Origin of the sequence: Brachyspira hampsonii 30446 (assembly GCF_000316195.1) — a bacterium.
GTDB lineage: Bacteria > Spirochaetota > Brachyspiria > Brachyspirales > Brachyspiraceae > Brachyspira > Brachyspira hampsonii_C.
On sequence record NZ_JH994111.1, the window covers coordinates 824,556 to 882,226 of the forward strand.

Sequence of the window (57,671 nt, forward strand, 5' to 3'; positions counted from 1 at the left end):
AGATGAACAATTTGATAAAATTTTAAAAGACAAATTAAAGTCAGATATAAGAGGGTTTGGGTATTGGTGCTGGAAGCCTTTTGTTGTATTAAAGACTTTAGAAAAAATTGAGTATGGGGATATATTATTATATGCTGATATAGGATGTTACTTAAGCAAAAAAGGTATAAATCGTTTTTATGAGTATTTAGATATTGTTATTGAAAATAAGAATATGTGTTCTGAAATGAGTATAAATGAAAAAATGTATACTAAATCAGACTTATTTAATTATTTTAATGTTTTAGATGATAAAAATATTACAGATACATTTCAAAGACCGGCTACTTTTTTTATTTTAGAAAAAAATGACATCAATATGGAATTAGTAAGAAAATGGCTTCAGGTATTTTATGATGATTTTTCTTTAGTAGATGATAGCCCATCAAAGATCCCTAATTTAGATGGTTTTATTGAAAATAGACATGATCAAAGTGCATTTTCAATACTTTCAAAAATTTACAATATGAAAGTTATTAAATCTTTTGAATTTGACTCTAAAAATCCAATATATCCAATATTATTTATGAGAGATAAAAAAGACATATACGATTTTATTATAGAAATTTCATGCGGAAAACTCATAAATAATATTTGCTGGTATATTTCTTCTTTCAAATATAGAGAGATGCTTAAGAAATATTTTAAGCTTAATTTATATGAATTAATAAATATTTATTTTTTATATAATAAAGATTTTAGTAAATTTAAATATATCAAATGTAATAATTTTATATTAGATACTATCATCAAATTATTTTTTAATAAACTAAAGAAGAAGCTGATAAAATCCATAGAAAATAATGTTAATAATGTTCAAAATGTTATTGAGGCAATGTCAAAATATGGATGCCCATTTAATAAATAATATTTTATTGTTATTGCTGTATATAAACTTCTTTAAAACTTAGAAGATAAATACAGAAATTTTAAAAATATATAAAATTTATTCTATATAATCTTTTAGAGAACAATTTTTATTATAAGCAGTGGAAATGATAATAATTTTATATTTTTCAATTATAAATGTTTCATGTATTGTTTATTATCAAAAAAGGTATATAATAGATTTATATTAAAAAATGATACAATGATATTAATCAATAATAGGAGAAATAAATATGGCAGAATTGCGTTATAATCCATTGCTTGGAGATTATGTTATGATAGCTAGTCATAGGCAGTCTCGTCCGCAGATGCCTAAAGACTATTGTCCGTTTTGTCCCGGCAGCGGAAAAGTACCGGATAATTATGAGGTTCTTTGTTATGATAATGACTTTCCTGCTTTATCTTTTGAGCCTCCTTATCCCGATGAAGTAGATAATGGCAGAATGTTTAAAACAGCCCCTTCTATAGGTAAATGCGAGGTAATTTTATATTCTCCGGATCATAATACTACTTTACCTGAACTTCCTGTAGAGCATATTGCTAAATTGGTAGCTTTATGGCAGGAAAGAATGAAAGTTATAGCAGAAAACAAAAAAATAAAATATATTATGCCCTTTGAAAATAAAGGAGAAGTTGTAGGCGTTACAATGCCGCATCCTCATGGACAGATATACGGATACAGCTGGATACCTTTGAGAATTAAAAGAAAAATAGAAATGGCTTCAAGCTACTATAATACTAATTGCAGAAATCTTTTTATGGATATGATAGAGCAGGAGATTGAAGATAATAGAAGGGTAATTTTTGAAAATGATCATTTTATATGTTTCCTTCCTTTTGCTACAGAATACCCTTATGGTATAATGATAATGCCTAAAAAGAAAACACTTTCAATAACTGATTTTAATAAAGAAGAAAGTTTATCTCTTGCTGATGCTTTAAAAAAGGCTGCTTCTACATTAGATTTATTATTTGATATGAAGTTTCCATATATGATGTGTATGTATAGTGCCCCTGTTAATGATGGATTTAATTACAGCAATATATGGAATTATCATATAGAATTTTTCCCTCCTATGAGAAGTAAGGAAAAACAAAAATTCAATGCTTCTTCTGAAACGGGAGCTTGGGCACCTTGCAATCCTACAAGCCCTGAGGAAATGGCAGCCCAATTAAGAACGGCATATATTAGATATATGGGAATGTAAAACTTGCTGAAATTTACTATTATAATACCGCACAGAGTTGGTGAAAATATAGAAAAAACATTAGAAGGGGTATATCTGTCTAATTACCCTAAGGAATATATTGAAATCTTTCAAGCAGAAGGAACTCACCCTACAGTACAGAGAAATGAATGTATTAAACAATCATCAGGAGATATTGTATATTTTATAGATAATGATTCTATTGTAAGTGCTGATAATATAAAAGAAGCTAGCATTATATTTGAAACTTATGAAAATGTTGCAGTAGTAGGGGGACCTGCTATTCATAAAGTTAATTCAATTACAGAAATGTATATTGATAAATGTATGAAATCTTATTATGCTGTAGGTCCTATAGCAAATAGATATAAATCTAATGATGGGGATATGAAAGAGGGTACTGATAGAGATGTTATACTTTGCAATTTGTTTGTAAGACGAAATGTGTTATTTGAGGCTGGGCTTTTTAATGAAAAATTATACCCAAATGAGGAAAATGCTCTAATAGATAAAATACTTTCTCTTGGATACAAATTAATATATAATCCGAAGATAATAGTGGAAAGACCTCCAAGAGCGAATTTGAAATTATATATAAAAATGCTTCTTAATTATGGGAGGGGCAGATTTGAGCAGTTATTCAGAGATTTTAATGTTAAAAATTTGATATTTATTTTACCTTCATTATTTGCAGTATATATACTTTTAAGTCCTATAGTGTTAGGTATTTATCATTTTTATAAATTAGATATATTGAAATTTTATTTTCTTCCATTATCAGTTTACATAATAATGACTTTTTTTGCCGGAGTCGTATATTCTTTATGTGATAAAGGCTTTATATCAAAAATTTTTGGTATAATCATATATCCTTTTATGTTTTTTATTACGCACTTTTTTTATGGGCTTGGATTTTTTTATGGAATTATTAGAATAATAACTAAATTTAAAAGAGTTGCCACTTTTTCTATAAAAAAATATAAATCTTTTGAGTAGAAATTTATTTTTTTGTTTAGCTATAATACAAGATTAAGTATATATTTTTATATTAGACTTGTTTCAAAACTAAATTTATTAACATTTATAGTTTTTTAATTTAATATTTTTTGATTATAGTTGGGGCTTTGCTGCGAAGCACACAGTCGTGCACCGCTCTGCGTACTTCGTAAAACCCCACTTCTTTTGTGACGCCTGTCCGCCTCGCTGTGCGTGCCTTTGGCAGGTGTGGCACATACGAAGTACGCCTCGCCGTGCGTGCCGACGAAGTCCACCTTTGGTGTCGGCAGGCGAAAGACTGCATATTTATATATTAAAATAACAAATTATACAATATATAAAACATGTGATTTATTTAATAATTAATATTATATAATTTAGCATAAAATAAGAAACTCATAAAATTATTTGTCAAGTAGTTTTGAAACAAGTCTATTGTATTAATTTTATGTATATATTAAAATATAAGAAATTATTTGCAATTAAAATTTATTTTCTTTGAATTATTAAATTTATGATTATAGTTATTAGTATTATTTACACTAATAGTATACATTATTTATTAGAAAATATTTAAAAAATATAGTAAAGTTTGTTTTTTATTAAAATAAATATTTGCAAATTATAATTATTTATGATATACTCTATAGAAAATTATATTAATTAAAAAAAAGGTTATAGGTGTCAAGTACATACGAAATAATAACTTTAGATGGTCCTTCCGGGGCAGGTAAAAGTACAATAGCTAAATTATTAGCCAATAAATTATCTTTTAAATACTTAGATACAGGAGCTATGTACAGAGCCGTAACCCTATATATGATCAAACATAATATTAATATAAATGATAATAATGAAGTCATATCAGCTCTTAATAATTTAAGTATTAACTTTGATAATGCCGGCAGAATATATTTAGATAATGAAGATGTAACAGAGGCTATAAGAAGTATGGAAGTTGTCAATCTTGTTTCTAAAGTTTCTTCTATAAGCATTGTAAGGCAGAATATGGTATCTCTGCAAAGAAAAATAGCAGAAGGCGGTAATTATGTGGTAGATGGCAGAGACATAGGCAGTGTGGTATTCCCAGATTCTAAATATAAGTTTTATATGGATGCTTCTTTAGATGAAAGGGCTAAACGAAGATATAATGAGGAATTATCTAAGGGTAAGAATATCAGTTATGAAGATATTCGCGAGAGTATAAGAAAAAGAGATGAGTTTGACTCAAATAGAGAAGATAGTCCGCTTGTTGTAGCTAAAAATGCAAATATAATAGATACTACCAGCATGACTATTGATGAAGTTGTTGAAAAAATCGCTAATGTGATTTTTAATATAAAATCTAATTAAATATTAGATATTTTTTAACCTGTCAAAGTACAGGAGGGAGAAGGAACAATGGAAGATAATAAAAATTTATCAAATGATGAAATTGAATTTCGTAAGGCTTTAGAAGAAAGTGATAATACATTTTTAAGCCGAGGCAAAATCGTTAAAGGCAAAGTAGTGCAGTTTGATGACACTGATGTTTTTATAGATTTTGATTCTAAATCTGAAGGTAAAATAAAAAGAAGTGAATTTGATAAAGAACCTACTATTGGAGAGGAAATAGAAGCTATTGTTTCAGGCGAAGATGATAAAGGTTATGTTATATTGTCTAAGAGTGAAATAGATAAGAGAAAATCTCAGGAATTAATAGATAATGCTGTGAAAAATAATGCCTCAGTTACAGGAGTTGTTAAAGAGGTTATTAAAGGCGGATTTAAAGTATCTATAATGGGACATCAGGCATTCTGTCCTTTTTCTCAAATAGATTTGGCTAGAGGAATTAAAGAATCTGATTATATAGGTAAAGAATATGAGTTTAGAGTAATTAAGAAAAATGGAAGAGATGTTGTAGTTTCAAGAAGAGTTTTATTAGAAGAAGCTCAAAATGCCGGAATAGAAACATTCTTAAATAATCTTCAGGAAAATGATATTATTAATGGTAAGGTAAAAAATATAGAGAAATTCGGAGCTTTTGTTGAAATCACTCCGGGTTTTGACGGATTTCTTGCTATACCGAATATGTCTTGGGATAAAGTTGTAAATCCTAAATCTATAATATCAAAAGGTGAAGAGAGAATGTTTAAAGTTCTTCATATTGATAAAGAAAACAAAAAAGTTGATTTAGGTATTAAACAATTAGATGAAGATCCTTGGGGCAAATTTGTTGAGCAGTATCATATAGGCGATGTTATTCAGGGTGAAGTTACTAATGTCAAAAAATTCGGAGCTTTTGTTAAAGTTACTGATGGTATAGAGGGACTTGTTCATGTTTCAGATTTAAGTTGGAATTCTCATGTTAACAATCCTGCTGATTTCGTTAAAAAAGGTGCTTTCTTAGAGTGTAAAATACTTGATATGAATGCTGCTGAAAGAAAACTTACTTTAGGATTAAAGCAGGTTAAAGAAAATCCTTGGGATACAGTTGAAAGAGATTTTCCTGTTAAATCTGCTGTAAAATGTAAAGTAAAAAGAATCATTAAAAACTTTGCTGTATTTGAACTTCCTAATGGCTTGGAAGGAATATGCGATATAAGCGACTTCGATTGGAGAAACAATATAGTTAATATGAAAGACTATGTAAAAGAAGGCGAAGAAGCTAATATGGTTATAATGTCTATAGACAGAGATAAGCAAAGAATTAAATTAAGTTATAAACACACTAAAGACAGTCCTTGGAGATTATTTGAAAAAGCACATCCTCAAGGTTCTATAGTTGATGGTACTGTAAAAGCTATAGTTGATTCAGGTGCCATTATTTCTTTAGAAGATGATTTGGAAGGATATATGCATGTTTCTCAGGTAGAAATTCCTAAAGGTAGCACTTTAGAAGATGTTCTAAAAGTAGGAGAAACTTATCCTTTTGTTGTAAGAGAAGTTAATAAAAGTAAAAGAAGAATCTCTCTATCCAGAAGAGAATACATGGAAGCTCAAAATAAAAAAGAAACACAAAATTATATTTCTAAAGCAGAGCCTACTTCTCTCACTTACAATCCTTTTGATAATATTAATAACTAATTTTATAAATGATTATTTGAAATAAAAAAATCCTAGTATCATTATGGTATTAGGATTTTTTATTATAATATTTTGATATTATTGACAAATGAATCAATTAAAGTATAATTATTAGATATATTTTTTGAGAAGGTATTTTATGAAAAAGATTCTTATTATATCGTCGGAATATACAGGACATGGACACAAAAGTGTTCATACTTCACTTTTACAAGGTTTTAAATCATTGTATGGTGAAGAAATAGAATGCAAAGTTGTGAATGGTTTTACACTCGGAAATTGGGCTCTTATGGCGACAGAAAGGCTTTATAATAGCTGCATAAAATATGCACCAAAATTATGGTACAGAATTTTTAAATTTTCTTTTAAAAATAGAGATATTATCAATAAAAATAATGCTTTTCATGTTAAAAGCAAATTTTTAAAACTTATAGATGAATATAAGCCAGATATAATCATCAATGTTCACCCAATGTTCAGCGGCAGCCTTTTGAATATCTTAAAGAAGAAAAATATAAATATAAAATTTTTCATTATAATAACAGATTTAATTACAATAAGTAAGTTATGGTTTGATAATAGGGCAGATAAAATCATAAGTCCTTCTTATGAGGCTTCTGAATATATGATGAAAAATGGTGTAGATAAGGAAAAAATTATTACATTCGGCTTGCCTGTAAGAGAAGGATTCTCTTCATCATTTAAAAGTAAAGAAGAGGTTGTAAAAAATACAAATATTAATAATACATTGAAAATACTTCTTCTCAACAATTCTGAAAGAACTAAAAGACTTATTTATATAATAGATGGTTTATATGAAAGATATAAATGTGAAGTAACGGTTGTATGCGGAAGAAATGAAAAAACATTTAATACATTAAATAAAGTATATTCTTCAAAAGAGAATAAGCCTGTTATAATAGGATACACACAAGAGCTTCCTAGATTATTTCATGAGAATGATATCTTAATAACAAGATCCGGTCCTACAGCTATTATAGAAGCTATTAACTGTTTAATACCTATTGTATCTATGGGGGCTTTACCTGGACAGGAAGAGGGAAATCCTATATATATTGATAATAATGGATTAGGGTATGATACTAGTTCTACAGATGATATATTTAATAAAATAGATTTGCTTGTTGCTAATAATAGAGAGAATTTAGTAAAAATGAGAGAGAAGCAATTTGATTATTACGGCAGAGATGTAAGAGAAAAGATAGTTAAATATATTGCTGATGAATTATTTAAAGACTCTGAAAATAAATAAAATATTTTTATAATAATAAAAAATATCATGTAGATTAAGAGGTTAATATATTGATTACTAATGCAAAGATGAAAGAGATTATTTCAGATATTGATTTATCAAATATAGAATTAAAAAACTATTATTCTATATTTGAAAGAGAAAATTATAAAAATGAAAAATATTGGGTTATTAGTAATGAGTCAGATTGTACTATGTGTAAAGCTCCTGCAGATATAGAGAATCTTTCTAATTTTGAATGGGATAATAATGAGATATATATAGCAAACAGCTTAGACATAAAACATGTTTTAAATTTATCTTTAAAAATGTTTATGTCTTTGAAAAAGGTTCTTGAAGAAAATTATCATTATCAGGTATTTGATTTAATATTATCTATATCAGAAATGAAAGATGATATTGCTCCTAATGCCAATATAAGATTTTATGCTGTAAGAGATAATTTTAGAATAATAGATTTAGAAAATATTGACAATTATAAATCACAAGCACTTTTAATAGAAACAGTTAATCAAAATTAATATTTTAAGTTTTGAATATATTATCCATTTTTCTTAATTCACTAATCTGTATATAAAAAATAAATTATATAAAATACACTTGATATTTATTTATTAAAATGTTATAATATTCTAACAATGGAAGGTTATAAAATAGATTAATGTGTAGATTCATGTTTTTCTATTTCTTAAAATTAATTAGATAAATAGGAGAATCTAAAAATGGCTGATAAGACAATATGTTTTTGTATGGCGGTAACTGAAAATCAAATTAGAGATGCTATCAAATCAAAAAAATTAAAAACAGTAGAAGAAGTTTCTAATGCCACTAAAGCCGGCACCGGATGCGGCGGATGTCAGGCTGCAATAAAACAAATCTTAGATGAGATGAATAAATAATTTAAAAAATAAAAAATATTTTTATATTCCAAAATAATTTAATATATTTATATTAAATTATTAACTTAGATGGAGGTAAGAACATGTGGGAATATACAGATAAAGTAAAGGATCATTTTATAAATCCTAGAAATGTAGGGGAGATAGAAAATCCCGATGCAGAAGCTATGACAGGCAGTATTGTCTGCGGAGATGCACTTAAATTAACATTAAAAATTAATAAAGATAGTGAAGTCATAGAAGATGCAAAATTTCAAACATTCGGCTGTGCTTCAGCTATAGCAAGCAGCAGTATATTAACTGAGATGATTAAGGGTAAAACTCTTGATGAAGCTGCCAAAATTACTAACAAAGATATAGCTGTTGAATTAGGTGGTCTTCCTGAAGAGAAGATGCACTGTTCTGTTATGGGAATGGAAACTTTAGAAAAGGCAATTAATAATTACAGAGGAATTGCCACTGAAGATGATGAACATGATGAGGGTGCTATTATTTGTAAATGTTTTGGTATAACAGATACTAAAATAAAAAGAGCAATTAGAGAAAATAACTTAAAAACTGTAGATGAAGTTACTTTCTACACTAAAGCAGGCGGCGGATGCGGAGCTTGTAAAGTTAAAATTGAAGATATACTTAATGAAGAGTTAGCTGAGATGGAGAGAGAGGCTAAAAATGCTCCGATGACTACCGTTCAGAAAATTAAAAAGATAGAAGAAGCTTTGGAGAGAGTTATTAATCCTATGCTTAAAATGGACGGCGGAAGCTGCAGACTTGTAGATGTTGATGGCAATAAAGTTATGATAGAGTTTAAGGGAGCTTGTTCAGCTTGTGCTTCTTCAAAAAATACTTTGAAAGGTTTTGTTGAGCCTAAATTGCAGGAACTAGTAAGTAAAGATTTAGAAGTTGTTGGTGTTTGATGGGAGCGGTATATGTCAGATAAAAAAATTATATATATGGATAATAATGCCACAACTAGTGTATATCCTGAAGTTTTGGAGGCTATGCTTCCTTATTTTAAGGATCAGTATTTTAATCCTTCTAGTATGTACACTCCTGCAGGGGCAGTTCATAAAGAGATGGAAAAGGCTAGAGCTGAAGTGGCAGATTTTTTAGGATGCGAACCTATAGAAGTATGTTTCGTTTCTTGCGGAAGTGAGGGTGATAATATGGCTATTAGGGGAACTATAGAAGCATATCCTACTAAGAATCATATTATTACTACAAAAGTAGAACACCCTGCAGTTATAGAGACATGCAAAGATTTGGAAAGACATGGCTATAGAGTTACTTATCTTTCTGTAGATAATGACGGTAATATTGATATTAATGAGCTTAAAAGTGCAATTAATGAAAATACTGCTATAGTATCTATAATGTATGCCAATAATGAAACAGGTGTTATTTATCCTATAAAAGAGATAGGGCAGATAGTAAAAAATGCTGGGGCAGTATTTCATGTTGATGCTGTTCAGGCTGCCGGTAAATTGCCTCTTAATATGAAAGATGAATCATATATTGACATGCTTACAATAGCTGGTCATAAAATTCATGCCCCTAAAGGAATTGGTGCTTTATATATAAAAAATGGTACTAAATTAAGAACTGTTTTAACAGGAGGGCATCAGGAGAGAGGACGCCGTGCTGGTACTGAGAATGTTCCTTATATTATTGGTTTGGGCAAAGCTGCTTCTATGGTTAAGGCTGAACTTCCTAGATTTATAGAGCATACTGCTAAACTCAGAGATACTTTAGAGGCTGAAGTCTTAAAAAGAATAACTGATGTTAAAATAAATGGTAAGAATGCTAATAGAGTAAGCAATACAGCGAATATTAGTTTCAAAAATATAGAAGGCGAAGCCATACTCCTTTTATTAGATGGGTATGGAATTTGTACTTCAAGCGGAAGTGCCTGTTCATCTGGTACATTAGAACCTTCCCCTGTACTTCAAGCTATGGGAGTGCCTTTTGAATATGCACACAGTTCTACAAGATTTTCTTTCTCATTGGATAATACTATGGATGAGATAATGTATGCTGCTGATGCTATAGAAAAGATTGTGGCAAGATTAAGGGATATATCTCCTTATAGAAATTAAGAATTAATATTTTAATTTTTTAATAGCTCATCATTTATATGATGAGCTTTTTTATTAATTATATAATAAAATATACAAAATTATTATAAAATATTGACAAATAAATATTATAGTATATACTTAATTAATAAAGATACTAATATAAGGTTTATTTAATTATGCTGTTTAATCGCATCGCATCGCATCGCATCGCATCGCATCGCATCGCATCGCATCGCATTATAATATCTTACTAAACTTTATAAACTCATTCTATCAAATAACTAGCAAAAATTTATTTCAATCTTTGGAAATACTTAAATATATTAATGCCATCTCTTTCGGCATTGCAAAAAATAATTACAGGAGTTTTTTATGAACGATTACAATAACTATGATGATAATTCAAACAAACCTGCCCAATCTGGAATAGTACCTTGGATACCTTTAATATTAGCATTAATATACACAGTTTCACCTGTAGATTTAGTACCTGATGTCATACCAATAGTAGGCTGGTTTGAGGATGCATTATTACTGGTTGTAGGCGGACTTAACGGCATACAGAATGGAGTTTTAGAAGCTAATAGTTCATTAAGGGGTATAGTAAAATTTTTAAAATGGGGACTTTTAATAGTTGGAGGAATAGGAATTATTATAGTAGTTCTTCTAGCAGTATTAGTTTTTAAAATAGCTGCAAATTAATTTTTTAAGGAGTAATAATATTATGAATGAAAATACATCTAATGATATCAATAATCAATTAACTAGTGTAAATAATAAACTTAGCAGATCTTTAAATGAATTAAATAATTCACAGCAGGCAGGCGGAATAGTGGGAACTATAGCATCAGCAGTTGTAAGTATGAAAGAGATAGAAAAAGATATGATGGTAATAGAAAAACAATTTCAATATTTGATGAAAAAAGCAGATATTGATTTAGAAAAATTTAAACATAGTTTTAATTTAACTTCTAATATGCTTAATAATATTTCTAACAATTTAAATTTATTTGCTCAGCAAGTGTTAAGTATACCTACAGATACAATAAATGAAAATGAAATAAAGCATAGAACAGAACTTTTAAATATGGTTAATAATTTTAACATGACAATATCCCAAATGTTAATCAATTTATTAAAGTAATGGAGATAAATAAATGCCTAATAAATTATTGAATGATGAAGAGTTTTTACAAATAAAAAAAGAGCTTGATGATATATTTGCAACAATAGATAGATTAGCATCGCCTTGGATAGATTTAGGAAATGCAGTTGCTGGAATAGGAGTATTATCTGCTTTTTTTATAAATCCGTTAGTAGGACTCGGAGCAGCCGCTGCAGGAGCATTTTTAGGATATAGTAAAAAACAAAAAGCATTAGAAGATAAAAGAAAAAAATTTTATGAAGCTTTACCCACACTAAAAAATACTGCCAGAACAAAAATGTCTGCTGTTAAAGAAAATATGATTCTTCTAAATAATAATATAAATTTAACAGAGCAATTAATGATTAATGATTCCAAGTCAATATTGTCGGAAAATAATAAGCAAAATAAGGAGCATTTAATTAACGGTATAAGTTCATCTTTTAAATCTTATTGCAGAGTTTCTTATATGCTTGAATTATATCAATATGCTTTAGATACATTTGAAGCTTGGCTTAATGAGGAGTATTCAGCAGATTATCAATGTCCGAATATAGATGATAGTAATGCTAAATGTACTATTAAGCTTTATAACAATTCTGATTTTTATACTGTTGCCTCTAATAATCCAACCATAGGAACATTATTTATAGTAAATAATAACAATGATGATGATGTAAAATTTATACCTAAAATAGTAGCAGAAAATATTTATAGGTCATATAGCTATGATGATATCATATTTAAAAATAGAAATAATACAAATTTACGTTTTACTAATTTATATTTTAAATATAAAAGTTACAGAAGAGATAATGTTTTAAGAAGCTTATATGGATATTATGATAAAATGAATGTAGTTTTACCTATAGTTTTTATAATATCTTTTTTTATATCAATGTTAGCAGATGCTAATGCATATAATATTGGAATAGTTAAATTTATATTTTTATCTATATTGCCTGCTTCCGTAATAACTGGTATTACAGCATTAATATGGTTTATAAGTTATCATTATTTATTTAATATTAGGTTTAAATTTTATACAACTAATTTAATAAAATCATCTTTATATTTACTGTCAGTGCTTTTAATATTAATTGGTCTTCCTACAGTATATGGATATTTATATGCTAATAATTATAGGCAGAAAAACATTGAATATATTAATTTATCAAGTAATGAAATTTCAAATTTGATAGAAAATAAACAATTTGATGATGCCTATAATAAAAATGATTCACTATATTTAAAATATATTTATCCTTTAGCTGATATTAATGAGGCTGGTACTGTGAAAAAATATAAAAAAGAATTATATGATAATATGTCTACAAACTTTTTTATTAATTTTGAAAATGCTCTTAATAGTGATATGAATTATTCAAATTACCAATATGTATTTGATGCTTATAATGATAGAAACAAATATTATAAAAAAATACCAGATGAAAATTATAAGAATGAGATAAAAGAATTACTTTCAAATATTGATAAAGAAATTGATAAGAAAAGACATGAATATTTATTGTCAGAAGTTAATATTATAAATAATTTAATAAATACTAATAAATCAAAAGCCATAGAGTTACTAGATGATATGAAACACTTTTCTAAAGATAAATTTAAACTATCTGATGATAAAAAATTTATGATTTTTAATGATACTATTTCATACAAAGAATATTGGGAAAAACAGAGAGAAGAATTATTATCAAAAATAAGTAATTAAATTTTTTTTTAATGTATAAATAAAAAACTAGTTAATAATCATTTACTAAATTATTAACTAGTTTATTTTTTTAATCTATTTACCGTGCGTTATGATTAAATAAAATTAATCTCCAAAAACGCTTTTTACTATACTGTAAATTGAAGAAGCAAATCTTTTTTCTACTTTTAGAGGATTAATTATGGTTTCAATGCCGTCATTTATCTCGCAAAACTCTATATCGCCAAACTCAACATCTTCATTAGCATCCATTCCAAAATACATATAATCAAATGAGATATGAACAGCAATATTAAGATAAGTATCTTTTAATATGTACTCGCAGAAACTTCCTCCGTCCATAGTCTCGCCTCTAGTCATGTCGTATTTATTTGCTAATGACATCAATACGCCTGCTTTTATTTTTTTGGAATTAAGAGAAGTAATTTTATCTTCGATTATATCTTTTTCTTTAATATCAGAATATTTGAAATCAAGCTGTTCTATAGGCTGCAATATCTCATAGTCTGATAATTGAGTTTTCCATTTTGCTATAATGTCAGAGTTTAATTCTGAAGGATGCACTAAAGTTATTAAAGCATTTTCTTTGAGAGTGTATTCTTCTTCATCAACCGTATTGAAAGTGCCGTCTTCCATATACCTGAAACTTTCTATTAAATTGTTATTCTCATCATAAACGCCCCATATAAGTTTTAATGCAAATAGATTCATTATAGGGTTTTCAACAAATACAGTTTTGAAATTATCATAAGTCCATTTTCTGCCGTTTAATAATACTTTCTGAAGTCTTATTTTCTGACTCTGTATTAAAGTTTTTATTTCTTTTTTGAGAGCAGTGCATTCTTTTTTGGCATTATCAGCTTCTGTTTTGTCGTCTTTGCTGTTTGGAGCTGGGAGTGATTTTATTATTTTTTGTTTGTCATTATCTGTTATTGTGAGTTCAAGATCATTGTTTATTGATAATGTAAATGTTCTTTTTGCCTCGCCTCCGTAGCTTAAAACTTTTTCACCTTTTCTGTCAAATCCGAAATTAGGTATTATTCTGTCTGAAAGCTCATCGGCTGTCATATCAAGTAAGTATGCAACATTTTCCATAGTCTCTATTGCTACTTCTTTTATTTTTGCAGTAGGTGCTTTTCTTGTGAGGCTGTCTACCAATATTAATGCATAGCTTTTTCCATTTAATGCAATACATTTTACAATAAATGCCCCCATAACAGTGCGGGAACCTTTAGCAAACTCTTTTATAAGCGGATAAACTTTATCTATCTTTGAATTATCAGAATATAAAAGATAAGGTATTAAAATATTTTTTTTATTAGCCTCGTAATTAGAATCTTTCCAATAAATATATAACATTTCTAAAGCATTTGTAAATGAAGAAGTATCAAGAATCTCAGTAAGCATATCGCAGTCTTTTAATCTGGTAGGCTCAACTAAGTTCATATATTCCATAATAATATATTTAAATATTCTCTCATCAGCCAATTTTCCATTATTGTATAAAACCTTTGTTAAGTGAATATCATCTAAAAACTTAATATTTTTTTCATAATTTGTATTGTAATAAGTATCAATAAACTCCAAAGCCTCGTCAATACTTTTGAAATTATCACCGTATTTTTTAAGATTCCAATTCTTAATAATATTTTTTAATGCCCCTTTAAGTTCTGATGATCTTGTTTTCTCTGACATCTTTTCAACATATTCTCTTGTAATAGATTCATTATCAGAAATAGCTTTAATACAATATCTTTTTACTTCTGCCCTCTTTGTATTTTCAAGAACTGTATAAATCAAATGATAATTTTCATAATTATATTTATTATACATTGTTCTTAATATATCCAATGCTGTATTTTTATAGCCTGCTATATTATCTTTTATAAACTCATCATCATTTAAAATATTTGTTATATCTTCAAAATAGCTTTTAAATAACTCGTCTTTTACACTGTTTATAATAACATTATTATTTTCATCTACGCATCTAAGCTCTTTATATAATGTAGGAAGATATTTTCCGCCATAATCATAATAATAATTTGAAAAATCACCCGCATAATCAAAATAGTATGATAGTAAAATTTCTTTTAATGTAATATTTAATTCTTTATTATTTAATAAACTATCGATAACTTCTTTTAAAGTTTTACTTCCTATAGATGCCTGCACTTCTATATATTTTCTTATTCCAAGATGAATTGGTAAATATTTAAAAATATCAATAGCAAACTTTTTATAGTTTTTCATTTCTGCACTATCATAATTAAATAAAGAGTATAAATAATAAAGTTCTGTCTCAAGTCTAATATCAGGACTCCTGTCATATCTGCTGTATAAATCGTATATATTTTTTTTGTCTGTATAATAATCTATAAGCGTATAAAAAAGTTTATTTTTATCTTTATCAAATATTTCTTCTATTTTTTCTGTAGTTGTAAATGCTGGTCTTTTATTATATCTATCCGAATTATCTTCTGTAAATTTATTCACTATAGTTTGTAATACATGTTCTGCTACTTTTAAATTATTTGTGTCTATTTTATTATCATTATGCTCTAATAAAACGCCGCTAAGAACTATAAATATTCTTTTGTTTCTATCATTTTTTAAGTCATTTCCTACTAAGTGATAAATTTTATAAAAATCTTCTCTATAGTTTAAATATAAATCTCTTGCCCCATAAATAAACTCATAATTAAAATAATCTTCAAAATGTTTAGCTATAAATATAAAAGAGTTTGGGTAATTTATTGCCATTAGGAATTTATCTTTAGCTTTATAAGGATTGCTGTAATCTAATAATCTTAAATAGTGACCAATTTCAATATTCATATCAATAATATATTCTTCATTATTATTAAGCACTTCTACAAATTTATTTTTTATATCTTCATTTTTATCTAAAAGAGAAGCTATTACATTTAAAGTGTCATAAAGATTAGGAAAAACATCAAATGATTTTATAGCCGCATTTATATATTTTTCATCGCATTCTTTATTATTTTTTATAACAGAACATATTGCAATCAATGGTATTACAGCATCTCTTCCCATTTTATGAAGTATTTTTTTATTGTCATTGTTATTAATAATATCAATATATTTATCTGTGTATTCTTGAAACTCTTTACTGAAGTATTTATTAAAGTCTTCAAAAACTGTATATATTAAACTTTCACCATTTAGAGTTCTTACATTCTCTTTATGTCTTTTCTCATATCCGTAAGCCATATATCTGAGCGACTTTTCAAAATCTTTACTTACTATATAATCAAGAATAACATATCTAGTTCCACCTTCTCCTTCCTTGTCATTTCCGTAAAGAAGTATCTTAACGAAATGTTCATATCTTTTCTTTAATGCTTCATCTTCTATAGAAAAATAATCTTGCAAAAAAGCATCTCTACCATAAAAATAGTCATAAGAATTCTTTTTTATTTTACTAAAATCATTTGTAGATTCGCATTTCTTCATATCATCTTCTATAGGAGAGTTTTTATAGTACGCTTCAAGTTTTTCTTCTAAGTTCATAATTTTACCTCCGAAATCTATATTAATATATAGTATATGTATTTTTGTTTATTGTCAATATATAAATGCTGATAAAAATTAATTATAATAAAAAAGCCCATGTTTTATTACATAGGCTTTAAGGAGAAACAAATAATGTAATTCTTATATGTATTTACCTATTATTTCATAATATTCGCTTATTAATGATCCGTAGTCTTCATCACTAAGAAAAGTACATTCGTTATTTAAAATATTAAATAATTTAGTCATAATATACCTCCTTTTCTGCACTAATTTACCTTTATATTTTATGTGAATTAATTACTATATATTGTAGTTATTTATCACAATCATCTATTAATAATATAATAAATTGTATGATAAAGGCAATAACTTTTTAATAATTATTAAAAAATATTAAAAAATGTAATTGATTATTATAAATTTCTAAAATATAATATTATCAGTAATAATTATGAATAGTTAAGTTTTTATATAAAAAAGCAATATACTTATAATAGAGTATATTGCTTTATATTTAAATTCTGATAAATTAATTAGTATCGCCAAATGCCCCAAATATCCAATCCGCCGCCGAATGCATTATATATATTAAAGTCGGCACTTTTTCTCATTATTCCCTGACCCTCAGCATATCCCGTCAAACCGAATGTAAAATTTTCAACCAAAGTAACTCGAATTTCTCCTTCAACGCCATAATGCAAATTATATTCACCGTCCACCTTATATATTTTACCCTCAAACATAAGTCTAGGCATTACATAGGTATATATTGCCCCCAATTTAGCTTCAAATTTAGCCGGCATTAATAGGTAGAAATACATACTATCAGTAGATCTTCCACCAGCATCATCATATAAATAATTAAGAGAAGCATCTTCAGCATATCCTGCATCTATAGTAGCCCATCTGGCACCTATACCATAGTAGAAACCTAATTTTACAGGAAGACTTATTTGAACAGGATAATTATCAAATCTTGTAAGCATTATACTTCCGTATAAAGAACCTCCTAATACCATAGGAGCTATTTTTGTTCCTCCTACATCATTTGTAACACTAGAAAGCTGTATACCGTAATGAAGCGACATTGTAAATTCATCTAATAAACCGCCCCTAAACATAAAAGAAAATTTAGGCGTTGTACTTACAGAAATTTTTCCTCCATAATATGAAGGATCTCCTACAGAAACAGAAACAGGTAATGATAATCTGTATTTATCTGTAGCAAAACCGAAAGAAAATGAATGACTATGTGCAATGGGACTGTTTTTATTATTAAGATCATTATATAAACTAAATTGATATCCGAATCCAAATATACCGTAGCTTAATCCTACAAAACCTTTAGGCAAAAAAGCTAATTTTCTGCTTCCGTCAGCATTTGTATGACTATTATCAACTATATGTGATAAATCTAATATTGCTACTCCTAATTTAAAAGGGGTATTATGATTCATAAGCGGAGCAAAATCATATATGGTGCTTACTCTATCTGAGCCGAATCTTGTTGAGGTTACTCCTTCTATTAAATTATGCATATTATCTTTATCTATTATATCATCTATAGCAAAAGCAAAAGAGTTTAATATTAATAGCATCATAAATATTATTTTTTTCATTTTTTCTCCACTTATCATTATACTATAATACAAAACAGATATTATTTAATAATGTAAATAATTTAATCGTCGTAATAGTTTATAGTATAAACTCTATTTTTTCAAGTGCATACTTTATTTATATTTTTATATAAGCTTAAGAGTAAATTAAAAGACATTTTCTTCCGATAAATTCATACACGGAATTAAAAATGATAAAAGATTTTTTTTATTTTATAGTTATTATATTAACTAAAACTATAATAGATTTATTCAGATCATTCGGAAGTATCATAATATTCGGATTTATTTTATATGTTCTTTCTTCTATTACTAGGCGAATATTTGCTAAAACATTAGGCTCTAAGACAGAAGTTTATATTACAGGCTGGATAGGTACTCCTATACATGAGCTTTCACATGCCTTATTTTGTTTATTATTCAAACATAAAATCAATGATATAAAATTATTTAATACAAAATCAGATACTATAGGTTATGTTCTTCATAGTTATGATTCAAGAAGCTGGTATCAGCAAATGGGTAATTTTTTTATAGGGGTAGGGCCGATTATTATTGGTACTTTAATAGTTTATTTATTATTTATTTTACTAGCTCCTGAATTAAAAAATAATATTTTTGAAATCCCTAGTATAAAATATAAACAAGTATTTAATTCTGATATATTATCAATATTTTACTATACAATATCAAATATATTTGTATATACTTATAATATTTTTATTAATATTATAAAAAATGTTGTAGAGTATTCTTCTTTTAAAAATATTACTTTTTGGATATTCTTATATTTATCAATAGCAATAGCTTCTCATATGGAGTTAAGTCCTGCTGATATTTCACATGCTTCAAAAGGTATTATAGTGATATTTGCTTTGTCATTAATATTAAATACAATATTTATTATACTGAAAGTATTTTTGAAATTTGATATTCCTATTTTTATAAATCATTTCTTTAATAGAATTTTAGAAACATATAACATGCTGTTAATATTTTCAGCCATAATATCATTATTTAATTTCCTGATATCTTATATCATTTTAACGCCTATTAATTTAATAAAAAACGGCGGATTGATCAATCCATTTACAAGCTGATTAAAACTTATATTTTAGTATATAAATATGAAGTCTTTTTCAATGCTGACACATTCTGTAGGTACGACTTACTTTACGGATAGCATCTAAAAAGAAGTAGTTTGGTACAATAGACCTGTTGCAATTTTGTATTTTTATACAGTTAAGATTAAAAATATATAGTATAAATTTTATTTATATTAATTTTACATATTGTTTTTTTGTTTTAAATGTAACATAATATTATATAAATAATATATAAATATGCAGTCCTTTTGCTTCTCGCCGAAGGCGTACTTTGTATGGGTCACCACCGAGTAGGTGCCTATTCGGCAAAAGAAGTGGGGTTTGGTTTGGGGCAAAGCCCCAATTATTAAAACTATAAATATTATTTTTAAATTTATTATATAATAATATCACTATATGTATGTATAAAATTGCAACATGTCTAATAAGTATTTAGAGTGATGCGGTTATTGCCAACAATTATAAATAAAATTAGTTTGAAATAAGTCTATTAGTGATATTATTTATTATATTTTTTAATAAAAATAATGAAGTTTATATTTTATAAGAATTTTAAGAAAATAATATTTATTTAATTACTATTTTTTACCAAATTTATTTTTAACAAAATTACTCAAAATATTCAATTTATCAGCAGTAGCTTCTTTTGATGCCTCTAAGTTTTGGCTTTCTATTTCCTCATAAACTTCTTTTCTGAATATTTTTACATTTTTAGGAGCATTAATACCAAGTTTTATTTGATCTCCTCGTATATCTACGAGCATTATTTCTATATTATCTCCTATTACTATGCTTTGATTGATTTTCCTAGAAAGTACAAGCATTGTTATGAACTCCTTTCCTCTGTATTGACATTTTCTGAAGAGTCATTATCTTCTAAAAGAATTGAATGTCTGGTTGTATATTTATCGCCTGAGACAGTGCATTGTTTAGCTTTATGATTCTTTATATTAAAAACTACAGGTGCTACTAAGTTAGCACTCATAGATTTAAAATCGCTATTTGGAATGCTGACAATAGTAAGAAGGTATAAATCTTCATTATTTTCTATACCTAAATATTTTATATCATCATCATGCACATCAGGTTCATAATTTTTAAATATCAAAAACGGATCTATAAGTATAAAGCATACATTTTTATTATCTTTAGACTGAAGTATTTTAAAAGTTCCTTCTTCATCCATATTGACAAGATAAAATTCATCATAGTCCTCAAATGCTAGTATAGTACCATTTAGATGGTATAATGAGTCATCTGAAACTTCTATTTTTCCTAATATCCTAGATTCTATTTCCGGCATAAAATTATTTCCTTTTATACATTAAAAATATTTTATATTGTCAGCATTTTATTTTTTATATTATCTCAAATAGTCCATAAGAGTTCTGCCTAATAATCTTCCGGCTGTTTGTAATGAAGCATTATGAGCATATTCCCACATATTAAAATTGATAATCTCTTCAGCATAATCTATATTTTCATTTTTAGCCAAAGCTTCTTGAATAGCAAGTTTTTGATCTTCAAAGCTGGTATAACCCATATCAAGTCTTGTTACTTTAGAAGAGGCATTAGCCTGAACAGTGGCAACATTATCTAAAGAACTGTCTATATATCCTAACGCTTCGCCCCCTATGGCTCTTACATCATCATTTAGCATAGCATCTCTTAAATAGATTAAACTTTCAAATATGCTTTTTCCTGTTACTAAAGTGCTAGGTTCATAATTATTTTCCGGACTATTGGCAGCACCTTCTCTTACTAATCCTATATCCTGTAAAACTGTGCCTCCTGATAAATCCTGTAAAAGTATTTTATGAGGAGATCCTGTTTTTAGCTGTATAACTTTTTCTCCGCCTTTTAAATCTCCTATGCTTGCACTTACATTTCCATTAGCATCATTTATTCTCTGTACTACAGCTTCAATATTATCACCTTGCTTAATATTGATAACCATATCATCTATCATAATATCCTGATCTTCAGCAGCAATATAAGTTGAAGCATCTGTTGTAGATATTATTTCCATGTCAGTACCCCAGAAAGCATAATTACCAGGAGTTGCTATATTAATAACTTGTCCGTTTTCTATTTCTCTATTTTGAGCATTTCCATCGCCTTCATACATAACGGATTGTACTATAGAGCGTCCTGCTTTTTCATCATATCCGTAAAATGCTCTGAAAGGTGCTGTTTTAATACTAGTTCCTGAGAATATAAACTCTCCTTTACTTTGAGTTTTGGATATATCATATATTCTCTCTATCATTTCTTCTACTTCCATAGCCATTTTAGCTCTGTCATCAGCACCGTATGTACTGTTTGCACCTTGTACTGCTAAATCTCTAGCTCTGTTTAATGCTTCTCTTATTGCTGACATAGAATCATGTGCTACACTCAATCTTTCTTTACCATCAACTATATTGTTCTGATATCTGTCTACTGATGACATTCTTGTTCTATAGTAGATAGAGTTAATAGTTGCTGTAACATTCTGGTGAGGGTACTGTACCCTTTGACCAGTGGAAAGCCTTGTTTTAGAAGCTCCCATTTCCATTTTATTTCTTCTTATTGCACTAACTGATCCATTTAATTGGGATTGTTCAGTAACTCTCATTTTTATCTCCTGTTTTAATATAGAAATGATTATTATATCGCTTCTATTTTCGTAATAATCTAAAATTCTTTTATTATTTTTTCTTGCTACATATTTTCAATAAAAATTGTTCGCTTAATTTGATAAATATTCTATACTCTCACAATTTTTAGCTTCATAGCTTTAAAATTTTATTATTGCTGATAATAAAACTATTTCTTATTATCGGAATATAAATTATAAAAAAGTAGTTTTGGAACAAGTCTAATATTTCAATTTATAATAATTTTTAATGCAGATTTTGATTCTTTATTATACAAACAATATTTTCAATTTATAAAAAGTTTTTATATTATTAGAAATAGCATCTAATTTTAATCATTCTTTAGTTTTACCTATGATAGCTTGCTGGCATATATCATTATATCTTGTATCTCTTTTTCTTTTTTCTATTATTACTATGCCGTCATAATAGTGAATAGAGTAGGTGCTGTCTGTAAAAGCATTTGGAAATAAATCATCTTCTTCTGTAGCCCAATATGCATTAAGATAATCTATTAAATTTTTTGTATATTCTATATATGAATTAGGATTTTTATAACCGCCTCCAAAATTTGGCCAATACGAAGTATAAACATCTTCGCATAAATAAAGTCCGTCATCTTTTATATGTTCATACATCTCTTCAAAAGTTATAATTTGCTGATTCATTCTATGTCCGCCATCATCTATTAAAATATCTAATTTTGGAATTTTATTTTTTACTTCTTTTAAAAAATCTCTGTCATCTTGAGAGCCTATAAATATTTTTATATTATCCTGTTCAAATTGTTTGCATTTAGGATTTTTATCTATCGCATATATATTAACATTAGCTTTAGCGTTATTGTTTTTAAAATATTCTCTCCACATCTTTACAGCTCCGCCGCTTCCTACACCGATTTCCATCATATTGATATCTTTACCTCTATATTTTGAAAAATGTCTTTCATATATATCAAAAAAAGGAAGATGTTTAAAAATTGCTTCTCCTTTATTATTCAAAAAGTAATTATGCAAATCATATTTAGACTTATCTTCATCATTATTTATGAGTATATCTCTAATAGTTTCTAACTTTCTTTTATCTTCTTCACTGTCGCTTTTTACGAGCAAAAGATTTTTATGTTTTTTCACTCTTAATTTTTTTATTTCTGACTTTTTACCTTTTTTCATCTGATTGCCTCAAATTAATAAATACAGTTAATATTATGTTAATTCTTTATACTATAAAATTTTAAATTGTCAAGAATATAAAATGTTGTTAAAAGTGAATATATTGAAGATTTTAAAGTTTAAAAAAATATAAGTAATACTTTATATTAAATTAATACTTCTTATTTTATATTTATTACATAATTATATTTTTAATATTATTTATTGAATAATAAAATAAAATAGTTTATCTTTATTAAATATGATATTTATTTTTTGGGGTTAAATTATGAATAATTATATTGATAAAATTATAGAACTTTCTAATACTAATCAGAATAAAGCATTTAATATTATAAATGAGCTTGATATTGAAAATGCTTTTAAAAATATTGGTGCTAGAGTTAATTTAGTAGGTTCTTTAAAAATGGGACTTTTAGTGAAAAATAAAGATATTGATTTTCATGTTTATACATCTGAATTAAATATAGAGAAAAGTTTTTATGCTATATCTAAGATAGCTTCAAATGAAAATATACAAAAAATCACATATACAAATTTAATATATACAGATGAGCATTGTATAGAGTGGCATTTATTTTATGAATACAGTGAAGATGAAATTTGGCAGATTGATATTATCCATATACTAGAAGGATCTTATTATGACGGATATTTTGAAAAAGTGGCTTATGATATAATAAACATGCTTACTGAAGAGAAAAGAAATATAATATTGAAATTAAAATATGAAACTCCTGATGATATAAAAATAATTGGTATGGAATATTATAAAGCCGTTTTACAAAATAACATTACAACATTTGAAGACTTTATCAAATGGAGAGATAAACAATTTTTTAATGGTATAATAAAGTTTTAATTATATTCTATTTAATTATATTCTATAAATAAAAATAGCTATAATATTTAATAAAGCATATAAGCAAATATAGTTTATATATTTATTTTTTGTGTACTTTATATTTTCTATAAAATATATTATAGGTACGAATCCTAAAGTAAATGATGAATAAAAATAATGCGGTCTTCCAGCTCCTATATTGGCAAGCATATAGAATACTATAGAAGTTATCACATATATAATATAGAATAATAATAAATCTTTTAATGTATCTGTTTTTTTATCATTATCTGTTAACATCTTCTTAGTAAAGAAATGTTTATAAGCGTAAACTAAGGCTGTCAAAGCAAATATAAATGATAATATATAAAATATAAAAGTAAAAATATATAAAGGATTGCTTCCAAAATAAATGTTTATTATATCTTTTATTCCATTTATATATTTATTTCCAGGTTCATTTGTAGTGAAAAGAAATATTGAATAAATTTGAGGCGGCTGTATTATATTAACTGCATCTATTTCTGATTTTCTTCCAAATATTTTTGATATGCTTTCAAAATTATTTGGAAATTGATATATTAAATAAGGAAGGTAAGTGAGAAATGATATGAATACTCCTATAGACAATGGGATTATATTTTCTTTTGTATCTTTTTTCCATTTTATTATTAAAAATATTATAAGAGATGGAATTAGAGAAAAGAAATTTGAAAAATGGCATTGTGCTGATAATGCTAAGATTGGAAACAGCAAAACAGCATATATGAATTTTTTTTCATTATATAAATATTCAAAAAGTACAGGTAAAAAAATAAAAGATAGTATTAAGGGATTATGAGGATTATATATATTATTTCCAGCATTTAAAAAGTATACATTAACAGACATAAGCATTAACATAATACTAAATGTGGTTAGCGAAAATCTTTTATAAAGCCAAACAAAAAATATAATACTTGCTAGTATAGAAATGAGCATATTGATAAATCTTGCTCCTTCATAAGTTTTTCCGCCTATAAGATATTTCAGCATATATGATAAATAAAAATATCCTCCGGGAACTCTTGAATTCTCTTCACTATAATATGTATCTGGAGTATTTAGAAAAACACCTTCTACTGGAAATCTATTTTCATTAAGATGTTTTTGTAATTGATAGAATTGATATTCTCCATCTAGTCCTATAGGGTATCCGTGTACTGATTTATTGTATATATAAAATCTTAAAAATATTCCTATTATAATTGCTATTATTGAAAGTGTTATTAATGATTTTTTACTAGCTAAGTTTAGCATTTTTTATCCTTATAAACATTTTCTTTTTTGGATATATTAAATTTTGAAAGTATATAAACAATGCCTATTAAGAATCTTAAGAAGTACATAGATACTGAGTAAATAGGGTGGGCTAATAGTTTTTTCCATTTGCCATTTTCTATATAAACACCAATATAACGATAAAATATTCCAAATTGCTTTTTAGTAGTTTTATCATGTCCCCATTTTTTGAAGTAGTTGTCAAAATTTGAAGCATAATAGCTTTTTTTTACTATATATTGTTTTAGAGTATGATTTTCATGATGATATAATGGGGATTTTATTATGTCAGTTTTTCCTGTTTCTTTTATTCTTCTGTCTATATCCCAATCTTCAGTACCATTTAAGTTTAAATCAAACCCTCCTATTTTTATAAATGCTTCTTTTCTGAAGAATCTTACAGCATCTATAACAGTAGCATCATAAAATGAACGTTCAAAACTTCTTACTCTATTAAAAAAACTTTTTCCGTAAATTTTTTCAGGTATATAAATAGCCTGCACATCTTTATTGTTTTCAAAAATTTCCAAGCATTCTGTTATAACATTTTCTGATAAAGTCATATCAACATCTAAAAATCCTATTATTTCTCCGCCTGACATTTCAGCCCCATAATTTCTTTGAGCAGATCGTTCTGGACCTTTAATAAAAGTTTTGGCACCTAATTCTTTAGCTATTTCTACTGTTCTGTCAGTTGAATTATTATCTACCAATATTATTTCAGTATCTTTATAATTAGAATTTTTTACAGCATTTATACAATCAGCGATAAAATTTTCTGAGTTTTTAGTTGTGATGATTATGCTTACCATTTATTTACCAATTTTTATTTATGATTTATAAATAATATATTCATAATAAAAAAATAACAATATTATTTAACTATTTTTAATTTTTAAAAGGTATAATTATAAAAAGTAAGCGGAGCTATAAGCCGTATTCTGTCATTTAAGGTAAACATTTATCTTGATATTATATTGCTATAATATTCCAGCGAGCCACCTGAAACTTAGGAAAAGGGCAATCCGTTTCTGTTTGCTCTTGCCTCTCATGGGGTTTACACTGCCATTCATGTCGCCACAAATGCGGTATGCTCTTACCATGCCTTTTCACCCTTACCAAATTGGCGGTATATTTTCTGCTGCACTTTCCATAGACTTTCGTCTTCAAGCCGTTAGCTTGCATGATGCCCTTTAGAGGTACGGACTTTCCTCAGTATTAGTTACTTAAATACCGCGTTTACCCGCTCCGCATGCCGATTACTCTATTATAAAAATTATAAAATGTCAATCATAATTTTTTAATATTAAATTAATTGCTTTTTTTATATTTGATTATTATACTTAATATATGAATACAGAAATTATTGAAAATACATTATTAACATTAATAAATGAATTTAAAAAAGATGAAAAAGAAAAATATAATGCATTAGAAAATACTATAAAGTCTATACATAAATCATTTTTAGAGGAAGAAGAATTAAAAACAAATAGATTAAATGAAATCTTCTCTAAAATTAAAATAATAATAGAAGAAGTAAAAGAGGAAATGAAAAAATATCCTCCTCAGTTTTGTATATTTGAGGCAGTAAATTTACAAAGACATGAGAATTATAATAGTAATTTACTCGCCAATTTTCTTAAAATAAATATAAAGTATGGAGAAAATACTGAATTAAGTTTTGTTAAAGATTTTTTACTATATTTGCATAATAAATTTAATTGGGATTACGGATTAAAAAACATTGAAGAAGAAATAAAGCATTCATATATAAATATAAAAAGAGAAGAAAAAGCAGACACTAGAAGAATAGATTTATTTATATCTTATAAAAAAGAGTTTGCAATTATTATAGAAAATAAAATATATGCTTCAGAGCAGACAAATCAATTAGATGATTATTATAAGAATAAGAAAAAAGATAATTACAAAAATTTATATATGATTTTTCTCAATCCTTCAGGTTATGAGGCTTCTACTTTATCAGAAGAATCAAAAAAGGAACTTGGAGATAATTTTCAAACATTAAAACATAGCGATATAGCTTTATGGCTTGAGAATATTTTAGAAAATAAAAAATATTCTTTTCTTCATAGTGATAATATTTTAGATAATGATAATAAATATATAAGAGATTATAGGCTTTTGAAATCTGCTATGATACAGACTATACATAATGCCAATATGATAAGCAATAATACAGAGGAGCTTGATATGACAAGAGAAAAAATACAAAAACTATTGGAATATAACCTTTTTAACGACATACAAACAGTAGAAGATGTTGATGAATATATAAAAATATTTAATAGTGTTAATGAACTTCTTGAAAATAAAAAGTCAGAAATAAAAAAGAATAATATTATTAAGTATATAAAACCTTATTTGGAATTTAGAAAAAAAATGTTATTATATTTAGAAAGTAATATAGAATTAGAATATTATATAATAAATGAAAATGATATTATTGATAATATTAATAATTATGATGGTAGTTCTCATTATATTAAATTTTTATTTAAAAATGGTGCTGTAGGTCTTTATTTAGATAATCATACTTGGAATAGTTTTGATTTATGTGTTTATATAGAAGTTGATGAAAATGAAAGAAGATATAAAGCTATATATAATAAATTAAAATCATTAGAGAATGATAATGCATATATTTATAAATTTATAAAAACAGAAGATGAAAGAGAATTTTTTAGATATAAAATAAATACAGAAAAAGACAGCCCAGAAGAAATTGCTGATGTTATGATTAAGATTTATAATCTTTTGAAAGATAATTTATAATTATTAAATATGGACTTATTTTATATTAAAAAAATTTTAAGTTTGTAAAAAATTAGTTTCTTGTATTTTGACTATTTTATGGTACTAGTCCTACGAAGTATGCAAATGCACCGAATATAAAGTTCTTTTGTGACCGAATGGGGGCATATTATATGATCAAAAAATAATCAAAAAGACTATAGACTTGTTTCAAAAGTACTTGACAAATAATTTTAATGGTTTGTTATTTTATGCTAATTTATATAATATTAATTATTACATAAATTATATGTTTTATATGTTGTATAATTTATCGTTTTAATATATAAATATGCATTCCTTTTGCTTCTCGCCGCAGGCGGACTTTTCCTGGGGCACCACCGAGTAGGTGCCTATTCGGCAAAAGAAGTGGGGTCTGGGGCAAAGCCACATTTATAAAAACAAAAATAATAAAAATTAAAATAGTATAAATATTTCTTAATTTAGTTTTGAAACAAGTCTTATATTTTTAACATAAAACTAGAGTATTATACAACTTTTGCTGCATATTCTTAAAATATTAAGCTGTAGTATATGCGTTTTTCGTGAAGCGTATCCGAAGGATAAAACCGCAGAGCGTGTGCGGCAAAAAAGTTGATAATTCTATATAAAGACATCAGTTGACAAACTTAAAAATTTGAGTATATACTATATTTCTATCTCATTATATCTATTAATATTTTTAATGTAGTAAGTAGTGATATAGTTACAAATATTGGTTTTATTACTTTTATTCCTTTTTTAATTGCAAACTTAGCACCAAAGTAGGTGGATATCATTATAAAAGGTATAACAAATATTCCAGCCATATAATTAACTTTTCCTTCTATTGCAAATATTATTAATGAACATAAATTGCTTGTAAGATTCAAAGCCTTGGCATTACCAGATGCAAGAAGAAAATCCATTTTATAATAAAGCACAAAAAACATTATTAAAAAACTTCCTGTTCCGGGTCCGAATACGGCATCATAAAACCCTAAAAGAAAAGCAAAAAACATACCTACTATATAATTTTTTCTTTTTAAATTATTTTCATCAAATAGGTTATCGGTTCCAAAGGTTTTAGAAAATAAAGTATAAATACCAACTGCTAAAATAAGTATCATTATTAAAGGCTGCAATATTTTAGCATCTATTAATACTATAACCTGTACACCTACGATAGAACCTAATATTGTCATAGGTATTAAAAACTTTATTAGTTTAGTTGTAAGTTTACCATTTTTGAAGAATGTAAAAGCAGAAACTATAGCACCAGATGTTGAAGTGAATTTATTAGTAGCTAATGCAGTATGCGGAGGAATACCGGCTATTAAATATGCCGGAAGACTTATAAGTCCGCCACCTCCTGCTGCAGCATCCACAAAACCTGCTATTGAACAGCCTATAATTATTATAATTAGATTTTCTATACTCAGCATAATACAACACCGCTAATTTATTTTTTATTAGTTAAAAATACTATACCTATGATAATTTTTTGTCAAATGATATTAGTGAATTTATTTATTATAGATATACTTTTTTAATTTTTATTGTTGATAATAATTATTTAATATATGAGTGTGGATTAAGAAATTATCACTTATATTAAAATATTAAGTATATGAGAAGTTATTAATAATAATAAATTGTTGTTGATTTATTTTTATATGTTGTATATTATATAATTATGTAAAGTAAACATAATATAATTTAAGCTATATATAAAGTATAGAGGAAAAACTTATGAATAAATCAATACCATTTTCACCTCCGGATATAACAGACAGTGAAATAGAAGCAGTAGTTAAAGTATTAAAATCAGGATGGATAACTACAGGACCAGTTAATAAAGAGTTTGAAGAAGAGCTTTGTAAATATATAGATGTAAAAAGAGTAAAACTATTATCAAGTGCCACATCCGCTATGGAGCTTGCATTAAAAATATTTGGAGTAGGCGATGGTGATGAAGTAATAGTTCCTGCTTATACTTATGCTTCAACTGCAAATGTAATTGTTCATCTTGGAGCTAAAGTTGTATTTATAGATGCTAATACTAATGATTTTAATATAGACTTAGGAAAATTAGAAAAATCTGTAACAAATAAAACTAAGGCAGTCATTGCAGTGGATATTGGAGGAAAGCCATGCGATTATGACAGCATTATAAAAATACTTGAAAGTAAAAAAGAATTATTTAATGCTTCAGAAAATAAATATCAAAAAGAATTAAAAAGACCATTATTCTTACTTGATGCTGCTCATTCTATAGGGGCAGTTTATAAAGGAAAAAGAACAGGATCTCAGGCTGATATTTCTTCTTTTTCTTTTCATGCTGTTAAAAATATTACAACTGCTGAGGGAGGGGCTTTATCTTTTAATGATATAGGCAGTATCAATGCTGATGATATATATAAAGAGCTTTCTATATTATCGCTTCATGGACAAAATAAAAGTGCTTTGGATAAAAGTAAAGGAGGCAGAGGGGCTTGGAGATACAGTATTGAATTGGCAGGATATAAAGCTAATATGAGCGATTTGCATGCTGCCATAGGTTTATCTCAGCTTAAAAGGTATGATTCTATGCTTAATAACAGAAAAAAAATAGTAAGTATTTATAATGATATTTTATCTAAAAATAAAAGAATAATACTTCCTAGTTTTAAGGATAGTTTTAGTGAGTCTTCTTATCATTTATATCTGATTAGAATAAATGATTTTGAAGAAAATGATAGAGATTTGCTTATAGATAAAATGTCTGAAATTGGAATAACTTTAAATGTTCATTATCTGCCTCTTCCAGCACAGAAGGCTTATATTGATTTGGGCTATGATATTAATAATTATAAAAATGCTTTTAATATGTACAAAAATCAAATAACTCTTCCATTATACAGCACTTTAAATGAGGAGGATGCTGTATATATTGCTGAGAATATTATTAAGTATTTGAATTAATGTTTTATTTTTGACAAAATAGTTTGTTTTTAGTATAATAAAATCATGAAAGAGATTAACAGACTTAATGATTTATTTGTACGATATCTAATTGGTACTGAAGGTGATGAAGATATATTAGAAAATATTGTTAATGCTGTTTTAAATGATGTTGGTTTTGAATCTGTGAATAATCTTGAAATAATCAATCCTTACAATTTAGCAGAAAATGAGAATTTAAAAGAATCAATCCTCGATGTTAAAGCAAAAACCAAAGATGGTAAAAAGATACTTATAGAAGTACAGTTAGTTGGAAATAATAATTTTATAAAAAGAATATTGTATTATATTGCAAAAAATATAGCTTCTGAATTAAAAGAAAGTGATTTATACATTGGTATAAGCCAGATGATTAGTATTAGTTTTATAAATTTTAATTTGGATATAGGAAGCGATACTGATATAAAAAGAGAGCATAAATGTTTAATATTTGCTGATATCAATAATCCTAATCTTAGACTTGACGATTTACAGATACATTTTATAGAGATTAAAAGATTTGCAGAAATATTAAAAAATGCTAGTATAGATGAATATAATAAAAATAAACTTTTATCTTGGATTGATTTTTTTACTACTAAAGATTTAGAGAAAGATGTTAATAAACTCATAGGAGGAAATACAATTATGAGTAAGGTAATAGATAAATATAAAAGATTTGTAGCTGATGAAAAAGAGATGTCAGCGTATAATGAAAGAGATACTTTTCTTTATGGACAGGCTGCTATGCTTCAGTATGAGAGAGCAGAAGGAAGAAAAGAAGGTATTGAGATAGGATTTCAGCAAGGTATAGAGAAAGGTATAGAGAAAGGTATAGAGAAAGGTATAGAGAAAGGTATAGAGAAAGGTATAGAGAAAGGTATAGAGAAAGGTATAGAGAAAGGTATAGAACAAGAAAAATATTTATTAGCTAAAAATATGAAAAATAAAAATATGGATATTGAGCTTATTAGTGAATTAACAGGACTCAGTATAGAAAAAATAAAAAACTTGTGAGAGCATGATATTTATAATAATTGGTAGGAATTGTTACAAACAGTTTTTTATATATAAGACTTGTTTCAAAACTACTTGACAAGATTAATTATTAAAATTATTTAATTTGAAAATTACAAATATTATGTTTTATATGTTGTACAATTTATTGTTCTGGTATATAAATATGCAGTCTTTCGCGAAGCGTATCCGAGCTTGTCGAGGATATAGCTTCTCGCCTGCCGAAGGCACGCACAGCGAGGCGTACTTCGTATGTGCCACACCGAAGGCGGACAGCGTCACAAAAGAAGTGGGGGTGTGGCAACGCAGTGTACTTCGTAGGGCTAGTCCCCACAAAATTATAAAAAATTAGTTTTGAAACAAGTCTATAGATAAAAAATAGAAAAATTATAAATTAAGATATATAATTTAATTAAAATTTTATTTAGTTCTATATTTAAGTAAATGGTTTTAATAAATAATAAAATTTATTATATGAATAAAGCATAATAAAATAATGATTTACATTGTTATAATTTCAATATTATTATTAATTTTGTTTTTTATTTTTGTTTATCTTTATGATAATTTTAATATTGTCTTAAAAAATAATGAAAGTATTAAAAATAAAAAAGAAATACCATTTATAATATCAGTAAAAAATTATGATGATAATTTGATAGATATAATAAATAAAACCAATATATCAGGCATAATAATAAATATAGATAATTTGGATATTGAAAATCTTGATAAAATAATAAAAAAAATAAAGAGAAAGATTAAAAGAAAAATACTTATAGCAATAGATCAGGATTATAAAAATACTTATAATTTATACTATGATAAGAAGTTTAAAGTTTTTTCTAGTTATATAGGCGAGAGAAAAAGCGAGGAGTATGCATACAAAATAGCATCTGAAAGAGCATTAAAATTAAAGTCGGTAGGCATTAATATGATTTTATCTCCGATATGTAATACTTATTGTAGTGAAAAATCGCATCTTAAAGAGCATATATTCTCAGATGATAAAATACTAGCTTCTAATCTTATATACCAAACAGTAAAGGCATATAAAGACAGCGGACTTATAACAGCAGTAAAATATTTTCCAAAATACTATAATGATGAGTTATATATAGATGAAAATATAGAAAATATAGAAAGTATTATTGATAATAGAGAAACTTTTTTAGCTGGTATAAAAGCTAATACTGATATTATAGTTATGTCTCATATAAAAGATAATTATAAATATAGAGATTTTTTATTTAATAATATGAAGTTTAAAGGCATTATAATGACCGATTATATTAATAATGATAAAAATATTATTAATTATGCCGTTAATGTACTTTCATCTAATTATTATAAAGATATAAATAAATTAAAAAATATTATAGAAAATAATATAAAAGAAACGGATACTGTATTATGTTCAAAACTGTTAAAATTAATAAAAAAATTGTAAAGGCTGTATTGTATTTTATAATAATTTTATTTATAGTCTATGCATGTAAAACAACATCAAATATATTAAATGAAAAAATATATATAAAGCAATTAAAAGAAAAATACCCAGACTTAAGCTACTATATAGATGAAGTATCTAAAATGAGTAAAAAAGAAAGGAGAGGACTTTTACTTATGGTAGGAATAAAGGATAAAGTTCTTTCAGAAGAAACAATTAAAACTCTTAAAGATAATAATATAATGGGGGTAATACTTTTTGATTATAACATAAAAGATGAACAGCAATTAAAGCAATTGACAAGCGACTTAAGAAAATATGTTAACTCAAATATGTTAATTTCTATAGATCAGGAAGGAGGCGAAGTCAACCGCATAGACTTTGACCCTATTAAAGATATTTCACCTAAATATATAGGGGATTCAAATAGTATTGAATATGCATATAATATAGCATACAAAAAATCAAAGTTTTTACTAGATTTAGGCATTAATGTAATATTAGGACCTTTATGCGATATACCAAGCGATACAAATTCTTATTTATATAACCGAAGTTTTTCTACTAATGCAGATATAGTTTCAGAAATGGTTTCAAATACAGTAAAAGCCCAAAGAGATGCTGGGATCATAAGCGTATTAAAACATTTTCCAGGTCATGGAGATACTATAGTTAATTCTCATGATGATTTTCCTATAATTGATAAAACTACCAATGAATTATTATCAAGTGAATTTATACCATTTAAAAGCGGTATAGAGGTAGGTGCTGAAATGGTTTTAGTATCACATATAAAAAATAAATATATAGATAGTGAACTTCCTGCAAGTATGTCAAGAAAATATGCTGATATATTAGAAAATGAATTAGAATTTAATGGTGTGGTTATTACAGATGATTTAGCTATGACAGGAAGTATTGATAAAGGTATAGATTTCGGTATTAATTTGATAAGTAATATATATGAGAATGTAGAATATATGTTTAAAGATATAGATGCCGATATACTTTCATGTGCGAGAGTTCTAAAGATGGCTTCAGAAAATATACTTTCTTCCCGCACATAGAAATATCATTCATTTTAATTGGCCTGTTTCTTTTTTCTATTGCTGTTAGGATTTCTTTTGTATGTTAGTGTTTCATCTAACCCTGATTTCACATATTCATTAATAATGTTTACAACGGTGTGATAAGTAACATTATACTGCTTAGCTATATCAGTATGTGTAAGTCCTGTGTTTTTCTTTTCATCTAATGCCAAAATGATATTTGCCCTAGAAATAAGTCTTTTTGATTTTCCTTCCTTTTTAATAAATTCTTTGATTTTTTCTTTTTCCTCTTCACTTAAGGATATCATGTGTTTAGTTGTTATACTCATTCGAACCTCCTATTAAAAGAATACATATAACTAAAGTTAAGAATAAAGAGATTTTGAAGAATAAAATTATAAAAATATAGTCAAAGAATAAAATATAAAAATCATTTATATAAATTAGATTAAAAATAAAGATAATCTAATATATTTTTATTCCAATGTATATTTTATAAACCTTGTTGTTATTGAAAGATTATCATAATATGAATAAAATATCAATATGAAAAAATAAAATTAGAATTTTGTATAACAAATCTTACATTTTATAACATAATTTCATATAAAAAGAATATAATAAATATTATTTATTGTTATATTCTAAATAATAATATTTGCTTTTCTATATTATAAAAATTATTTTCCACAGTGTTTATATATTTTTCTGTATTTGTTTTTATATCATTTAAAAATACATTATCCTCTATAAGAGGTATATTTATATTAATATTAAGTACAGAACCCTTAGCACATGCAAATGCTAAAATATAAGCCGAAGCAATATCTGTAATAACATTATTGTTTCCATATTTAATCACTGTTTCAAAAAACGGCATCAATTCGTAACATGATTTTAAAGCATTGAAAGGAACATCTATAGCTTTTTTGGCAGCTTCAGATATTGCATTTTTTCTTTTTGTCTTTTCTTCTTCAGTATCTTTAGGAAGTTTCATAGCTTCCATAAAAGCATTAAAACTTTCTGCATCTTTATCTACTATCTCCATTAGTCTGCATTTAATATTTCTTATATTTTCTATAGCATTATTAAAGTTATCTTGTTCCTGCTGAGATAATTCTAAAAACTTTTTTTTATTAACAGTAAGATATCCAACCATACCCGCTAATGCACAAGCCAAACTTCCTACAGCTCCCATAACACTTCCGCCTCCCGGAGCAGGAAGAGAACTATCAACATCATTAATATAATCTGATAATTTTTTATCGATCAACTTTGACATATATAATAACTCCGAAAATATTTATATCATTATTGAAACTGATTTTAATATATCATAAAATAAATATCAATAGTAAAATATAATATTAGATTGTTATTTATTATTTTTGTGATATTATATATTAAAAAAATTAAGGATTTTTTATGAAAAATATTGTACTTACTTTATTTCTTTCTTTGTTTTTTGTAAGCTGTTTAGATTATACACAGTATGTAACTATAGATGAAGATAAAAATGTAACAGTTGTGGCAATAGTTACTGTATCTAAATCTTTAATAGAATTGGCAGCATATTCGGAAGGTTATGAAAATGCTGTTCCTGACTACTATTATGAAGAAATATTGAAAGATATGGAAAATGAAGCTAGAGATTCTTATCCTAGAAATTTTAAATTCAAGCATATAAATAATGATAATGAAATAGGTCTTTATGTAAATGGTGTTATAAAAGAAAGAGATATAACAGAAGATATAAATTCATTGCTGCCTGTAAGAAATGGAAATAAATTCTCATTTATGCCTTTTAAAGATTCTCAAAATACATCTGAATATAGTGAATATGAATCTATGTATAGTTCTATGAAAATGAAATTAATAGTTTCAAAAGATTATATACCTACAGTAAGTTCATGTTATCTTTCTTCTTATGATGATATAAAAGATGTTAATGTTTATGATTTAAAAGATGCATTTTTAATAGAAATACCTATATTTTCAGGTATAGACAGCCCTGTTTTATATATTGAATTATAATGGGAAATATTATTATTTTATTTGAACAATAAAAATAAATATTCACTATAATTGACAATTATTTATTATCAATTATAATAATATTATTATGAGATTAGTATTAATATTATTTGTTTTTATCATATCCATATATGTTTTTCCAGCATTTTATATAATTTATCATTCACATCATCATAATCATCATTTAAATGCAGATTGTGAAACTTGTATGGAAATATTTTTTATAGTAAAAACGGTAAGCAAAATAATAAAATTTCATAATATATATAATTCAGTAATAATATATTTAGCAGTTTTATGCATATTTTTCTTAGGAATAAGAAAAAAGATATTTTACTTGAATAATAGCCCTATTAAGTTAAAGGTAAAACTTACAAATTGATTTTATATCCTTTATTATTTTTAATAATTATATTTTACATTACTATTATAATTTTTAATATAAAGGATTTTTTATTATGATAAAGAAAATATTAATTTTAATTTTTATTATATCAGTATTATCTATTTCATGTAATACTAATAAGTCATCAAACGGCACTGCTGCAAACGAAGAAAACAATAAAATAAAAGTTGTAACTACAATATTTCCAATATATGATTTTACGAGAAATATAGCCGGAGATAATGTAAATTTACAAATGATAGTAAAACCCGGTATAGAAATTCATTCATTTAATACTACCCCTGCAGATGTTATAGATATACAAAATGCCGATGTATTTATTTATATAGGCGGTGAAAGTGAAGAGTGGGCTGAAAAAGTTGTATCTTCTATGGATACTAATGGGAAAAAAATAGTTAGACTTATAGATTATGTAAAAGCATTAGATGAAGAAATTGTAGAAGGTATGGAGCATGATGCAGATCATAATCATGAAGAAGAGGCTAATCACAATGAACATGAAGATGCTTCTGAAGAAAGTCATACACATGAAGGCATTTATGATGAACATATATGGACTTCTCCTAAAAATGCTAAGTTAATGGTTAGTGCAATATGCAATGCTTTATCTGAAATTGATTCTGATAATGCTGATATATATAAATCAAATTCTGATAAATATAATGAGGAATTAACAGTTTTAGATAATGAAATAAGAAATGCAGTAAATTCCTCTAAAAGAAAAAATATAGTATTCGGAGATAGATTTCCATTTAGATATTTGGCAGAAGAATATGGATTGGAATATAGAGCACCTTTTAATGGATGCAGCAGTCAGGTTGATGCTAGTCCGAAAACTATTGCCTATTTGATAAATTATATCAATGATAATAATATACCTTATTTGTATTATATAGAATTGAGCAATGAAAAAATAGCAAATACACTAATTGAACAGACAGGTGCAGAAAAATTGAAGCTTCATTCAGGACAAAATATAAGTAAAGAGGAATTTGATTCAGGAGCTACATATTTATCTATAATGATGGATAATTTAGAGAGTTTGAAAAAAGGCTTAAATTAATATAAAAGGGTGAAAAATTGATGTTGAATATTAAAGATTTATCAGTATTTTATGACAATAATGAGGTATTATCCAATATCAATTTTTCTTTATGCAAAGGAGACTACCTTTCAATAATAGGCGAAAATGGTTCAGGTAAAACTACTTTAATAAAAACTATACTAGGATTAATTAAGCCTAAAAAAGGTACTATTTCTTTTGATATTATAAAGAAAAATGAAGTGGGATATCTTCCTCAGCAGGGAATAGTGCAGAAATCATTTCCGGCAAGTGTATTTGAAGTTGTGATTTCTGGCAGGTTAAATAAGAAGAAGTTTCTTCCTTTCTATACTTCTAAAGATAAAAAAATAACTTTGGATAATTTGAAAAAACTTAATATAGAAAATTTAAAAAATAAGTCATATAAAGATTTATCAGGAGGACAGCAGCAGAGAGTGGCATTGGCTAGGGCATTATGTTCTGCTAAAGAATTATTAATACTTGATGAGCCTTCTACAGGACTTGATCCAATAGCTACTGCTGATTTATATAATTTAATAAAGAAATTGAATAATGAGGTCACTATTATAATGGTTTCTCATGATATATCGAATGCGGTTAAATATTCTAATAAGATACTTCATATAAATAAAAATATTCTTTTCTTTGGAAGTACAGAGGACTATATAAAAACAGATATATATAAAAGAATATCAGGGGAGGATATGAGATGATTGCTTTGATTCAGGAACTTTTTTCATATACCTTCATTGTGAGGGCAGTTATAGTTGGTATATTGGTATCATTATGTGCTGCACTTTTAGGCGTTAATTTGGTTTTAAAAAGATATTCTATGATAGGTATTGGGCTTTCTAATGTAGGATTTGGGGCTTTATCTCTTTCACTTATGTTTGGATTTTCTACGCTTCAGCTTTCAATACCTATAGTTGCTATAGCTTCAATACTTCTTTTAAGGTTAAGCGAAAACAGTAAAATAAAAGGAGATGCTGCTATTGCTTTAATATCAAGTGTATCTTTGGCTGTGGGTATTATTGCTATTACTGTGAAAACAGGCATAAATACAGATGTATGTAATTATATGTTTGGAAGTATACTTGCTATGAGTAAGAGCGATGTTTATATAAGTATTGCTGTTAGTATTGTAGTTATAGTGCTTTATGTTCTTTTCTATAATAAGATATTTTTGGTAACATTCGATGAGAATTTTGCCCGTGCGGTTGGAATAAATGCCGAATTTTATAATATGCTTATATCTATACTCACTTCTTTGATTATAGTATTAGGTATGAGAATGATGGGGGCTATGCTTATATCAAGTTTGATAATATTTCCGGCACTAACTTCTATGCGTATATTTAATACTTTTAAGAGTGTTGTAATTTCATCGGCTGTATTATCTGTATTTTGCTTTTTTATAGGCATAATAGCTTCTTTTCAGCTTGAATATCCTACAGGGGCATGTATTGTTATGGTGAATTTGGCTATGCTTTTAATATTTTCCGTTGTAGGAAGGTTTATAAGATTAGGTGTAAAATAAAAAAAGGAGGAATATTTTATGAAAAAAGTACTATTTTTATTTTTTGTATTATTAGCATTTTCTTCTTGTTCAAAAAAAGAATACAATGACGGTTGGTTTGATATAGAAAAAAATTATGTTGATATACCAAAGAAGAAATACGACTATAGCGGTATTCAAAACAAATCTTCTGATAATAATGAGCTTAAACAGGATAAAATAGATACATCAAGTTTGGATATGAATAATATCATAGAAATAAAAGAGAGAATGTTTATAAATCAATGTAATGATGTTTATTTGAATCCTGAAGATTACAGGGGTAAATTAATAAAATTAGAAGGCATATACGACGGATTTACAGATGAGGATACGGGAGAGAAACTTAATTTTGTATTCAGATATGGTCCGGGCTGCTGCGGATATGATGGTGTTGCGGGTTTTGAATTTGATTATAAAGGCAATATACCTAATCCTCAGGATTGGATAGAGGTTGTAGGAGTTGTAGAAATATTAGAGATAGACAATTATGAGACTGTAAGACTTAATGCTATAAGTTTGAATGTTTTAGACAAGAGGGGAAAAGAATTCGTAGCTAATTAATTTTTGACAATATCGTATTTATATTTTATAAACCATGTTGCGGACAGGATAATAAAGGATATATTATCCTGTCCATTTTTATTCCTTTATAATTATTTCCAAAAAGCCCCCGCTCTTTTTTTTACATTTTCTTTTAAATCATAATAGTAAAGAGCAATATCATAAACATGGTAAACACCTTTTTCAAAAATTCCTCCGCCTCTTACATAAAAGTCATCAGCATTTATAGTGCTGCATTTTACAACACCTCTTGCCTTATCTACTTTGGCATCGGCTATTTTTGAAGGCTTTCCTGCATTTGTAACTATGTTGGATTTAGGGTTTCCATAATTATGTGATATATTTGCACCTAAACTCTGTTCTTTTTCAGCTAGAGTTTCATCTAATGTCCAAGATATAGGATTTATTGAAATAGCTCCTTCAAGAAGTGTAGGGTTATATCCATTAAAATCAGGCGCTTCTGTATTATAAGAAATTATTACTCCTGTATCATATTCTCCGTTTGCAAATCTCAAATGAGGATTTTCATCTAAATCTTTCTTTGTAACTGAATATCCGAATATATATGCTGCTATCATTCTGTTTTTTAAATTTTCATTTGTTTTGAAATAGTCTATGAGTATTTGTTTTATCATCATAGCTCCTTGAGAATGCCCTGCCAATATAAACGGTTTTCCATTATTATAATTTTTAATATAATAATCGAATGCTGCTATTGCATCTTCTTTTGGTGAAGAATAAAAATACTTATCCTGTTCTTCTTTACTAATATTATTATTTGTATTCATCAAGTATAAAGCATCAGCCTGTCTGTAAAATGGAGCATACACATTTGCTGTTTCTTCAAATATTCCTGTTTGTTCAAGCATAGAATTTGTAACTGTTTTTCTCATAGGTTCATAGTCTATAGGACATACTATACTGTCATTTGAATTTGCTCTGCTCCATGTTGTAGGATATAGATAAAATACATCTGCTTCATTTGATGTTGAAGGGATATTAAGCCAATTATTTTTGTCTGAATAATCTGTTAGTTTTGTTTCTGCTGCTGTGTTATTGTTATTTGCTGTGCAGCTTAGAATTATAATACTTGATAAAATAGTAATAAAAATTTTTATCATTTTAATTCCTCTCATTATTTTTTTAATAAGAGAAATATTATAATGTATAAAAATTAAAATCAATAATAATTTTTTATTGCTGTTAATATTACTAACTAATAAGAATTATATATTAATCATATTATAAGTTTCTAGTGAATTTATTACTGGCATCAATTATTAATAAAATATATCAACTTTTATCATGGCAAAAGCTTCCAAAAAACACATATATAAAGTTGTAAATAATGAAATGTAAAAAAGTTTTTTTATTCACACACTTTATATTTTACAAATAAAGTTATCAGCTTATCATTTATATAGCTTTAATTATTATAAGTTATTTCTTTTCCTATGAAGCTGTCTGTGAATTTGCCATTATCATATACTGTATTTCCGCGTACTATAGTAGTTAAAACTTTGCCTCCTCTTTGAAAACCTATATAAGGAGACCAGCCTGCTTTAGTGATTATATCTTTTTCTTCTATTTCTGAATGGTCATTTAAATCTATTATTACTAAATCAGCATCATAATTTTCTTTTAATAATCCTTTCTCTTTCATAGAGAAAATTTCTGCTGCTTTTTCACTCATAATTTTTGTAAGCAGTTTTAAATCTATAGTATTGTCATTAACTTTTTTAAGCATCAATTCAAGCGAATGTTCAACAGAAGGAACGCCGAATGTAAGTTTTTCTAATTTTTCACTTATCAAATGAGGAGCATGATCTGTTCCTATTGTATCTATAGTACCATCTGATATCGCTTTCCATAATGCTTTATTATCTGATTTTTCTCTTAATTCAGGCTTCATTCTAAGTAGCATTTTATTTCTATCATTTTTGTTTACATCTTCAGTATTTAAAAATAAATGATGAGGAGTAACTTCCCCATAAATTATCATTCCTGAGTCTTTTGCTTTTTTTAATGAATCAATTTCACTTTCTAGTGATAAATGGCATAAATATAATGGAGTATTAGTATTCTTTGCTATTTTTATTGCCTTATCAACCATTTTATCTTCTGCATGAACTGTAACTATTTTTGAAACTTCAAATAACTTTTCTAATATTTTATCATCTTCTACAAGCATATTTCCTGTAGAAGCATTAAAGAAAATTTTTGTTGATGCTGCATCATTAATAATATTTTTTATATCATCAGTATTATCTGCTTTGCTTCCTCCAAAATGAAAGCCGTAATCCACATAAGATTTTCCAATCATCATAGATTTTTTGGCAATGAGATTTTCTTTTGAAATAGTATTTGGTATAGTATTAGGCATATCCAAAAATACTGTAATCCCTCCTCTTGCACATGCTTTGCTTCCGGAATTAAAATCTTCTTTATGAGTGAGTCCTGGATCTCTCATATGTGTATGTGGATCTATTATTCCTGAAATCACATAATTGAAATTAGCATCTATTATATCATCTGTTTTATTATCAGACTTATATTTTTCAAAGTTGTTATCAGAATCTATAGTTTTTATTTTTCCATTTTCTATTATTATAGAAACTATTTTTTCATTGTTTGGTATTTTAGCATTTTTGATTATCATAATTTATCTTAATAATTTATTTACCTATTTCTCTATTGCAGTAATAACAGAAATCTCCGTATCCCTTTTTCACAACTCTATTTTTTGTCTCTTCAAAATGTGTAACGCATTTATTATTTGGACAAACTATTTCTTTATTTTCTACAACCTCATAATTCATCTCTTTTCTTTTTACCTTAGATTTTATAACATCTGTAGCCAAAGCCATCATAGCCATTCTTGTAGGCACCCCGTTTCTAGCCTGTATAAAATATTTAGCATATTTGGTATCATCTAAATCTATATTAATTTCATCAACTCTTGGAAGCGGATGAAGTATTATCATATCATCTTTACACTTTCCTATAATATCGTCTTTTGATATTCTGAATGCATTTTTTACTTCTTCATATTCATTAATATCATCAAATCTTTCTTTTTGTATTCTAGTCATATATAGGCAGTCTATTTCTTTTAATACTTCTTCATAGTTGCTAAGTTTTTTATATTTTATTTTAGCATTATCCAATTCTTTTAATACATAATCCGGTATTTGTATAACATCAGGAGATATAAAATAAAACTCTCCATTAAACATCATTAAGCCATCTACTAGAGAGTGAACAGTTCTTCCATATCTTGTATCTCCTACAAAAGCAATTTTTTTATTTTCTATACTTCCTAATTCTTCTCTTAATGTGTATAAATCTAGTAGAGTTTGACTAGGGTGTTCATTAGCACCATCTCCAGCATTTATAATAGGACAGTTTGTAACTTCTTCAGCAAATTTAGCAGCTCCATCAATACTATGCCTCATAACTATAATATCTGAATATGCAGAAACCATAATTATGGTGTCTCTTAAAGATTCTCCTTTTTTTATGGAACTTTGTTCTGGGTTATCAAATCCTAATTCTTTGCATCCTAATCTGTAAGCGGCTGATGTGAATGATAATCTTGTCCTAGTAGAAGGCTCAAAGAATATACTAGTCATTATCATTCCGTCCATAATCTTCCTTCTTTCTCTACTATCAGTGTTATCTAATTCCTTAGCTACATCTAATACTTCAATAACTTCCTCTTTTGATAACTCTTTGATAGATATAAAGTTCCTCATTATTTCTCCCTTAAAAAATAGTTAATTATTTTATTGAAATTCGGCATAAAAAAAAGGAATAAAATTGTTAAAGATAACAACCTTATTCCTTTTAAAAAATTCCAAATTCGTAAATTTAAATAAGTAAATATAATAGGTGTGCAAATAAAAAATTATCCTGTGCTTAAGAAATATATTTTTCATTTTTTATCCTGTTCTTTACAAATTGAAAGGATTATATCATGTATATAAAAAAAATCAAGCATGAATTTGTAATTTATATATTTCTGGTATATTGAAATAAAATGTTTTATGGTTATAATATAAGTTTATAACTTTAATTTTAGGGCTTTATATGTACTTAGAATATGTTAATACTCCTTCTGATATAAAGAAACTGAATATAGAAGAATTGAAATCATTATCTTCAGAGATAAGAGAATTTTTAATAAAAAATGTATCAAATACAGGCGGACATTTAGGCAGTAATTTAGGCGTAGTAGATTTAACTTTGGTACTGCATTATTTGTTTGATTCCCCTAAAGATGCTTTTATATTTGATGTAGGCCATCAATCATATACTCATAAGATTCTTACAGGAAGAAAAGATAAATTTAATACTTTAAGAACTTACGGCGGTATATCCGGTTTTCCCAAAAGGATAGAATCAGAGCATGATATTGAGGAAACAGGACATTCATCTACTTCATTGTCATTTGCTTACGGTCTTGCTTGTTCAAAAGAAATTTTAGGACTTAGGGGTGATGTTATAGCTATTATTGGGGACGGTGCTATGACAGGCGGAATGGCTTTGGAAGCTATGAATAATATTGCAAATACAAATAAAGATATAATAATTGTTTTGAATAATAATGAAATGTCTATAGGCAAAAATATAGGTGCTGTATCCAAGTTTTTAAATACAACATTAAATGATAGTTTAGTTCAGGAAGCATCAGAGAAGGTTAGGGGATTTGTATCGGCATTGCCTTTCGGAGATATTGCTAATGAATTTATAGATAGAGGTAAAGGAGCTATAAGGACTTTTGTTGCTCCGGGAATTGCATTCAGAGAAATGGGATTTAAATATTTCGGACCTGTTGATGGGCATAATTTTGAAGATTTAATCAGCACTTTTCAGAAAGTAAAATCAATAAGAGGTCCCAGATTAGTTCAGGTTAATACTATCAAAGGTAAAGGATATAAAATAGCAGAGGAAAATCCTGCTAAATTTCATGGCATAGCTCCTTTCAATATAGAAACAGGAGAATTGAAAAATAAATCCTATTCAAAAACTTTTTCTAATCTGGCAGGCGAATGTATAATAAAAGCAGCTGAAGAAAATAAAAATATTGTTGCTATAACTGCAGCTATGGAATCAGGTACAGGTTTGACTGAATATGCTAAACTTTTTAAAGAGAGATTCTTTGATGTAGGAATAGCCGAGCAGCATGCTATTACTTTTGCTGTAGGACTTTCTGAAAATGGTATAATACCTTTTGTATGTTTGTATTCTACATTTCTGCAAAGAGGATATGATCAGGTTATACATGATATTGGTATAATGAATGCTAATGTTAAACTTATGATAGATAGGGCAGGGCTTGTTCCTGAAGATGGAGATACTCATCAGGGTGTATTTGATGTATCTTTTTTGAGAATTGTACCTAATATAACAATTATGGCTCCGGTTGGAGAAAAAGATTTTAGGGATATGATAAAAAAATGTATAGAATATAGAGGTCCTACAGTTATGAGGTATAATAAAGCATCTATAAGAGAATTGAAAAAAAATATTGTATCTGATAATTTTGAAATAGGAAAGGCACATATTGTAAGAGAATATAATAAACAAAAAAACCTTATTATTAGTTATGGTCCTACACTCATTGATATAGCTGATGCTGCTGATGAACTTAATTTTGATTGTTCAATATTGAATCTTTCTACTTTAAAGCCTCTTGATGAGGAAACTATTTTAAGTACGATTAGAAAAGCTGATAAAGTTTTGATAATAGAAGAAAGTATGAAAAAAGGAGGAATTGGAAGTGCGATATTGGAGTTAATGTCTGATAATGAAATATTTAAAAGTGTAAAAATTCATGCTTTACCTGATAAGTTTTTTGAAGTTGCTACAAGAAATGAGCTTTTACAAATTTATAAATTGGATAAAGACGGCATAAAAGAAATTATTAAAAGTTATTTTTAAATTATTATAGTTTAGCTTTTTTGATTTCTTTTAAGTATTCTATAAATATATCTGTAATTATAGGGTCAAGCATTATCTCTTTTTCCAAGAAATTTTCTATCATAAAAGAAATAGCTTCTTTTTGAGTTTTATTCATACCCATTGTAAGAGTATCATAAACATCAATTACTTCAAGCATTTTGGCAGGAAGATATGTAAGACTTTGCAATGTTAATATATCTTTATAATCATAAGATACTATGTATTCTATTTTATGATTAGGGTTTCTTCTTAATACAGCTTTATATAATTCTGTAAAAAGTCCATATCCATGACTATAATATTCATGATGAAGCGATACAGTTAAAGCAACTCCCTCATTACCACGCATAAAATATTTAGCAAACCCATAGTCTTTTATCGAATGATTATCTTTTTCTTCGCTTTGTATAGGTATATAATCTTTGGGTTTATCCAAAGAAATATCATGCATTAATACTCCTATAGCAATTTCCGAAATAGTGCTGTTTTCTATTTTTCTTACACCTAATTTTACATTTGAATCTAATGTATTTGTATTGTTTAAGTTATATCTTTTATATATTCTTTCTGAGAATTTATAGTATGTTTTTTTGAAGTCAATTCTCATTTTATTTGCAGCACCTTTGCTGAGTTTTTTATTGAAGAAGCAAGTTGCTTCAATTATCATAAAAAATATTCTTAGGCAATGCCCTATTATAGTATTAGATTTTAAAGCATAAAAATTATCAAATATGTTATTAGTTTCATATTCTTTTGAATATATTATCATCGCTATTTCTGATATAAGAATCTGAAGTATTTTAGATAAATTATTTATATCATAATCATCATTTTTTAATGTATTATTTTCTTTATCTTTCAAATAATTAATATATTGTATTCTTAATACAAAACTTATTTCCATGAGTATTTTACATATAAGTTCTGCAGTTTCTGAATCTAAAAAGTTTTTTCTGTAAGAAGCTAATTTTGCTGCATACTGTCTCATATAAGATGCTGTTTCTTTATTAGACATATTTATTATATTATCTAATATCTCTTCTTCTTTTTTAGCTATTTCTTTATCAGATGAAATACAATATTGAAATTTCTTATAAAATTCTTCTGTCTTACTGTTCAATTTTCTAACTCTTTAAAATATTTCATTAATAGTATATCGGAATTATTTTTATATATTTAAAAATTATCTTTTTGTTTCATTAGTAATAATGAATGTAGTTATATTTTCATTTGTATTGCCCACATAATCTATAGTTTCTGCTGCAGTATTAGTCTCAGTACTTATTTGATTTTTGATATTATTAATATCTATTTTTTCATCAACTACAGTTTCAACATAAGGCATTGATATTATTTCATTTATAGTATTAGTTAAATCTTGATTTAATTCTATATCTTTTATAGATAGTTTATTTGAATTATCTATATTAGCTTCCATAAACTGATTAACTTTAGTTCCATTGATTTCTCCGTCTCCGTATATGAATTGTGCTTTTGTGTTTCCATTTGTGTATGATATTGAAGCAACTCCTGATACTTTAATATTAGCATTTGAAGTAGAAACTATAATAGAGTCTGGTTTAGCATTAGATGAAACTGCTATTAAAAAATCTCCTTTATTTAAATGGAGTTTTGTATTTCCTGTTTTATCATAAGATTCATCTATATTTAAAGAAGAGTTTTCTTTAACTTTGAATATATTATTACTTTCCAAATATGAAGTAAGAGATGAATTTCCTTCTGTAGAAATGTTATCTTTACTAAATAATAAATCTCCGTTTTGTGCAGGTTTTACTATAGCTTTTTGGGAAGATATTTTTACTCTTCCTTTAACATCTATAACTTTCATATATTGATTGCTTTTATAAGCTGACTGCAAAGAGAAAGCTATAGAAAGCATTAATAGTATAGAAATAATTTTTTTATTCAACATAAATAAAACTCCATAAAAATACATATTTCACTATAAATATTATCGGTATTAAAAAATTTATCAATACTGTTTTTTTTTACTGTACATGTATTTTAACAGAAGGACTTTTTACAGTTTCTCCTTCTTCAGTTTTTGCTTCTATATAAAAAGTATAATCACCTTGTTTTAGATTCCATCTTATGTATTCTTTTTTTAAGTCATTAATATTCGCTATAGCTTCATTATTGCAAAATAGTGTAGCAGTTACAATATTTTTTGGTATGTATGATGATATGAATATGTTTTGATACTCTATAGGCAGAGTGGAATCTATTTTGTATACGGAGTTATCAGTAGGCTCTTTTATCGAAAGCCTTTCTTTTATATTATTTATGCCGCTGTCAGTTTTTATCTCAGATAAAGTGTTATAAGTATTGATATTATTTACATTCATTTGAACTCTGTCAGCTGAATTTAAATCAAAACTCTTTTCTTGATTTATAGTTTCCAAATTACTATTTCGATTATTATTTTTCATTCTGTTATATGCATATATATTATTAACCTTTGTCCATTCTGAAGTAGGGCGTTCTATTTGCTGCTCTCTTATCCAGCCATTATATTCATTAGGAAGATTAATAAAAACTTTTTCTGTAACAGAACCGTCAGAATTATTTTTTATATATAAGTTATGAACATCGCATTCTTCTTTAGGAACATTTATATGTGAGAACTCTTCAACTCTTGTTTCTTTGCAGAAATCTCCTCTAAGTTTTCCGCTTATAAGACATATTTCTCTTTTTACTATAGTGTCTGGTTTATCCCATTTAGTTTCTTTCTGACTTTTATTAAGCATAGTAAATAAATCATAAAGTATAGGTACAGCACCATTTCCGCCTGTTATATTAATCATCTCACTTCCTGCAAAATCCCCAAGCCAAATACCCACTATATAATCTTTAGTATAACCTACAGCCCATGCATCTCTTGAGCCTTTTGATGTACCTGTTTTTATTGCTATAGAAAATGGATATACTATTCCTTTATAACTTCTGAAAGAACCCATTCTTGCATTTCTGTCAGAGAGTATGCTTGTTATTAAATAGGCACTTTCTTCTGATATGACTTTTCTAGTTGTTTTTTTAGGAAGTGTTATAATTTCTCCGTTTGCTTTTTTTAATGAAGTTATTGAGTAATGATTTATAAATGTACCAGAGTTTGGAAATATTGTGTATGCAGAGGCTAAATCTATTAAACGAACTTCAGCACTTCCAAGCACCAAAGAATATCCGTAATAGTCTGGATTTTTATCTATAGAGCTTAATCCAGATTTTAAAAGTATATTCTGAAAATCTCTTATACTGTATCTTGCAAGCCATTTTACAGCTGGTATATTAAGTGAATTAGCTAATGCATCTCTTATAGTAACGGGACCTCTGTATTTATGGTCAAAGTTTTCTGGTATATAATCTCCCCCCGGGGAATTAATATAAGTTTTAATATCAGCTATAACAGAGGCAGGGGATTCTCCTTTATCAAATATATATGCATACATAAAAGGTTTTAATGTACTTCCAGCCTGTCTTAATGCAGTTGCTCCATTCACTGCCCCATGAGTTTCTGCATCAAAATAGTCCATAGAGCCTATCATTGAAAGCACTTCTCCTGTTTTGGCATTAAGTATCACACATGAAATATTTCGTACATTAAATGTATGAAGAGACTGACTTGAATTGCTTATTACCAAAACCGCTTCTTTTTGCATATTATAGTCTAATGTAGTTCTTAATTCTGTTACTCCTGTATATTTTAACTGTTCTAATGATTCTCTAGCATACATTGTAAAATGAGGAGCTTTGAAAGTATATTTATCTTTATCATTATAAATATTTAATTTTTCATTAATACTTTTATTATAATCTTCTTCTGTGATAAAGTTATTATTTTTCATTTCGCTTAATACATATATTCTTCTTGATTTTAATCTCTCTTCATATTTATAAGGATTAAACTTTGTACCAGACTTTATTATAGAAGCAAGCATTGCAGATTCATTATTATTTAAATCATTAACTTTTTTATGAAAGTACAAATCACTTGCAGCACCAACTCCATAGCAGTTGTTTCCAAAAAATACTCTATTTAAATATTCAGTGAGTATTTCTTTTTTTGTGAGATTTTTTTCTAGTCTTACTGCATCAAGTGCCTCATAGAACTTATTAATATATGTTCTTTCACGAGGAATTATACTTTTAGCTAGCTGCTGAGTGATTGTACTTCCTCCAGAAACTACCTTTCCGCTCATTAAGTTTGATAAAAATGCTCTTATTATAGCTTTATAGTCTATACCGTTGTGATTAAAGAAGTTTTTATCCTCTGCACTTACTACAGCATTAATTAAATTTGTTGATAAATCTTTGTATTTAACCTCTTCAAAAAATCCGCCATGCTTTGGAAATATAGTTGATATTAGTATTGAGTTTCTGTCATATATTTTTAAAGCTCTCTCTTCGTTTATGGATAATTCGTCTTTTGAAAATGGTTTGTTTATATATTCTTTGCAATATTTATAAAAATAATAGCCTTTTGGTATGAATATAATTGAAATTACTATTATAGATAATAACAATGCATATATTATAGTTAAAGCCGTTTTTCTTATAATTTTTTCCATAGTAAAATTATTCTATAATAAAAAAATAATTAGTCAAATTATATTAAATATATTGATTTATATATTTTTCATATTTTTGTGTATAAAACTATGTGTGTATGACAATGTTTTAATACATAATTAAAAATATGATAAAAAATATATATGTTTAACTTAAAATAAAATTATATATAGACTTTTTATTTATTAAAAAATATTAAAAAATTATATTATTTTCTTGACTGTTATTTTATTCATTGTATTATAAATACAATACTGTTAGGCAGATATGGTTATGAATATAGATAAAATCTTAAATAATTGTCAATCGGCTATAAATTATGAGTTTAGAAATAAAGCTTATCTGTTAGAGGCTATAACTCATAGAACTTATGCTAATGAATCTAAAAAGAAAATGAAATATAATCAGAGATTGGAGTTTTTAGGAGACTCTGTGCTTTCTCTTGTTATATCAGATTATCTATTTAAAAAATACAACAGCAGTAAAGAGGGATTATTATCTAAAGTTAAATCTTCTTTAGTATCTCAAAAGAGTTTGGCTGATATTTCAAAAGAGCTTAAACTTGGAGATTTTCTGCTTTTGGGACATGGCGAAGAAGCTTCAGGTGGTAGGTATAGAGACAATATGCTTGAGGATTTATTTGAGGCCATAGTCGGAGCAATATATTTGGATTCTGGCATTACAAGTGCGTACAAATTTGTTATGCGTTCTTATAAAGAAAGACTTAGTAATTTGGATATTGAAAACTTTGACAAAGATTATAAAACTATATTTCAAGAACTTATACAGAAAAAACATAAAACTAGTCCTATATATAAATCTTGTGAATTCCATGATGAAAATAATAATGATATGTTTAAAGCTGAAGTTTATGTTAATGATAAAACATTTGCTTTAGGTATAGGTAAAAGCAAGAAAGAAGCAGAAACTAATGCTGCAAAAAAAGCATTGGATAAAATAGAGTATGTAAGAAGTGCTATAAAAAGAAATAGGCAAAATAAAAATTATCAATTAACTAATAATAAATAAAGGAAAAATTATGAATAGAGTTATGGTAGCTCCCTCAATACTTACAGCATCTTTCTCAAATTTAGAAAATACTATAAAAGAACTTGAAGAGGCAGGAAGCGATTATCTTCATTTGGATATAATGGACGGAGTATTTGTTCCGCAGATTACATTTGGTGCTAAAGTTGTTTCGGATATAAAAAAGGTAAGTAAAATACCTCTTGATGCTCATCTTATGATAGTAAATCCAGAAAAGCATATTGATGATTTTGCTAAGGCTGGTGCCGATATTATAAGCGTTCATTTTGAGGGTAATATTCATATACATAGATTAATTTATCAAATAAAAGCACATAATATTAAAGCGGGTATTGTGCTTAATCCGCATACTAGAGCTGATGTTATAGAGCCTATTATTGATGATATTGATTATGTACTTATTATGAGTGTTAATCCGGGATTCGGCGGACAAAAGTTTATCGAATCATCATTAAAAAAGATAGAAGAAGCTAAAAAAATGATTGGTAATAGAGATATAATTCTTGCAGTAGACGGCGGAGTTAATCTTAATACTTGTAATAGTGTAATTGATGCAGGTGCTGATTTCCTTGTTGCTGGAAGTGCTATAATTGACAGCGATAATAAAAAAGATACTATTAAAAAACTTAGAGGAAATAAATTTTAAAAATATAAAAATGCTATAAACATAAAGATATAAATATCTGAAATATACTGTTTGAAATATATAGAATAAGAAAAGCATAGTTTATAAATATAGTTTTCTTGGTCTGTCATTATGTATTTTTTATATATTTTTCTTAATTTATCAAAAAGAAAAAATATTTTTTCAACGCAATAACACTTTGACAATCAATTACTTTATGAAAATTCTCTTTAATAAAATATTAACATAATTATTTTTTATTGAAACAGGTCTAATATACGAATAAATGTAAGATTTAATTTTTTGAAATATTTAAAAAGTATGTATTGAAAATATTTTTATTAAATTCTATTATTGCATGCAAAAAATTATCTTGGATATATTTATGTCAAACAATAATAATAAATCTATTTTACTAGCTTCAGCTGCATATATAATGTGGGGGCTTCTTCCTCTTTATTGGAAATCTGTTCAGAATTTTGATTCTGCTTTTGTTTTAGGAATTAGAGTTATAACTACTTTTGTATTTACTTTGATAATTATTATATATAAAAAAGCAAATTTATACAGAGGTGCTAAGCCTTTAATATCTATAATAATAGCGGGCATTTTTTTAGGGTTAAATTGGTATTTATATATTTATACTGTTAATTCTGGGCATGTTCTTGAAGCGGGGCTTGCTTATTATATAGCACCTATTTTAAGTATATTAATCGGTATTATAGTTTTTAGAGAGAAAAAAACAGCATTAGAATATTCGGCAATTATTTTAATGTTTATTGGTATGATATATCAAACAATCACTCTTGGAAAACCGCCTGTAATGGCTTTTTTTATAGGGCTTACTTTTTCAATATATGGTTTATTCAAAAAGATAACTATATATTCAGGTTGGGAGAGTTTATTTTTGGAAACGGCTGCGATAATCATACCGTCTATAATTTTAAGTAAAATATATTTCCCGGCATCTTCTCAGCCTATTCATACTTGGATTGCTTTAATGTTTGCAGGGATTGCTACGGGAATACCTTTATATTTATATGCTAAGGCAGCAAAGAATCTTCAAGTTTCTACTTTAGGTTTTCTTCAGTTTTTTGTACCTTTATTTGCTACTTTGCTTGCAATTTTTGTTTATAAAGAAGAAGTTAATTTGAATAGGGCTATTACTTTAGCTATAATAATATTGGCAGCTGTTCTTTATGCTTTGTCCATATTTAAAAATTCTGCTAATAAAAATAATTAAATATTATAATTATTTCAAAACTGCTTTATGAAATTATAATTTTATATTTTATTGTTATTGATACGCACGGTAAATAGATTTTTATTTTAATATAGTTAATTATTCAGTTTAAATTATTAACTAGTTTTTATTATTCGTGCGGTTGATATTCTAAAAATTTAAATAACACTTGGGTGGGTGTGCTTTTTTGTTTAAAGTATTTAAGAAAAATAAAGTTAAAATATTAAAATAAATTAATAAGACTATAGGGTGGGATTTAGAATAAAATTAAAAAAACTATTTAGAATTCCCACCCCAATTTTTCTTAGCAACAATAATAGGTAATATTTTTAATTAAACAATATGCTGATTATTTTTCTATTCTTTTTCTGAAATATCTTGATAAATCTACAGGTGTTTCTTCAAGCCAAGATGACATAATGCATTCATATTTACCTTTACTTTTACTTAATTTGTAAATTTGATATTCCACTCTTTCATTGCTTCCGCCTACTATCTCTCTCGATTCTACAAGCATTTCATATATTCCGTCTCCATCAATATCTTCAAAGATATTATCCATTTGAGTAATAACAGAGCTTTTCATAGAATTAATTTCTTTATAAAAAACTACATCTGCAATGAATTTTATACTAGCACCATCTATCCTAAACATATACATATATATGTCTCTATCCTGTCCGTCATCATTTATGATATAGTATTTTATTATTCCAATTTCATTTTTTTTATCATAAAAATTTTCTAAATCTATAGCGGCATTTTTTCCTATTCTATCTGTCTTATAAGAAAATTCTTCATTATCTTTATTGTATATAGATATTTTATCTCCCTGAGCAGAAGACATTAATGCTATAAATTCATTACCTTCTTTAGGAAGAACATCAGCAATAACTATGGAATATACTTCATATCCTTTAGCTTGAAGTTCGGATTTTAATTTTTCAGCCTGACTATATTCAGCATTATTTATATTATCGCTTTTATAATAAACAATTTCTCCATTGTTTGAAAGATTAAATAAACTCTGCACATCAATAGAGTAAAGCGGCATAGTTAATATTAGTAAAGTTATAATTGATAATATTTTTTTCATAATTTTCTATCCATTTATTATTTATAAGTTTTTATATCAACAAATTCTATTTCAGAATTAACTTTTCCGTCAGAGCTTTTATATTTAATTGTCTTAGGCAAAGTGTATTCCTCTATTTCCTGATACGAAATATTTACATCATATATTCTAGAGTTTTTATTATAATATTCGGCTCTTTCTATTATATAATTTTCTTTGTTTACTGTGTAAGCTACACTATAGTTCTCATTTTCTCCTTTTGCTCTCAATGTTATCTTGTATTCATCTTTTTTATCTTCTATATTTTCAAAAGTAAATTTTTTGGATATAGAACTATAATTATTATCATTTCCAACTAAAGTATAAAATCCAATAGTTTCCAAAGCTCCCTCAAATACAGAAAACATGTTTCTATAAAAACTATCCACATTTTCAAGTATTATTGTAGGCTTATATCCTTTCTCAAAAGTAAATCTTAATTTTATATCATCTTTAGTTTTTACATAACTTTTTGCAGGAATAGTATCTATTTGTCTTTGTACTATTTTACCATCTATATATGCCTCAAATTTTCTAGGGTACATTTCTGAATATTTTTCCTTTATCTTTTCGTATATATCCTGAAAATTTAGCTCTTGTGAATAGGTGTAGCTATATGCACTGCATATTATAATCATTATTAATATTATTTTTTTCATACTTTTACTATTCTCGTAATATTTTTAATTAGCAGTAATAAAAAATAATTTTATTTTTTTCATAAAAATTGAAATTTTCCTATTAATATTACCAAGATTATCTTATATTTATATTAACACTATTAATACATTATAATCTTGACTTTAATTTTAAAGTTTGTTATACTCTTATTATAAAAAATATAATTTATGGTAAGTATTTATGAGCGAAGAACAAAACGAACAATTGTCAGAAACAGGTATATATTGTGCCAATTGCCGATATTGTGTTTTATTCAGAAAAGTAAGCGGTATAGATGGTAATCAATATTTGCTAAGAGTAAAATGTGCCCAAGAGCAATGGCGTAAAAAACTTGGCGAAGAAAAAATGTATAAGTATTTTACAGTAGCAAGACGAACTGTAGAAAAATGCGATGACTATAAGGAAATGGGTGATTTGAGAAGTTTCCTTAAGACTTTGCGTAAAAGTTTGCCTGTACGAGATGAAGTATATACTATAAAGAAATAATGGATTTTTAGTGAAAAAAGATTTTATTTTTTTAGCGGCGGTTGTTTTTTTATTGATTTCATGTGCTTCAGCTGTTAAAATTTCTGTAGAGGAAGAACAGTATCCTAAAATAATAGCTGAAAAAGGGTATACTGAATTCGGTAATAAAAATTATAAAACTGCTATAGCCTATTATCAGTACATAATAGATAATTTTGATAGAGAAAATTATGCTAAAGATGTCGCTTGGGCTTATTATGAAATAGGTTTTTGCTATTACTATCAGAAAAAGTATGAGGAAGCTTTAGAATATTTTGATATAGTTTTGAATAATTTTACGGTTTTATCGCCTAAAATTTTAGCTCAAAAGGTTATTCAGGATATTTATGAAGAAAAACCTAAATTAAAACCTCAGGAAATTATAGAAGAGGAAATAGAAGTTATTGAAGAAAATATAGACTCATGAAAAAAGAAAGCAGTATTACAAAGAGTATTATAATAAGTTTTCTATTACTTAGTATTTTAAGTATATTTGTTATACTTTTTGTATATATTTTGTATAGAAGAGGAGAAGGAGAGGATTATGCTCTTTCTACCTATGTTCTGTATAGTTTAGTATTCTTTAAAAGCTATATACCTTATGTAATAGCATTATCAGTTTATTTTTCATTTTTTAGAGCTAAATATTGGCATCAGGAAAGTATATCAAAGGTCATAGCTTATCCTATAGGATTAATTGTTTTACTTGTTTGTTTTTATGCAGTATACGATTATTCATTCACTAATATATTTATTTCTAAACTGAGAGAATATAACAGTATTAGAGAAGCAAAACTATATTATGAATATGAATTAAAGCTGAAAAATGAGGCATATGAAGCAGCAAGAGTAGAATTGATATCAGGAAATTTGGATGCTGCATCTAGTTTAGCAGAAGAAGCTTTATTTTATGATAAAAATGATGGAAATACTCTTCTGCTCATCAAATCTATACAAAAAGAAAAGATGCTTAAAGAGGCTGAGATTCATAAGGAAAAATTCAATAATATAACTAATTTAATGAGTTTAGGTACTAGAGAGTTCAGTTTATCTAATTATAATTCAGCGAGCAGATATTTTAGTCAGGTATTGGAATTGGATAATAATAATCCTATGGCATTGTATTATATGAATAGGATTAATATAGCTATGAATAAAAAGCCTTTGTATTATGGTAATCTTACTCCTCAGGAAGCATCTATATATGCTAAATTATCAGAAGCTATTGATATGTATGAAAGCGGATATTTATGGAGGTCTTATGATAATATTTCCGATCTTTATTTGAATTATCCTAATATAGCCGAAATAAATAACTATTATTCTATTATAAGAGATGCTATAAGCAGATATGATTTCTTTATTAAAGAAGCACAAGAGGTTAGAGATGCGTATATTGATAATCCTGATTTATTGAAATATTC

51 protein-coding genes and 1 other RNA gene (2 of these 52 cut by a window edge) are annotated in these 57,671 nt (G+C 26.6%); 32 read left to right on the forward strand and 20 right to left on the reverse strand.

The genetic code is table 11. The annotated features are described in order from the left end of the window. The 13 genes from A966_RS08490 to A966_RS08550 all read left to right on the forward strand — a co-directional run. Positions 1-907: the 3' portion of a hypothetical protein gene (locus tag A966_RS08490; RefSeq protein WP_008724619.1), read on the forward strand. The gene continues 140 nt to the left of window position 1, outside the view; only the last 907 of its 1,047 coding nucleotides appear in the window; its start codon lies beyond the left edge, outside the window; its stop codon occupies positions 905-907. Positions 908-1,160: 253 nt separating this feature from the next. Continuing rightward, on the forward strand, positions 1,161-2,135 hold the full coding sequence (galT, locus tag A966_RS08495) for a galactose-1-phosphate uridylyltransferase (RefSeq protein ID WP_008724620.1): 975 nt from the start codon (positions 1,161-1,163) through the stop codon (positions 2,133-2,135). 3 nt (positions 2,136-2,138) lie between these two features. Further along, positions 2,139-3,131 carry a glycosyltransferase gene (locus A966_RS08500; protein ID WP_008724623.1) on the forward strand — a complete coding sequence of 331 codons (993 nt, stop codon included), beginning with the start codon at positions 2,139-2,141 and terminating at the stop codon, positions 3,129-3,131. A gap of 681 nt (positions 3,132-3,812) precedes the next feature. Further along, the gene (gene cmk, locus A966_RS08505) at positions 3,813-4,484 is read left to right on the forward strand and encodes a (d)CMP kinase (protein WP_008724625.1); all 672 of its coding nucleotides are present in this window, start codon (positions 3,813-3,815) and stop codon (positions 4,482-4,484) included. Between the two features lie 48 nt (positions 4,485-4,532). Next, positions 4,533-6,197, forward strand: a complete 1,665-nt coding sequence (locus A966_RS08510) for a S1 RNA-binding domain-containing protein (protein ID WP_008724627.1) — start codon at positions 4,533-4,535, stop codon at positions 6,195-6,197. Between the two features lie 139 nt (positions 6,198-6,336). Then, a complete protein-coding gene (locus A966_RS08515; RefSeq protein WP_008724628.1) occupies positions 6,337-7,470 on the forward strand; it encodes an MGDG synthase family glycosyltransferase in 1,134 nt (377 codons plus the stop codon). A gap of 50 nt (positions 7,471-7,520) precedes the next feature. Continuing rightward, positions 7,521-7,991, forward strand: coding sequence for a hypothetical protein (locus A966_RS08520; RefSeq protein WP_008724630.1), 471 nt, complete (start codon positions 7,521-7,523; stop codon positions 7,989-7,991). A gap of 201 nt (positions 7,992-8,192) precedes the next feature. Beyond that, entirely contained in the window at positions 8,193-8,369 is a 177-nt protein-coding gene (locus A966_RS08525) for a (2Fe-2S)-binding protein (protein ID WP_008724633.1), read from the forward strand. 83 nt (positions 8,370-8,452) lie between these two features. Next, on the forward strand, positions 8,453-9,286 hold the full coding sequence (gene nifU / locus A966_RS08530) for a Fe-S cluster assembly protein NifU (protein ID WP_008724635.1): 834 nt from the start codon (positions 8,453-8,455) through the stop codon (positions 9,284-9,286). Positions 9,287-9,298: 12 nt separating this feature from the next. Then, on the forward strand, positions 9,299-10,465 hold the full coding sequence (gene nifS / locus A966_RS08535) for a cysteine desulfurase NifS (protein ID WP_008724638.1): 1,167 nt from the start codon (positions 9,299-9,301) through the stop codon (positions 10,463-10,465). Between the two features lie 354 nt (positions 10,466-10,819). Further along, positions 10,820-11,149 (forward strand): YkvA family protein, encoded by a 330-nt coding sequence (locus tag A966_RS08540; RefSeq protein WP_008724640.1) that lies wholly within the window; start codon positions 10,820-10,822, stop codon positions 11,147-11,149. Positions 11,150-11,171: 22 nt separating this feature from the next. Continuing rightward, entirely contained in the window at positions 11,172-11,591 is a 420-nt protein-coding gene (locus A966_RS08545) for a hypothetical protein (RefSeq protein WP_008724642.1), read from the forward strand. Between the two features lie 13 nt (positions 11,592-11,604). Further along, a complete protein-coding gene (locus A966_RS08550) occupies positions 11,605-13,323 on the forward strand; it encodes a hypothetical protein (RefSeq protein ID WP_008724644.1) in 1,719 nt (572 codons plus the stop codon). Positions 13,324-13,428: 105 nt separating this feature from the next. On the opposite strand, the gene A966_RS08555 is transcribed toward A966_RS08550, so the two are convergent. Continuing rightward, positions 13,429-16,860 (reverse strand): DUF4132 domain-containing protein, encoded by a 3,432-nt coding sequence (locus A966_RS08555; RefSeq protein ID WP_008724646.1) that lies wholly within the window; start codon positions 16,858-16,860, stop codon positions 13,429-13,431. Positions 16,861-17,399: 539 nt separating this feature from the next. Next, positions 17,400-18,485, reverse strand: a complete 1,086-nt coding sequence (locus tag A966_RS08560; RefSeq protein WP_008724649.1) for a hypothetical protein — start codon at positions 18,483-18,485, stop codon at positions 17,400-17,402. Between the two features lie 191 nt (positions 18,486-18,676). Here A966_RS08560 and A966_RS08565 point away from each other — a divergent pair, with 191 nt between their 5' ends. Beyond that, entirely contained in the window at positions 18,677-19,585 is a 909-nt protein-coding gene (locus tag A966_RS08565) for a hypothetical protein (RefSeq protein ID WP_008724653.1), read from the forward strand. Positions 19,586-20,169: 584 nt separating this feature from the next. On the opposite strand, the gene csrA is transcribed toward A966_RS08565, so the two are convergent. The 4 genes from csrA to A966_RS08585 all read right to left on the reverse strand — a co-directional run bounded on the left by csrA (position 20,170) and on the right by A966_RS08585 (position 23,402). After that, the gene (csrA, locus tag A966_RS08570; RefSeq protein WP_008724655.1) at positions 20,170-20,415 is read right to left on the reverse strand and encodes a carbon storage regulator CsrA; all 246 of its coding nucleotides are present in this window, start codon (positions 20,413-20,415) and stop codon (positions 20,170-20,172) included. Positions 20,416-20,417: 2 nt separating this feature from the next. Next, on the reverse strand, positions 20,418-20,894 hold the full coding sequence (gene fliW / locus A966_RS08575) for a flagellar assembly protein FliW (protein WP_008724658.1): 477 nt from the start codon (positions 20,892-20,894) through the stop codon (positions 20,418-20,420). Between the two features lie 60 nt (positions 20,895-20,954). After that, on the reverse strand, positions 20,955-22,208 hold the full coding sequence (locus tag A966_RS08580; protein ID WP_008724660.1) for a flagellar hook-associated protein 3: 1,254 nt from the start codon (positions 22,206-22,208) through the stop codon (positions 20,955-20,957). 357 nt (positions 22,209-22,565) lie between these two features. Next, positions 22,566-23,402, reverse strand: coding sequence for a class I SAM-dependent methyltransferase (locus A966_RS08585; protein ID WP_008724662.1), 837 nt, complete (start codon positions 23,400-23,402; stop codon positions 22,566-22,568). Positions 23,403-23,670: 268 nt separating this feature from the next. On the opposite strand from A966_RS08585, the gene A966_RS08590 reads away from it, so the two are divergent. Beyond that, positions 23,671-24,264 (forward strand): hypothetical protein, encoded by a 594-nt coding sequence (locus tag A966_RS08590; RefSeq protein ID WP_008724664.1) that lies wholly within the window; start codon positions 23,671-23,673, stop codon positions 24,262-24,264. Positions 24,265-24,279: 15 nt separating this feature from the next. Here the strand turns inward: A966_RS08590 and A966_RS08595 are convergent, their stop codons facing one another. The 3 genes from A966_RS08595 to rnpB all read right to left on the reverse strand — a co-directional run bounded on the left by A966_RS08595 (position 24,280) and on the right by rnpB (position 26,821). After that, positions 24,280-25,545, reverse strand: a complete 1,266-nt coding sequence (locus A966_RS08595; protein ID WP_008724667.1) for a glycosyltransferase family 39 protein — start codon at positions 25,543-25,545, stop codon at positions 24,280-24,282. After that, positions 25,539-26,378, reverse strand: a complete 840-nt coding sequence (locus A966_RS08600) for a glycosyltransferase (RefSeq protein WP_008724668.1) — start codon at positions 26,376-26,378, stop codon at positions 25,539-25,541. The genes A966_RS08595 and A966_RS08600 overlap by 7 nt, the downstream gene beginning before the upstream one ends. Before the next feature lie 102 nt (positions 26,379-26,480). Continuing rightward, positions 26,481-26,821: RNase P RNA component class A (gene rnpB / locus A966_RS13175), an RNA gene on the reverse strand. Between the two features lie 95 nt (positions 26,822-26,916). On the opposite strand from rnpB, the gene A966_RS08610 reads away from it, so the two are divergent. Beyond that, the gene (locus A966_RS08610) at positions 26,917-28,365 is read left to right on the forward strand and encodes a PD-(D/E)XK nuclease family protein (protein WP_008724671.1); all 1,449 of its coding nucleotides are present in this window, start codon (positions 26,917-26,919) and stop codon (positions 28,363-28,365) included. 674 nt (positions 28,366-29,039) lie between these two features. On the opposite strand, the gene A966_RS08615 is transcribed toward A966_RS08610, so the two are convergent. Further along, positions 29,040-29,807 (reverse strand): sulfite exporter TauE/SafE family protein, encoded by a 768-nt coding sequence (locus tag A966_RS08615; RefSeq protein WP_008724674.1) that lies wholly within the window; start codon positions 29,805-29,807, stop codon positions 29,040-29,042. Between the two features lie 307 nt (positions 29,808-30,114). On the opposite strand from A966_RS08615, the gene A966_RS08620 reads away from it, so the two are divergent. The 4 genes from A966_RS08620 (at position 30,115) to A966_RS08635 (ending at position 34,878) form a co-directional block, all read left to right on the forward strand. After that, positions 30,115-31,326 carry a DegT/DnrJ/EryC1/StrS family aminotransferase gene (locus A966_RS08620; protein WP_008724677.1) on the forward strand — a complete coding sequence of 404 codons (1,212 nt, stop codon included), beginning with the start codon at positions 30,115-30,117 and terminating at the stop codon, positions 31,324-31,326. A 45-nt stretch (positions 31,327-31,371) separates the two neighbouring features. Then, entirely contained in the window at positions 31,372-32,361 is a 990-nt protein-coding gene (locus A966_RS08625; RefSeq protein WP_008724679.1) for an Rpn family recombination-promoting nuclease/putative transposase, read from the forward strand. Between the two features lie 496 nt (positions 32,362-32,857). Next, entirely contained in the window at positions 32,858-33,811 is a 954-nt protein-coding gene (locus A966_RS08630) for a glycoside hydrolase family 3 N-terminal domain-containing protein (RefSeq protein WP_008724682.1), read from the forward strand. Further along, the gene (locus tag A966_RS08635; protein ID WP_008724684.1) at positions 33,775-34,878 is read left to right on the forward strand and encodes a glycoside hydrolase family 3 N-terminal domain-containing protein; all 1,104 of its coding nucleotides are present in this window, start codon (positions 33,775-33,777) and stop codon (positions 34,876-34,878) included. Before A966_RS08630 ends, A966_RS08635 begins: the two co-directional genes overlap by 37 nt. Before the next feature lie 14 nt (positions 34,879-34,892). Here A966_RS08635 and A966_RS08640 read toward each other — a convergent pair whose 3' ends face one another. Both A966_RS08640 and A966_RS08645 read right to left on the reverse strand, forming a co-directional pair. Then, on the reverse strand, positions 34,893-35,189 hold the full coding sequence (locus A966_RS08640) for a helix-turn-helix domain-containing protein (protein WP_008724686.1): 297 nt from the start codon (positions 35,187-35,189) through the stop codon (positions 34,893-34,895). Positions 35,190-35,497: 308 nt separating this feature from the next. Next, entirely contained in the window at positions 35,498-36,142 is a 645-nt protein-coding gene (locus tag A966_RS08645) for a cyclodeaminase/cyclohydrolase family protein (RefSeq protein WP_008724688.1), read from the reverse strand. 143 nt (positions 36,143-36,285) lie between these two features. Between A966_RS08645 and A966_RS08650 the strand changes: the two genes are divergently transcribed. The 5 genes from A966_RS08650 to A966_RS08670 all read left to right on the forward strand — a co-directional run bounded on the left by A966_RS08650 (position 36,286) and on the right by A966_RS08670 (position 40,482). Then, on the forward strand, positions 36,286-36,894 hold the full coding sequence (locus tag A966_RS08650) for a hypothetical protein (protein ID WP_008724690.1): 609 nt from the start codon (positions 36,286-36,288) through the stop codon (positions 36,892-36,894). Positions 36,895-37,352: 458 nt separating this feature from the next. Beyond that, positions 37,353-38,363 (forward strand): metal ABC transporter substrate-binding protein, encoded by a 1,011-nt coding sequence (locus A966_RS08655; protein ID WP_008724696.1) that lies wholly within the window; start codon positions 37,353-37,355, stop codon positions 38,361-38,363. A 20-nt stretch (positions 38,364-38,383) separates the two neighbouring features. Next, positions 38,384-39,076 (forward strand): metal ABC transporter ATP-binding protein, encoded by a 693-nt coding sequence (locus tag A966_RS08660; protein ID WP_008724697.1) that lies wholly within the window; start codon positions 38,384-38,386, stop codon positions 39,074-39,076. Then, the gene (locus tag A966_RS08665; RefSeq protein ID WP_008724698.1) at positions 39,073-39,900 is read left to right on the forward strand and encodes a metal ABC transporter permease; all 828 of its coding nucleotides are present in this window, start codon (positions 39,073-39,075) and stop codon (positions 39,898-39,900) included. Before A966_RS08660 ends, A966_RS08665 begins: the two co-directional genes overlap by 4 nt. Positions 39,901-39,918: 18 nt before the next feature. Beyond that, complete coding sequence (locus tag A966_RS08670) at positions 39,919-40,482, forward strand: TIGR03943 family putative permease subunit (RefSeq protein ID WP_008724699.1); 564 nt, start codon at positions 39,919-39,921, stop codon at positions 40,480-40,482. A 92-nt stretch (positions 40,483-40,574) separates the two neighbouring features. Here the strand turns inward: A966_RS08670 and A966_RS08675 are convergent, their stop codons facing one another. The 3 genes from A966_RS08675 to pyrB form a co-directional block, all read right to left on the reverse strand. Further along, complete coding sequence (locus A966_RS08675; protein WP_008724700.1) at positions 40,575-41,603, reverse strand: DUF3089 domain-containing protein; 1,029 nt, start codon at positions 41,601-41,603, stop codon at positions 40,575-40,577. A 305-nt stretch (positions 41,604-41,908) separates the two neighbouring features. Beyond that, a complete protein-coding gene (locus A966_RS08680) occupies positions 41,909-43,141 on the reverse strand; it encodes a dihydroorotase (protein ID WP_008724701.1) in 1,233 nt (410 codons plus the stop codon). Between the two features lie 16 nt (positions 43,142-43,157). Further along, positions 43,158-44,237 (reverse strand): aspartate carbamoyltransferase, encoded by a 1,080-nt coding sequence (gene pyrB, locus A966_RS08685; protein ID WP_008724703.1) that lies wholly within the window; start codon positions 44,235-44,237, stop codon positions 43,158-43,160. 334 nt (positions 44,238-44,571) lie between these two features. Between pyrB and dxs the strand changes: the two genes are divergently transcribed. Then, positions 44,572-46,425 carry a 1-deoxy-D-xylulose-5-phosphate synthase gene (gene dxs / locus A966_RS08690; protein ID WP_008724704.1) on the forward strand — a complete coding sequence of 618 codons (1,854 nt, stop codon included), beginning with the start codon at positions 44,572-44,574 and terminating at the stop codon, positions 46,423-46,425. A 4-nt stretch (positions 46,426-46,429) separates the two neighbouring features. On the opposite strand, the gene A966_RS08695 is transcribed toward dxs, so the two are convergent. The 3 genes from A966_RS08695 to pbpC form a co-directional block, all read right to left on the reverse strand. Further along, positions 46,430-47,566 carry an HD-GYP domain-containing protein gene (locus tag A966_RS08695; protein ID WP_008724706.1) on the reverse strand — a complete coding sequence of 379 codons (1,137 nt, stop codon included), beginning with the start codon at positions 47,564-47,566 and terminating at the stop codon, positions 46,430-46,432. 63 nt (positions 47,567-47,629) lie between these two features. After that, positions 47,630-48,379: a FecR domain-containing protein gene (locus A966_RS08700; protein ID WP_008724707.1), complete on the reverse strand. Its 750-nt coding sequence runs from the start codon at positions 48,377-48,379 to the stop codon at positions 47,630-47,632. Positions 48,380-48,455: 76 nt separating this feature from the next. After that, entirely contained in the window at positions 48,456-51,032 is a 2,577-nt protein-coding gene (pbpC, locus tag A966_RS08705; RefSeq protein WP_008724709.1) for a penicillin-binding protein 1C, read from the reverse strand. Positions 51,033-51,306: 274 nt separating this feature from the next. Between pbpC and rnc the strand changes: the two genes are divergently transcribed. The 3 genes from rnc to rarD all read left to right on the forward strand — a co-directional run bounded on the left by rnc (position 51,307) and on the right by rarD (position 53,948). Next, positions 51,307-52,062 (forward strand): ribonuclease III, encoded by a 756-nt coding sequence (gene rnc, locus A966_RS08710; RefSeq protein ID WP_008724711.1) that lies wholly within the window; start codon positions 51,307-51,309, stop codon positions 52,060-52,062. A gap of 10 nt (positions 52,063-52,072) precedes the next feature. Beyond that, a complete protein-coding gene (gene rpe, locus A966_RS08715) occupies positions 52,073-52,726 on the forward strand; it encodes a ribulose-phosphate 3-epimerase (RefSeq protein ID WP_008724713.1) in 654 nt (217 codons plus the stop codon). 364 nt (positions 52,727-53,090) lie between these two features. Then, positions 53,091-53,948: an EamA family transporter RarD gene (gene rarD / locus A966_RS08720; RefSeq protein ID WP_008724715.1), complete on the forward strand. Its 858-nt coding sequence runs from the start codon at positions 53,091-53,093 to the stop codon at positions 53,946-53,948. Between the two features lie 349 nt (positions 53,949-54,297). Here rarD and A966_RS08725 read toward each other — a convergent pair whose 3' ends face one another. Both A966_RS08725 and A966_RS08730 read right to left on the reverse strand, forming a co-directional pair. Beyond that, positions 54,298-55,044, reverse strand: a complete 747-nt coding sequence (locus A966_RS08725) for a hypothetical protein (protein ID WP_008724717.1) — start codon at positions 55,042-55,044, stop codon at positions 54,298-54,300. Between the two features lie 17 nt (positions 55,045-55,061). Further along, positions 55,062-55,721 (reverse strand): hypothetical protein, encoded by a 660-nt coding sequence (locus A966_RS08730; protein ID WP_008724718.1) that lies wholly within the window; start codon positions 55,719-55,721, stop codon positions 55,062-55,064. A 202-nt stretch (positions 55,722-55,923) separates the two neighbouring features. On the opposite strand from A966_RS08730, the gene A966_RS08735 reads away from it, so the two are divergent. The 3 genes in view from A966_RS08735 to A966_RS08745 are tightly spaced (at most 10 nt apart) and all read left to right on the forward strand, a layout consistent with a single transcriptional unit that may run on beyond the window. Continuing rightward, positions 55,924-56,229, forward strand: coding sequence for a hypothetical protein (locus A966_RS08735; RefSeq protein ID WP_008724720.1), 306 nt, complete (start codon positions 55,924-55,926; stop codon positions 56,227-56,229). A 10-nt stretch (positions 56,230-56,239) separates the two neighbouring features. Continuing rightward, positions 56,240-56,674 carry a tetratricopeptide repeat protein gene (locus tag A966_RS08740; protein WP_008724721.1) on the forward strand — a complete coding sequence of 145 codons (435 nt, stop codon included), beginning with the start codon at positions 56,240-56,242 and terminating at the stop codon, positions 56,672-56,674. Beyond that, positions 56,671-57,671, forward strand: partial view of a tetratricopeptide repeat protein gene (locus A966_RS08745; protein WP_008724723.1) — the 5' portion only. Its footprint extends 727 nt past the window's final position; the window shows 1,001 of its 1,728 coding nt (coding positions 1-1,001); the start codon lies at positions 56,671-56,673; its stop codon lies beyond the right edge, outside the window. Before A966_RS08740 ends, A966_RS08745 begins: the two co-directional genes overlap by 4 nt.

Coding starts and splice junctions, on each gene's coding strand:
- galT (WP_008724620.1), top strand. CDS start 1,161: ATGGCAGAATTGCGTTATAATCCATTGCTTGGAGATTATGTTATGATA.
- A966_RS08510 (WP_008724627.1), top strand. CDS start 4,533: ATGGAAGATAATAAAAATTTATCAAATGATGAAATTGAATTTCGTAAG.
- A966_RS08515 (WP_008724628.1), top strand. CDS start 6,337: ATGAAAAAGATTCTTATTATATCGTCGGAATATACAGGACATGGACAC.
- A966_RS08525 (WP_008724633.1), top strand. CDS start 8,193: ATGGCTGATAAGACAATATGTTTTTGTATGGCGGTAACTGAAAATCAA.
- nifU (WP_008724635.1), top strand. CDS start 8,453: ATGTGGGAATATACAGATAAAGTAAAGGATCATTTTATAAATCCTAGA.
- nifS (WP_008724638.1), top strand. CDS start 9,299: ATGTCAGATAAAAAAATTATATATATGGATAATAATGCCACAACTAGT.
- A966_RS08540 (WP_008724640.1), top strand. CDS start 10,820: ATGAACGATTACAATAACTATGATGATAATTCAAACAAACCTGCCCAA.
- A966_RS08545 (WP_008724642.1), top strand. CDS start 11,172: ATGAATGAAAATACATCTAATGATATCAATAATCAATTAACTAGTGTA.
- A966_RS08550 (WP_008724644.1), top strand. CDS start 11,605: ATGCCTAATAAATTATTGAATGATGAAGAGTTTTTACAAATAAAAAAA.
- A966_RS08555 (WP_008724646.1), bottom strand. CDS start 16,860: ATGAACTTAGAAGAAAAACTTGAAGCGTACTATAAAAACTCTCCTATA.
- A966_RS08560 (WP_008724649.1), bottom strand. CDS start 18,485: ATGAAAAAAATAATATTTATGATGCTATTAATATTAAACTCTTTTGCT.
- A966_RS08565 (WP_008724653.1), top strand. CDS start 18,677: ATGATAAAAGATTTTTTTTATTTTATAGTTATTATATTAACTAAAACT.
- csrA (WP_008724655.1), bottom strand. CDS start 20,415: ATGCTTGTACTTTCTAGGAAAATCAATCAAAGCATAGTAATAGGAGAT.
- fliW (WP_008724658.1), bottom strand. CDS start 20,894: ATGCCGGAAATAGAATCTAGGATATTAGGAAAAATAGAAGTTTCAGAT.
- A966_RS08580 (WP_008724660.1), bottom strand. CDS start 22,208: ATGAGAGTTACTGAACAATCCCAATTAAATGGATCAGTTAGTGCAATA.
- A966_RS08585 (WP_008724662.1), bottom strand. CDS start 23,402: ATGAAAAAAGGTAAAAAGTCAGAAATAAAAAAATTAAGAGTGAAAAAA.
- A966_RS08590 (WP_008724664.1), top strand. CDS start 23,671: ATGAATAATTATATTGATAAAATTATAGAACTTTCTAATACTAATCAG.
- A966_RS08595 (WP_008724667.1), bottom strand. CDS start 25,545: ATGCTAAACTTAGCTAGTAAAAAATCATTAATAACACTTTCAATAATA.
- A966_RS08600 (WP_008724668.1), bottom strand. CDS start 26,378: ATGGTAAGCATAATCATCACAACTAAAAACTCAGAAAATTTTATCGCT.
- A966_RS08610 (WP_008724671.1), top strand. CDS start 26,917: ATGAATACAGAAATTATTGAAAATACATTATTAACATTAATAAATGAA.
- A966_RS08615 (WP_008724674.1), bottom strand. CDS start 29,807: ATGCTGAGTATAGAAAATCTAATTATAATAATTATAGGCTGTTCAATA.
- A966_RS08620 (WP_008724677.1), top strand. CDS start 30,115: ATGAATAAATCAATACCATTTTCACCTCCGGATATAACAGACAGTGAA.
- A966_RS08625 (WP_008724679.1), top strand. CDS start 31,372: ATGAAAGAGATTAACAGACTTAATGATTTATTTGTACGATATCTAATT.
- A966_RS08630 (WP_008724682.1), top strand. CDS start 32,858: ATGATTTACATTGTTATAATTTCAATATTATTATTAATTTTGTTTTTT.
- A966_RS08635 (WP_008724684.1), top strand. CDS start 33,775: ATGTTCAAAACTGTTAAAATTAATAAAAAAATTGTAAAGGCTGTATTG.
- A966_RS08640 (WP_008724686.1), bottom strand. CDS start 35,189: ATGAGTATAACAACTAAACACATGATATCCTTAAGTGAAGAGGAAAAA.
- A966_RS08645 (WP_008724688.1), bottom strand. CDS start 36,142: ATGTCAAAGTTGATCGATAAAAAATTATCAGATTATATTAATGATGTT.
- A966_RS08650 (WP_008724690.1), top strand. CDS start 36,286: ATGAAAAATATTGTACTTACTTTATTTCTTTCTTTGTTTTTTGTAAGC.
- A966_RS08655 (WP_008724696.1), top strand. CDS start 37,353: ATGATAAAGAAAATATTAATTTTAATTTTTATTATATCAGTATTATCT.
- A966_RS08660 (WP_008724697.1), top strand. CDS start 38,384: ATGTTGAATATTAAAGATTTATCAGTATTTTATGACAATAATGAGGTA.
- A966_RS08665 (WP_008724698.1), top strand. CDS start 39,073: ATGATTGCTTTGATTCAGGAACTTTTTTCATATACCTTCATTGTGAGG.
- A966_RS08670 (WP_008724699.1), top strand. CDS start 39,919: ATGAAAAAAGTACTATTTTTATTTTTTGTATTATTAGCATTTTCTTCT.
- A966_RS08675 (WP_008724700.1), bottom strand. CDS start 41,603: ATGATAAAAATTTTTATTACTATTTTATCAAGTATTATAATTCTAAGC.
- A966_RS08680 (WP_008724701.1), bottom strand. CDS start 43,141: ATGATAATCAAAAATGCTAAAATACCAAACAATGAAAAAATAGTTTCT.
- pyrB (WP_008724703.1), bottom strand. CDS start 44,237: ATGAGGAACTTTATATCTATCAAAGAGTTATCAAAAGAGGAAGTTATT.
- dxs (WP_008724704.1), top strand. CDS start 44,572: ATGTACTTAGAATATGTTAATACTCCTTCTGATATAAAGAAACTGAAT.
- A966_RS08700 (WP_008724707.1), bottom strand. CDS start 48,379: ATGTTGAATAAAAAAATTATTTCTATACTATTAATGCTTTCTATAGCT.
- pbpC (WP_008724709.1), bottom strand. CDS start 51,032: ATGGAAAAAATTATAAGAAAAACGGCTTTAACTATAATATATGCATTG.
- rnc (WP_008724711.1), top strand. CDS start 51,307: ATGAATATAGATAAAATCTTAAATAATTGTCAATCGGCTATAAATTAT.
- rpe (WP_008724713.1), top strand. CDS start 52,073: ATGAATAGAGTTATGGTAGCTCCCTCAATACTTACAGCATCTTTCTCA.
- rarD (WP_008724715.1), top strand. CDS start 53,091: ATGTCAAACAATAATAATAAATCTATTTTACTAGCTTCAGCTGCATAT.
- A966_RS08725 (WP_008724717.1), bottom strand. CDS start 55,044: ATGAAAAAAATATTATCAATTATAACTTTACTAATATTAACTATGCCG.
- A966_RS08730 (WP_008724718.1), bottom strand. CDS start 55,721: ATGAAAAAAATAATATTAATAATGATTATAATATGCAGTGCATATAGC.
- A966_RS08735 (WP_008724720.1), top strand. CDS start 55,924: ATGAGCGAAGAACAAAACGAACAATTGTCAGAAACAGGTATATATTGT.